This is a genomic window from Mesorhizobium sp. B2-8-1, assembly GCF_006440955.1.
Lineage (GTDB): Bacteria > Pseudomonadota > Alphaproteobacteria > Rhizobiales > Rhizobiaceae > Mesorhizobium.
Map to the genome: position 1 here is coordinate 111,901 of NZ_VFTX01000005.1, position 56,069 is coordinate 167,969.

The following is a 56,069-nucleotide window of genomic DNA, read 5'->3' on the forward strand; positions in this document are numbered from 1 at the left end:
GTCCTTCGATTGCTGCATCGGAACCTCCTCGGGTCGTCGTGGCGCGCAGGAGCAGCACCTACAGAAATAGGGCCGCCCGGGAGAACATCAAACATGAGAAATGACGCATCTGCCGATGGCGGAGGAACGATCGCGCCGCTGATGCATTTTTGCCTGTGACCAGCTTATTGAGGGAACGCAGGCCAATGAAGATCGCCCATATCGCGCCGCTGTATGAATCCGTGCCGCCAAGGCTCTATGGAGGCACCGAACGCATCATCTCCTATCTCACCGAAGCTCTGGTCGGGCTCGGCCACGATGTAACCTTGTTTGCCAGCGGCGATACCAGGACCTCCGCCCGGCTGGTCGCGTGCCGGGAACGGGCGCTGCGCCTCGATCCCCGGCCGTTGAAGTCGGAGATCGCGGCGCATCTGTCGATGCTCGAGGAAGTCAGGAGACAGGCCGACGATTTCGACATTCTTCACTTCCATCTCAGCCACTTCCTGCATTTCCCGTTTTTCCGCCATATGCCGGAGCGAACGGTGACGACGCCGCATGGCAGGCTGGACTATGTGGATCTGGCACAGGCCTATGAGCGGTTCCCGCGTTTTCCGATGATTTCCATTTCACGCAGCCAGAGGACGAGGCTCGCGTCCGCCAACTGGTTGGCGACCATCCATCATGGGCTGCCGCTCGATCTCTATGGGCCGGATTTTGAAGCCGGCTCCGACGGTACATATCTGGCGTTCCTCGGCAGGATGTCGCGCGACAAGCGGCCGGACCGGGCGATCGAGATTGCCAGGCGCACGGGCCTGAGGCTCAAGCTCGCGGCCAAGGTGGGCGACGGCGACCGGGCCTATTTCGAGGAGGTCGTCCAGCCGCTGATCGATGGCGATCGCGTCGAATATGTCGGCGAGATCAGCGAGGACCAGAAGAGCAGGTTTCTCGGCAACGCCGCTGCCTTGCTGTTTCCCATCGACTGGCCCGAGCCTTTTGGTCTGGCGGTAATCGAGGCCATGGCCTGCGGAACCCCTGTCATGGCTTGGAGCTGCGGCGCCATGCCCGAGATCATCGATCACGGTGTGACCGGCTTCGTCGTCGAAACCATCGAGGACGCCGTCGCCACCATGCCGGCCCTGCTCCAGCTCGACAGGCGCCGGATAAGGGCCGTTTTCGAAGGACGGTTCTCGGCCGACCGCATGGCGCGCGACTATGTCGCCACCTATTCACAGGCGATCGACACTCAACAAATCAGGGCTTCCTAGTACAGTGCCCCGTTCAGAAACAAGCACGGGACAGTCTTCTTGACCATCACCCAACTTGACGAGCGCAAGCTTGATCCCGCAATAGCCCTGGCCTCCCTGGACGAAACCGCGCCGAGGGAACCGCACCGGCTCTTCGCACTCAAGCATGGCGACTGCTTCGCCGTCGCCGATTCCTATGGCGACATACGCGGTGTGGGCGACGGCTTCTTCCGCGACGACACGCGCGTGCTTTCCGAATTCCGCCTCGCGGTGGGCGGTCGTTCGACGTCGCTGCTGGGCGCATCGCTGAGCCAGGACAATGTCCTGTTCACCTCCAACCTGACCAATCTGCCTATAGAGAGTGCCGGCGGCCGTCCCATCCCGCAAGGAGCGATCCACATCGAGCGTGTCAGGCTGCTGTGGGAGGATCGCCTGTATGAGCGCCTGACCCTTTCCAACTACAGCCAGGAACATTCGACCGTCCTGCTTTCGCTGCGCTTCGCCGCCGATTTCCGCGACATGTTCGAAGTTCGTGGCTCGACACGCGCCAAACGAGGCACGGCCCATACCGCCGAGATGGACCAGAACTCGGTTCTGCTTCGCTATGAAGGCCTGGACAAGGTGGTGCGTATGTCGACGATATCGTTTTCGCAGAAACCGGACGAATTGACCTCCGACCGGGCGGATTTCTTCATTGCAGTCACCAAACGCAGCCGCAAGACACTGTATGTCGAGGTCGGCAGCGAGATGGCCGATGTGCCCGACCGCGACCGGTTTCGCGCCGCGGCGGCGCGCGCGCGTTTCGGCATGCGCGCCAAGCGCCGCCATGGCGCGACGCTGCACAGTTCGGGCAGGGTGTTCAACGACTGGATGGAGCGCGCCCGGGCCGACGTGGCGCTGCTCACCACCGAACTCGCGACCGGCCCTTATCCCTATGCCGGCATTCCGTGGTTCTCGACGGCCTTCGGCAGAGACGGCGTGATCTCGGCGTTGCAGATGCTCTGGCTCAATCCCGGCCTGGCGCGCGGCGTGCTTGCCTTTCTTGCGCAACATCAAGCGACCGAAACCTCGCCCTTCAGCGACTCTCAGCCCGGCAAGATCATGCATGAAACGCGCAAGGGTGAAATGACGGCCCTAAGCGAGTTGCCGTTCGGCCGCTACTATGGCGGTGTCGATACCACCCCGCTCTACGTTCATCTCGCCTGCGCTTACGCGGACCGCACCGGCGACATGGTCTTTATCGACGGCCTATGGCAGTCGCTATGTGCAGCCGCCGAATGGATCGAGGCGGCAAGCGCTTCGACCGGATTCGTCACCTACCGGCGTGCGGCGGAGTCAGGCCTCGCCAACCAGGGATGGAAGGACAGCTTTGATTCGGTCTTTCATGCAGACGGTCGTATCCCGAAGGGGCCGATCGCGCTGGTCGAAGTGCAGGGCTACGTCTTCGCGGCGTTCCAGGGGCTGGCGAGACTGGCTCGCCGGCGAGGCGAGACAGAAAAGGCGGAAGGCTGGGAAAGGCGGGCCGAAGAGATCCGCCGGCGGGTTGAAAGTCATTTCTGGATCGAAGAGCTGGGTTATTACGCGCTGGCGCTCGATGGCGACGGCCGGCCATGCGAGGTGCGCACATCCAATGCCGGACATCTGCTCTATGTCGGACTTCCGAATCCTGATCGGGCGCGGATCGTCGCCGATCAGTTGCTGTCGGCTTCTTTTCACTCCGGCTGGGGATTGAGGACGCTCGCCGACGACGCAATATTCTTCAATCCCATGTCGTATCACAATGGCTCCATCTGGCCGCACGACACGGCGATATGCGCGGCAGGCCTTGCGCGGTACGGCATTCGCGACAATGTGGTGCGGCTGATGAGCGGGACGTTCGAATCCGCCGTCCATTTCAACATGCGCCTGCCCGAACTCTTCTGCGGCTTCACCCGCGCACCGGGCGAGGCGCCGATCGCGTATCCGGTCGCTTGCCTGCCGCAGGCCTGGTCGGCAGGTTCCGCCTTCATGCTGATGCAGGCCTGTCTGGGCCTCCATATCGACGGCTGGGCCGGCGAAATCCATGTCACAAGGCCACGCCTGCCAATCGGCATCGACAGCCTGGTGATCCGCCATCTCGCGGTGGCGGGCACGGCAGTCGACCTGACGTTCCAGCGGGTAGGAGACCGTGTGGGCGCGTTCCTGGCCGACCGCCATGAAGGGTTGGCGCCTTTGATCGTGCGCAGCTAAAAACCGGAACCATCACCGGCGACGTGCGTTGCACCATCTCCCCCGCGGAGAGGCGCGATCTAGGCCGGAGCAATTCACATCGATGCCAGACAACAATTTTGACTTCCTCCACTCTGCCTCCGCTCTATGGTTCGTCATTCTTGCCAGCCTCTGCGTTTCCCTTGTTGCCTTGGTGATTTCCGCGCTGCGATCCCGCCGGACCCCGCCGGAACCGGCGAATGTCGAGCCTCCACCGGCTCGTGTCGTATTGCGGGAGTTCGAAAAGAATGGCCATTCCGCCGACGCGGCGCTCGTCAACTGGTCGCCCTCGACGCTACGCGAAATCCTGGCGAAGGAACTGCCGGATGCGCAAGTGATCGTCGTCTCCAACCGCGAGCCCTACATTCACAATCTCAGGGATGACAATGTCGACCTGGTTGTGCCGGCCAGTGGACTTGTCTCGGCGCTGGAGCCGATCACCCGTGCCTGCGCGGGAACCTGGATAGCCTATGGCGGCGGCTCGGCGGATCATCTCGTCGTCGACCAGAACGACCGCATCGAGGTCCCACCTGAGAACCCGTCCTACACGTTGCGCCGTGTCTGGCTGACCGAAGAGGAACAGCAAGGCTATTATCTGGGTTTTGCCAATGAGGGTCTCTGGCCGCTGTGCCACATAGCCTTTACACGGCCCGTCTTCCGCACGTCCGACTGGGAAACATACGAAGCCGTCAATCGCAAATTCGCCGATACCGTCGTTGCCGAAGCCCGGAACGAACGCCCGATCGTCCTCGTCCAGGATTATCATTTCGCTCTGCTGCCGCGAATGATCCGGGAACGCCTGCCCGATGCGATCGTCATCACATTCTGGCACATTCCGTGGCCGAATTCGGAAGTCTTCAGCATCTGCCCCTGGCGGGAAAAAATCCTGGACGGCCTGCTGGGGAGCTCGATCATCGGCTTTCATACGCAGTTCCACTGCAACAACTTCATCGAGAGCGTCGACCGCTTTCTGGAAAGCAGGATCGAGCGCGAGGATTCGGCCATCTCCTATGGCGGCCAGACCAGTCTGGTCCACGCCTATCCGATCTCGATAGAGTGGCCGCCGGCTCAACTCGGGAAATTGCCCGCCATCGCGCAGTGCCGCGCGCGAATTCGCGAAAAATTCGGGCTGGCGGACAATGTCAGCCTCTGTGTCGGCGTCGAGCGCCTCGATTACACGAAAGGCATTCTCGACCGGTTTCACGCATTGGACGAACTGTTCAAGCAACACCCGGAGTGGATCGGCAAGGTGGCCTTCCTGCAGATCGCGGCGCCAAGCCGTGGAACCTTGCCGGCCTACCAGCAACTGCACGAGGAATGCCTGCGTTGCGCGGCGGAGCTCAACGAGCGTTATGGCCGGGACGGCTACACGCCTGTCTTGATGGTGGCTGAACACCATTCCCAGGAGCAGGTCTACGAAATCTACCGGGCCGCCGATGTCTGCATGGTGACCAGCCTGCACGACGGAATGAACCTGGTCGCCAAGGAATTTGTCGCCGCGCGCGACGACGAGCAAGGCGTGCTGATGCTCAGCATGTTTGCCGGCGCTTCAAAGGAGCTTCTCGAGGCGCTGATCGTCAATCCTTACGACGCGACGATGATGGCCGAGGCGTTGCTGCAGGCATTGACCATGGTGCCCGCCGAGCAGCGCCAGCGCATGCAGCGCATGCGCGAGATCGTCCGCGACAACAATGTCTATCGCTGGGCCGGCAGCATGCTTCTCGACGCCGCCCGCTTGCGCAAGCGAATCGCGATCGACCCCGCCGGGCCGGGCTCCGTTGCCGCGGCCAATGTGATATCGCTGCTTGATCGCAAACGGGTCGCGGCGCTGTGATGTCGGGATCGGCAAATCTGTCCGTGCCGACCGTCCCGCAAGGCCGATGGGCACTCTTCCTGGACATTGACGGTACGCTTCTGGAACATGCCGCGCATCCCGACGCGGTGGTCGTCGGCGATGCGTTGCGAAGCATGCTGACAAGGCTGGACGGGCGTCTGGCTGGCGCTCTGGCTTTCATTACAGGAAGATCCGTTTCCGCCGTCGACCGGCTCTTCCAGCCGCTGCGCCTACCGGCTGCGGGTCTATACGGCCTGGAGCACCGGCTTGTCCGTGACGGGCCCGTCGAGGCGGCCGACGAGCCCGCCGACATTGCCGCGCTTGCCGAGGAAATCGAGGCGGAACTGGACAATGTGGACGTCTATATCGAGCGCAAGGGCCCGATCCTGGCCATTCATACGCGTGCGGCGCCGCAGTTGCTGCAACGGGCGACGCAACTGGTCGAACAGGCACTGGAGCGGCTTCCGCGGGGATATCGGGTTCTTGCCGGCAATGCCGGGGTGGAACTGATGCCGCTCGAGGCGGCCAAGGGAGCGGCAATCAGGCGTTTCTGCGAGTTGCCGGCTTTCCGGGGGCGGATTCCCGTATTCCTCGGAGACGACACGTCGGATGAGAACGGCTTCGAAGCCGTCAATGAAATGGATGGCATTTCGGTCCGCATCAAACCGCAAGGGAAAACCGTGGCGCGCCACGCGCTGGCCGATGTCGGCGAGACCCTGGCCTGGCTTGAATCCCTATGTCACGACCAATCGGGCACTGGCCGGTTTGAGGAGGCGGTCCAGCCCACTGTCCGGCAGAGTTGAGGCCGCAAAACGCATTTTGCGCCTTTGAAGAACGGGTTTCAGGAGTTGATCAATGATCCAATTCACCAGCCTCATCCACGAGATCATGCCCGCGTGGCTCCGGCGGCGTTCGCGCCGGCGCATGCAGGACACGGAGACAACTTTCGATCCATCGCGTCCTGAAGACGCCGATGCCGTCTGGCGAAAGGCCGTCGAGAGGGACCTGTTCGGCGCAAACACGCCCGACTATACCGAGACCGAACAGAAGAAGCGCGATCACCACTGACGGAGGCTGTCAGCCTTCCGCGAAGACCAGCGAGACATTGCCGCCGGCATGCCGTTCGAGCCGGCCGGCGAGGTCGAGCTCCAGGAGCACCATGAACACCTGTGCCGGATGCAGGCCGGTGTGGCGGATGATCTCGTCGATCGCCACCGGCGTCGGGCCGAGCGCTTCGGTCACCCTGGCGCGGTCGTTTTCGCCGGGTGGCGGCGTGGCCGAGAAATCGGGGGGATCTTCAAAGGGCGGCAGTTCGGGGGCCCGCAAACCGGTCAGCGGCGCGATTGCCCTGTGAATGTCGGCGGCTTCGGTGACCAAGGTGGCACCGTCCTTGAGCAGGCCATTGGTGCCGGCGGCGCGTGGATCAAGCGGCGAGCCGGGTACGGCGAAGACCAGCCGGCCCATTTCGCCTGCGAGCCTGGCGCTGATCAGGGATCCGGAACGCTGTGCTGCCTCGACCACCACCAGACCGACTGCCGCGCCCGCGACGAGACGGTTGCGGCGCGGAAAATCCTGGGCACGCGGCTGCCAGCCGAACGGCATCTCCGAAATGATGGCGCCGCCGCGCTCGACGATCTCGTCGCACAGGCCGGCATTCTCAGGCGGGTAGGGCAGATCGAGGCCTCCGGCCAGCACGCCGATCGTGCCGGTCGAAAGGCTGCCCTGATGTGCTGAAGTGTCGATGCCGCGCGCGAGGCCGGAGATGATGGCGTAACCGTCGCGGCCAAGGTCGGTCGCCAGCATGCGCGCCATCTTGATGCCGGCGAGCGAGGCGTTGCGGGCGCCGACGATAGCCACCGCGGGCAGCCGGAACACCGCGCCTTCGCCTTTCACCGCCAGCAGCGGCGGCGGATGGTCCATGTTTTTCAACAGGGCGGGATAGTCCGGCTCGCCGATACCGACAAAGCGGGCGCCTGCCCGCCTTGCGGCCTCCAGTTCCGCTTCGGCCTCGGCGATCGAGGGAATGCGGGCGATCCTGCTGGCGCCGCCCGAAATCATAAGTTCCGGCAGCATTTCCAGCGCGACTTCGGCCGAACCGAAGCGGTTGATCAGATCGCGAAAGGAGGCAGGACCTACATTCTGGGTGCGGATCAGCCGCAGCCAACTCAACCGCTGCCGGTCGCTGAGGCGCGGTCCGGCGAGCGGCTTGCTCACTCCTTCGCCCCGATTTTGCCCTCGATGCCGGCAAGCAGGCGTGAAATGTTGGCCCGGTGCTTGATGAAGACGATCAGGCTCATCACGACGAACAATGCGGCAATCTGCGGTGTGCTCAGGAAATAGAGGGCGATCGGCACGGCGACCGCGGCCGTCAGCGCTGCAAGCGAGGAGTAGCGGAACAGGAATGCCATGGCCAGCCAGACGATGGCGAAGATCAGCGCCACCTGCCAGGCAAGGCCGATCAGCACACCGAGATAGGTGGCCACGCCCTTGCCTCCCTTGAATCCGAGCCAGATCGGGAAGAGATGGCCGAGGAAGGCGCCAAGGCCGGCCCAAGCGCCGAGTTCGGGCGCGAAATGGCCCGCGATCAGCACCGCGGCCGTGCCCTTCAGCGCGTCGAGCAGCAGCGTGGCCGCGGCAAGGCCCTTGTTGCCTGTGCGTAGCACATTTGTCGCGCCGATGTTGCCGGAGCCGATCTGGCGCACGTCGCCAAGCCCTGCCGCACGGGTCAGCAGAAGCCCGAACGGAATCGAGCCCAAGAAATAGCCGAGCACCAGCGCCGGGATCAGGTTGTAAGTCATTGTTCCCCCCGCATTTCCCCCTGACGGGCTGAATCCGGCGCGATGCGCCGCCGCCCGCTCAGACCGAGAACACTGTGCGGCCCGCCACCAGCGTTTGCAAGACCTTGCCTTGCAGGCGCGCGCCTTCGAAACAGGTGTTCTTCGAGCGCGAGCGGATGCCGCTTTCGCTGACGATCCAGGGTTCATCCAGATCGACAAGCGCAAGGTCCGCGAGAGCGCCGGGCTTGAGCGTGCCGCCAGGCAGGCCGAACAGCCGTGCCGGCGCCGTGGACAAGGTCTCGATCAGCCGCGGCAGCGGCACGTCGCCATTGTGGTAGAGCCGCAAGGCGGCGCCCAGCAACGTTTCGAGCCCGATGGCGCCGGCGGCCGCGTCGGCGAAGGGCAGGCGCTTGGTGTCGACGTCCTGCGGATCGTGCGAGGAGACGATGATGTCGATCGTGCCGTCCCTGATCGCTTCGATCATCGCCAGGCGGTCTTCCTCGGCGCGCAGCGGCGGGGTCAACCGGAAGAAGGTGCGATATTCGCCGACGTCGTTTTCATTGAGTGACAGATTGTGGATCGATACGCCCGATGTGACGGTCGCGCCGTCGGCCTTCGCGCGCGCCACCGATGCCGCCGCCATCGCCGTCGATATCTTTGCCGCGTGGTAGGAGCCGCGCGTCAGGCGCGCCAAGGCAAGGTCGCGCTCCAGCGGGATGGTTTCGGCTTCACGCGGAATGCCGGAAAGTCCTAGCCAGCTGGCGTAGAGTCCCTCGTTCATCACGCCCGACGACGCGAGGTCGGCATCCTGGGTTTCGTGCACGATGGTTGCGCCGAAATCGCGGGCATAGGTCAGCGCCCGGCGCATCACCAGCGCGCTGGATATGGTGTGGCGGCCGTCGGTGAAGGCGGCAGCCCCGGCCTCTCGCAGCAGGCCGAATTCGGTCATCTCGCGGCCGTCGAGGCCCTTGGTGATGGCGGCGGCCGGGAAAATATTCACGATGGCCGTGTCCTTGGCGGTGCGCAGCACGAATTCGACCAGGGCCACATTGTCGATGACCGGATCGGTATCAGGCATCATGACGATCGAGGTGACGCCGCCGGCAGCCGCGGCGACACTTGCCGACGCGATCGTTTCGCGATGTTCGCCGCCCGGTTCGCCGATGAAGACGCGGCCGTCGATCAGGCCGGGAATCACCGCCTTGCCGGCGCAGTCGACGATGGTGGCGCCCTCGGGCGCCCCCTGGTTCAGCGCAGCCTTGCCGGCGGCGGCTATCTTCTTCCCGTCGACGATGACCGTCCCGGTCTCGTCTACGCCGCGCGAGGGGTCGATGATGCGGGCGCGCTCGAACACCGTGATGGTCATGCGCCGCGGCCCTCATGGTTGCGGCGCGGATCGAGCAGCGCTTCCATCACCGCCATGCGCACGGCAACGCCCATCTCGACCTGTTCCTGGATGACGCTCTGCGGCCCATCCGCGATCTCCGAGGCGATCTCGACGCCACGGTTCATCGGTCCCGGATGCATTACCAGAGCGTCGTCCTTGGCCGCTTTCAGCTTCTCGGCGTCAAGGCCGAAATAGCGGAAATATTCGCGCACCGAAGGCACGAAGGCGCCTTCCATTCGCTCGCGCTGCAGGCGCAGCATCATCACCACGTCGGCATCTTTCAGGCCCTCGGCCATTGAGCCGGTGACGATCACGCCCATCCTGTCGATTCCCGAGGGAAGCAATGTCGAGGGCGCGACGACGCGCACCTGCGCGCCGAGCGCGTTGAGCAGCATGATGTTGGAACGGGCGACACGCGAATGCAGGATGTCGCCGCAGATCGCCACGATCAGTTTCGACAGGGGACCCTTGGCGCGGCGGATGGTCAGCGCGTCGAGCAGTGCCTGTGTCGGGTGCTCATGCGCGCCGTCGCCGGCATTGACCACGGAGCAGCCGACCTTCTGGGCCAGAAGGGCGGCCGCACCCGCCGACTGGTGGCGGATGATCAATATGTCGGGCCGCATGGCGTTCAGCGTCATGGCCGTGTCGATGAGCGTCTCGCCCTTCTTCACCGAGGAACTCGCCACCGACATGTTCATGACGTCGGCGCCGAGACGCTTTCCGGCTAGCTCGAACGACGACTGCGTCCGCGTGGAAGCCTCGTAGAACAGGTTGATCTGGGTGCGGCCGCGCAGTGTCGAGGTTTTCTTCTCGGATTGCCGCGAGATCGCGACAGCCCGGTCCGCCCTGTCGAGCAGAAGCTCGATGTCGGCGGGGGAAAGATCGCGGATGCCCAGAAGATGGCGGTGGGGATAGAGTGGCAGGGACGAAGCGTCGGTCATCTCAAGGGGCTGCTATAGGGTGGACGTTCCATGGCTGCAAGCGCCAGCTTTGGATTGCGGCTGTTCTCCCCGGTATTTTCGTCGCGCGCCATGGGCTATATCTAGCCGATGGCTCCGGATTCGTAGCCGCCTGGCAGTAAGGATGAAGCGTGACCGACGACGTGACGAACCAGCCGCCGCCGCTGACAGGCGGCAACGCCTGGCGGGGCGATCCGTTGCTGATCCAGCTTGCCGAGCGCTTTTCCGATCCGGTGCGCAAGGATCTCGACGGGCTCGGCCGCTTCGTGCTGACGCAGGAGGCCCAGGAACTGGCCCGCCTCGCCAATGTCGAATCGCCGAGGCTCAGGACGCATGATCGCCAGGGCCGGCGCATCGATCTGGTCGAGTTTCACCCCGCCTATCACGCTTTGATGCGCCGTTCCGTAGCCAACGGGCTGCACTCCTCGGTCTGGGAGAACGGCGATGCCGAGATCGGCCGCCGCCATCAGGTGCGCACGGCCCGGTTCTACCTGACGGCCGAACTCGAGACCGGACATCTGTGTCCCATCACCATGACCAGCGCTTCGCTGGCGGCGCTGATGGCGAGCCCGAAACTGTTCCGCGAGTGGGCGCCGCGCGTGACGACGCGCAAATATGACCAGAGCCAAAAGCCGCCGGTCGAGAAGACCGGGCTTACGCTTGGCATGGGCATGACCGAGAAACAGGGCGGCACGGATGTGCGCGCCAATGTGACGAAGGCCGAGCGCGTCGGCAGCGGCTTCTATCGCCTGACCGGCCATAAATGGTTCATGTCGGCGCCGATGTCGGATGCCTTCCTTGTGCTGGCGCAGGCGCCGGAGGGATTGTCGTGCTTCCTCGTGCCGCGCGTCCTTGGCGACGGCTCGGGCAACGGCTTCCGTTTCCAGCGCCTGAAGGACAAGCTCGGCAACCGGTCGAATGCGTCTTCCGAGGTGGAGTTCGTCAACGCGATCGGCGAGATGGTCGGCGAGCCGGGCGCCGGCGTGAAGACGATCATGGACATGGTGACTTTGACCCGGCTCGACTGCGCCGTGGCGTCTTCGGCGATCATGCGGGCGGGTCTGGCCGAAGCCGTTCATCACGCCCGCCATCGCCAGGTGTTCGGCACCAACCTGATCGAGCAGCCGCTGATGCAGCGCGTGCTGGCGGACATGGCGCTCGACGTCGCCGCTGCCACGGCGCTGTCGTTCCGTCTGGCGCGTTCCTTCGACGAGGCGGCGAGCGATCGCGGCGAGGCGGCCTTTGCCCGTGCCATGACGCCGGTCGTCAAATATTGGGTCTGCAAAATTGCGCCGCCGCTGCTCTACGAGGCGATGGAATGCCTCGGCGGCAACGGCTATGTCGAGGAGGCGCCGCTCGCCCGATACTATCGCGAAGCTCCGGTCAACGCTATCTGGGAAGGGTCGGGCAATGTCATGGCGCTGGATGTGCTGCGCGTGCTTGGCCGCGCGCCGGGCCTGTTCGAGGAGGTGCTTGCCGGCATCGATCGCGACCTGGGCGCGGGCGGACGCGGCACCATCGGTGTGCTGAAGGCGGCGATGCAGGTCGCCGCGACCGACGAAGGCTCGGCCCGCCTGCTGACGGAGCAACTGGCGCTGTCGGCGGCGGCGGCGGAATTGCGCCGGTTGGGGGCGGGGCGGATCGCCGATGCCTTCGTCGAGACGCGGCTGGCGGGCCAGTGGCGCAACACCTACGGCATGCTCGATTCGCGCCATGATGCGCGCATGATCATCGACACGCTCTATCCGCCAACCACCTGAGCAGCAGCCATGGACCACGCTTTGGTCATTCCCCCGCGCCGTTAACCTTAACAAATGGTTTCCGTTGCGAGGGCTGGCGGCAAAGCCCACTGTCATTCCTGTCGAAGCAGGAATCACGATGCGACAGGTATTGACCTCTTTTCTCGCCTTGCACTGGACGATCGTTTTCGCCCTGCTGGCGATCATCTGCATCGATGGAAACCGCGGCGTGGCCGGGGCGCTTGGGGTGCTGGGCGTGACGATCGAGAGCGCCCGCTTCGTCGATCTCGAAAATGTCGTCGTGGTTGCGCCTCTGGCAACGGCCCTGCTTGTCGTGGCGGTGCTGTTCTTCTGGGCTTTTGTCGAGGCGCTGATCAACAATGCCAGCAATCCGGGCGCCGACAGCGTTGCCCGCATCGCCTTCATCAGCGCTTCCGGCGTGCTGTCGCTGATCCTGGTCGGAGGCGCGGCGCAAGGCATCAACGGGCTGTTCCTGGTCGTCGCCGTGCAATTGGCCGCACTTCTGGCCTCCTATGTCGCCATGCTTGCCGAGCGCCGCACCCTGGCCGCATCGGATGAGGTTGAAATCCACGCCACGGCGCACAGCATGGCCAGGGCCGCAGCCCACAATTCGCTGCTTTCGCTGATATCGGGCCGACCCCAGCCGACCCGGAAGGGAGGCCGCTGATGCGTTACATCTTCGCATTGTGGGCGGCTCCGATGGCGCTTTTCTGGGGCTGGTTCTACCTGTCGCTCAACGACATGAATTTCGGCTACGTGATGCTGAGCCGGCAGTTGCATGATTTCGTCTTCCAACTCTACGGCCAGATGCTCGGCATCGACCCGACAATCATTCCCGGCATGGTGGGAAGAGCCTGCATATTCGACGGCCTGCTGCTGCTGGCGATCTGGGCGTTTCGCCGCCGGCGTGAAATCATCGGCGGGATCAGGGGGCGGGCGGCGGTTCCGGTGCAGTTCGAGCGGCTGCACCGAGCGAGCGAAGCCGGTCCAAAACTCCCTGCAGAATAAAGGCGGCTGCGGCCGAATCGATCTTGCCGGCGCGCTTGGCGCGCGAAAAATCCATCTCGATCAGCGTCCGTTCGGCGGCTACCGTCGACAGCCTCTCGTCCCATGGCAGGAAGGGAAGGTCGCTCAAGGCGGCCATGTTGCGTACGAAGGCGCGCGATTTCTGCGCGCGCGGACCTTCCGAGCCGTCCATGTTGACCGGCAGTCCAATCACCACCGCGCCGGCATTCTCCTTTTGCAGCAGATCCAGCAGCACGGCCGCGTCGAGCGAGAATTTCCGTCGGATGATGACCGGGCGCGGATGCGCGAAGGAAAAGCCACGGTCCGAAACGGCGACGCCGATGGTCTTGTCGCCGAGATCGAGCCCGGCAAGCGTCCTGCCGCCGGCCAGCCGTGCCGGCAATTCCTCGATGGTAATGATAGCCAACGGTTTTCCTTTGACCCGACAGCGCCGTCGCGGCGTTTTGAAGACGCGAGGACGCCGTAACACTTTGCTCTTGAGCTGACGCCGTTCTATCCTCCGACGGAACAAAAATCGAGGAACTCGCTGATGAAACTCACTTGGTACGGACAATCCGCCTTCAAGATCGAGGTGGCGGGCGCAAGCATCCTGATGGACCCGTTCCTGAGCGGCAATCCGCTTTGGAAGAAAAGTTGGGAAGGCCCAGCCGAGGGTGTCACCCACGTGCTTTTGACGCATGGTCACGGAGACCATGTCGGCGATGCGCTCGAGATCCTCAAGAAGACCGGAGCGATGCTGGTCGCCAACCCCGAGGTCTGCGGCTATCTCGGCGGCCAGGGCGTCGACCAGAACAATATCAACCAGGGCAACACCGGTGGCACGGTGGACTGCGGCCCGTTCACGACCACTTTTGTCCAGGCATTGCATTCCTCGTCCTATGGCGACGGCATCTACATGGGCAATCCGTGCGGGCTGGTCCTGCATTTCCAGGACGACAAGACGCTCTATCACATGGGCGATACCGACATCTTCTCGGACATGGCGCTGGTCAACGAGCTGCACGAGCCGAAGATCGGCCTGGTGCCGGTTGGCGACCGCTTTACCATGGGAGGCGCTGTCGCGGCTCTCGCCTGCCGCCGCTATTTCAAGTTCGACGTCGCCGTGCCATGCCACTATGCGACTTTCGGCCTGCTCGACCAGACGCCCGACAAATTCGTCGCCGGAATGGAGGGTTCGGGCGTGAATGTCGTCGTGCCTGGGATCGGCGAGGCGGTCACGCTATAAATTGAAAACGGAATTAGAACATGAGCTTGAGAAACTCTCTTTGCGTTTCGATGCTGTTTGCTGCCTCGCCGGCGTTTGCCGCGGACGATTTCATCGAAGGGGTCTACCTCAAGTCCGAGGAGCTCTGCGCACAAGCCAGGAAAGACACGCTGCAGACGCTGATCGATGCCGGCAACATCGTGCTGTCGGCCCATGGCCTCCAGGGGGTCGAATACAATTGCGAGTTCTTGCAGATCAGCAAGGCGACACGCTCGCCGAGCTGGGCGGTGACGGCCATTTGCCAGGAGCCGGGCTACGTCTTTCCCGACGTGCTCTCGGTGACGCAGATGAGCCCGACGCAGATCGATCTCGTCTCCGTCCGGCCCATCGAAGACGAGAGCGAGGCGAGCGGCAACAGCGGCAGCTACTATCTGTGCGAGGGCATGGCCCCGCCGTGAGGCCATTTGCCCGATTGTGGGCATGCACATGTTGCGCGCCGCGCGCGGCGCCGCTATAGGCCGGGGCTGGTTTTCCCGAGGCACAAACATGTCCGTTGACGTCAAGACAGTGAAGCGCGTCGCGCGTCTCGCCCGCATTGCGGTGAGCGAGGAAGATGCCGAACGCATGACCGGCGAGCTGAACGCCATACTGGGCTTCGTCGAACAGCTGAACGAGGTCGATGTTTCCGGTGTCGAGCCGATGACCTCGGTAACTCCGATGGAGATGAAGAAGCGCCAGGACGTCGTCACCGACGGCAACAAGGCTGCCGACATCGTCGCCAACGCGCCTGCCACGGAAGAGAACTTCTTCCTCGTGCCGAAGGTCGTGGAGTAACAGGCCGATGGCCATCGAGATCGCCATCGAGACGCCGCTGCAGGACGACGTGCGCGGCTTGGTCGCGGAGCTCAACGAGACGCTGCTCGAATTGACGCCGCCGGAACACTGCTATCATCTGACCGTCGAGCAGATGGCCGGCCGGGACACCACGGTCTTCGTCGCCCGCGACGAGGGTCTTGCAATCGGTTGCGGAGCGCTGAAGCGCCATGACGGTGCCATAGGCGAGGTCAAGCGCATGTACACGCGGCCCACGCATCGCGGCCAGAAAATCGGCGCGAGGATCGTGGAGCGTCTCGAAGCGCTGGCGCGCGAGGAAGGATTGAAGCGTCTGGTGCTGGAGACGGGTGATCGCCATCCTGCCGCCTGGGCTGTCTATGAACGTTCCGGCTTCTCGCGTTGCGGTCCGGTGCTGGATTATCCCGATTCCGAGTGGTCGGTGTTTTACGAAAAGAGCCTTGCCTGATGAGCGACCTGACCCGACTGACGATTTCGCAGGCCCGCGCCAAGCTGCGCGCCAAGGAAATCACCGCGACCGAGATTGCCGACGCCTATCTCGCTGCGATCGAGCGCGCCAATCCGGCGCTCAACGCCTATGTCGTGGTGACGGGCGACAAGGCGCGCGACATGGCCAAGGCCTCCGACGCCAGGCTGGTCAAAGGCGAGGGCGGTGCGCTGGAAGGCATTCCGCTCGGCATCAAGGATCTGTTCGGCACCGAGGGCGTGCACACCCAGGCCTGCAGCCATGTGCTCGACGGCTTCAAGCCGCATTACGAATCGACCGTCACCTCCAATCTGTGGGCCGACGGGGCGGTCATGCTGGGCAAGCTCAACATGGACGAGTTCGCCATGGGCTCGTCCAACGAGACGTCCTATTACGGGCCGGTGGTCAACCCGTGGCGGCGTTCGCGCGTTGACACGATGGTGATGCCGACGACGCACCAGGGCGATGGCGGCTTCGTTTCGGCCGGCGGCACCAGGACCGCGCGCACCCTGGACAATGCGCAGCTGGTGCCGGGTGGCTCGTCGGGCGGCTCGGCCTCGGCCGTCTCGGCTTTCCTGTGCGCGGGCGCCACGGCCACCGACACTGGCGGCTCGATCCGCCAGCCGGCCGCGTTCACCGGCACGGTCGGCATCAAGCCGACCTATGGCCGCTGTTCGCGCTGGGGCATCGTCGCCTTCGCCTCGTCGCTCGACCAGGCCGGGCCGATCGCCCGCGACGTGCGCGATGCCGCGATCCTGCTCAAATCGATGGCCTCCGTCGATCCGAAGGACACGACCTCTGTCGACCGGCCTGTGCCGGACTACGAGGCGGCGATCGGCAAGCCGATCAAGGGCATGAAGGTCGGCATTCCCCGGGAATACCGCGTCGACGGCATGCCGGAGGAGATCGAGGCGCTGTGGCAGAAGGGCATTGCCTGGCTCAGGGATGCCGGCGCCGAGATCGTCGACATCTCCTTGCCGCACACCAAATACGCGCTACCGGCCTACTACATCGTGGCGCCCGCCGAAGCCTCGTCCAACCTTGCGCGCTATGACGGCGTCCGCTACGGCCTTCGCGTCCCGGGCAAGGATATCGTCGAGATGTATGAGAAGACCCGCGCCGCCGGCTTTGGCCGCGAGGTCAAGCGCCGGATCATGATCGGCACCTATGTGCTGTCGGCGGGCTATTACGACGCCTACTATCTGCAGGCGCAGAAGGTGCGCAATCTGATCAAGCGGGACTTCGAAAACGTCTTTGCCGCCGGCGTTGATGTCATCCTGACACCGGCGACGCCATCTGCCGCCTTCGGCATCGCGGACGAGGACATGGCTTCCGATCCGGTGAAGATGTACCTGAACGACATCTTCACCGTCACCGTGAACATGGCGGGCCTGCCGGGCATTGCGGTGCCCGCCGGCCTCGATCCCAAGGGATTGCCGCTCGGCCTGCAACTGATCGGCAGGCCGTTCGAGGAAGAGACGCTGTTCCAGACCGCCGCCGTCATCGAGCAGGCGGCTGGAACGTTCCAGCCGGAGAAGTGGTGGTAGAGGAAGAGCAGATCTTATCAGATGGATATGCAAGCTTGTTAGCGCTGGCTGTCCTTCTGCCGCTTTACTGCTACTGGCTTTGGTACGGCGTTCCTGCGTTAATTTCTGCGTTCAAAACGAAAACGTTCAAGACAAGGACTGGACAATGGCGGAAGATTGAAGAGCCAGAGATGTATTGGCTCGGTATCGGCTTTTATGTTTTAGCCTTGACAGTGATTCCAGTTTGTATTGTCTCGGTGTTGTATCCATATTTTTAAAATTGTTGCTGACCAGTATCGTGTGTAAATCTCTGGAATTTTAAGAGGGCATCCGATATATGTTCTTCTATCTTTCCAAGGTCTTCTGGTTCTTCATTCAGCCGCTCAACCTGACGATCTTCCTGCTGCTGGCGGGGCTGGTCGCGGCATTTTTTGGCCGCCGGCGGCTGGCGTTTTTGGTTCTGGCGCTTTCGGCCTGGACCTCGCTCGGCGCATTGCTGCTCAACCCGCTGGAGGAACGCTTTCCGCGCCCGCCGCTGCCGCAAAAAGTCGATGGCATCGTCGTGCTCGGCGGCGGCTTCGAGGGCGGCATCAATCTGGTGCGCGGCGGTTATGAGCTGAACAGCGGCGGCGACCGGATGGTCGAGACGGCCGTGCTGGCGCGGCGCTTTCCCGACGCCAAGGTGGTCGTCTCCGGCGGCAATGGCGAATTGTTCCTCGACGGCGAGGGCGATGCCGCCACCGCGCCGCGCCTGCTTGGCGCGCTTGGCGTGACGCCGGAGCGCCTGATCTCGAGGGCAAATCGCGCAACACCTATGAGAATGCCGTCTTCACCAAGGCCTTGATAGCGCCGAAGCCGGGCGAAACCTGGCTGCTGGTCACCTCGGCCTACCATATGCCGCGCGCCAAGGCGCTGTTCGACAAGGCCGGCTTCGCGACCGTCCCCTGGCCGGTCGACTATCGAACGTCGGGAGACGAAGGCATCGGCCTGTTCCGCGACAATCCGGCTGATGCGCTGCAGGCGGCCACAATGGCGATCCGCGAATGGATAGGGCTGTTCGCCTATTGGCTGTCCGGCCGCATCGATCAGCCTTTTCCCGCACCAGGCGGCTGACCGATCACGGCGCGGCGCGCCGCCGAGAAGAACTGGCGCCGCACCAGAACGGCCAGGAGCAGAAGCGTCGACAGCACGAACACCAGCGGATCGACGAACCAGCCGAGATAGCCGATCGAAAAGAACACGCCGCGCAGGCCGGAGTTGAAATGCTTGCCTGCCAGCATGTTCATCTGCGCCGCCCTCCACACCGCCGTTTCGGTGACCGGGTTGCGCGAGGCTTCGCCATGCGGGATCGGCACAGCACCGATCAGGATCGAGCAATAGTTGAACAGACGGTAGGCCCAGCCGAACTTGAAGAACGAAAACGCCAGGATCAGCACCAGTCCCAGCACCTTGATCTGAAAAGCCGGGCGCGACGAGGCGCCGCCCAGAGGCAGGGTGCTCAACACCTCGAGGACGCGGTCGGAGGCACCGAGCAAGGCAAAGCAGCCGCCAAGCGCGATCAGGGAACTGGAGGCGAAGAAGGCGGTGCCTTGCTGCAGGCCACCCATGATGGCTGTGTCGACGATGCGGATCTCACGCTCGGCCATCCGGTGCATCCAGGCCTGACGCTGCGCATTCATCGCCGTTGTCAGCGACATGCGGCTGACCAGCACGCCGTCCGAGGCGAGCGTATGCAGAACCCACGCAATGAGGAAGAACGCCAACGCCGCGAGATCGGCTGTCGAAAGATCGAGGGAATCGCCCATTGGCGGAACCCTATCACATCCAGTGCGATTGCTTCGATCGGCCGCCGGCAGCGACGGCCATGTCGCTGCCGGAGCAAACAAGGTCGGCGGGCGCTGCGCCGCGCCGTTCAAAACAGCGGAAACATCGCAGGAGTTCCTATATGTAGTCCCAGAGCGGCTTCGGGAGATTGTGGCGCGTGTTCCTTTCGGTTTTCGACCTGTTCAAGATCGGCATCGGACCATCGAGTTCGCACACGATGGGACCGATGACGGCCGCCCGCCGTTTCCTCGACGAGATCGCCGGAGACGACTGGCCGCGTCCGGTCGGCGCCAAGGTCGCTCGCATCGGCGCCAGCCTGCACGGCTCGCTCGCCTATACGGGCATCGGCCATGGCAGCGACCGTGCCGTCATTCTCGGCCTTGCCGGCCAGACGCCGCAGACGGTCGACCCTGACCAGGCGGACGGCATTGTCGCTCGCATCACCGCCGACAAGCTGGTTTCACCGCGCGGTCATCCTTCCTACCGTTTCGATCCGGCCAGCGATCTGGTGCTCGATCGCAAGACGCCGCTCCCCGGCCACGCCAACGGCATGGCGTTTTATGCCTATGACGCTGGCGACCGCCTGCTGCTCAAGCGGATCTATTATTCGATCGGCGGCGGCTTCGTGGTTTCGGAAGAAGAGCTGCAGCGCATGAAAGCCAAGGGTTCGGTGACGACCGAAGGCAAAAAAGTCCCTTATCCCTTCAAGAACGCCCTCGAGATGCTGAAGATGGCTGGCAAGAGCGGCCTTTCCATTGCCGAGATGAAGCGGGTCAACGAGGAAACACAAATGTCGCGCGATGAGCTCGACGACGGCCTCGACGCCATCTGGGGTGCCATGAAGAGTTGCATCGAGCGCGGCCTGTCGCAGGACGGCATCATGCCGGGCGGGCTGAAGGTGCGCCGCCGGGCCAGGCAATTGCACGACAAGCTGCAGGAGCAGTGGCAGCAGAACCGGCCCAATCCGCTGCTCGCCAATGACTGGCTGTCGATCTATGCCATGGCCGTCAACGAGGAGAATGCGGCCGGCGGGCGCGTCGTCACCGCGCCGACCAACGGCGCGGCCGGCACGCTGCCGGCAGTACTGCGCTACTGGCTGCATTTCCATCCCGAGGCCGACCAGCCCAGCATTCGCGATTTCCTGCTCACGGCAGCCGCCGTCGGCGGCATCATCAAGTCCAATGCGTCCATCTCCGGCGCCGAGGTCGGCTGCCAGGGCGAAGTCGGCTCGGCTTCGGCCATGGCGGCGGCCGGCCTGTGCGCCGTCATGGGCGGCACGCCCGAACAGGTCGAGAACGCCGCCGAGATCGCGCTGGAGCACCATCTGGGCATGACCTGCGATCCGGTCGGCGGGCTGGTGCAGGTGCCCTGCATCGAGCGCAATGCGCTGGGCGCGGTCAAGGCGGTGACGGCCGCCTCGCTTGCCATCAAGGGCGACGGCACCCATTTCGTGCCGCTGGACGCCGCGATCGAGACCATGCGCCAGACCGGCCTCGACATGAACGAGAAGTACAAGGAGACCAGCCTCGGCGGGCTGGCGGTCAATGTGGTGGAGTGTTGAGCCCGCTGGCACTGTGGAGAACTTGCTCAGGCCGTTGACGCATCCGTGCGACGGATTAAATCTTGGGCGATGGCTCTCAACCTCCTAAAGCTCTGCGTCGGCTGCGACAGCGTCGAGGATCTCGAAGAATGGATCGCGTTCCGCCTCGACGAGCGGCGCCGTGCCGGCGAACCGGCCGAGCATTGGCACACCACCCGCATGGTGCCGACGCGCGCCGATGAGGTTACCGACGGTGGCTCGCTCTACTGGGTGATCAAGGGAAGTGTGCAATGCCGGCAGTTGATCACCGAGATCCGGCCATTCACCGATGACGAGGGCATCGGCCGCTGCCATCTGATGCTGGATCCGCAAGTGGTGCGCACCGACTGGCAGCCGCGCCGCGCCTTTCAGGGCTGGCGCTATCTAAAGCCATCGGATGCACCCGCCGATCTCGGCAAGGGCAAGCCGGGGCAGGTCGAAATGCCGCCGAAACTCCGGCGCGAGCTCGCCGATCTCGGCCTGCTCTAAATCACTATCGGCTTGTTCCGAGCAGCCCATTGGCTTGCTCCGAGCAGCCAGTTGGCTTGCTCCGGGGCAATCTGGCGGCATGGTCGGCCCGTATAGGCGGACTGCGGTTGCTGGCCCTCAATGTTGCTGTCCGTTGGACTTGCAAGCGTCGCGACAACGCCACATCTTGAAAATCATGAGCGATAGGAACCATCCGGTTTCGATATCTGACGCACTCGCACCGACCACATCGCGCCGCGGCGTGGTGGGATGCGGACCATGTGTCGCGCAAGGTCATGATTGCGGCGCAGAAATAACACCCGGTGGCGGCATGCTCGTGTTCAGGAATAGTCTGGAAAACCGGCCGATCGCCGGGCATTCACGGGGCAGTGGAATATGATAGGCGCGATCATCGCTGTCGTCGCATTGCTGCTGGTGCTGATGGGCCTGGCAACGGCTTTCGTGCGGGCCGACCCGAGCAGGCTTGCAGGCGACATGAGGAAGGTTGGGCCGGTTTTGCTGGCATTGATCGGCGGCGCCGTGCTGCTGGTCGGGCGCGGCGGTCTCGGCGGCATCATCCTGCTCGCAGCGATTGCCTGGTACGGCTCGATGCGGCTGAACCAGCGAGCCGTGATGCCGGCGCGGAGACGCTCGACCGTACGCACAGCGGCGCTGGAAATGGACCTCGATCACGATACAGGCGGCCTTGAAGGCCTTATCCTGGCAGGCCGCCATGAAGGCAAGATGCTTGGTGCGATGGGCAAAGCCGAATTGCTGCAGCTGTTTCGCGAACTCTCCGGTGACCCGGAGAGCCGGCAACTGCTAGAGACGTATCTTGACGGCAGATTTCCCGTCTGGCGCAAAAACGCTGAGGCGCACAGTGGCGAAGGGCTGGGTATTGCGCCAGGTCCGGGCGCCATGACTAAGGAGGAGGCCTACAAGGTCCTTGGTCTTGAAGCGGGGGCCGCCGCGGCGGATGTCCGCAAGGCGCACCGCCGCCTGATGCAACGCCTGCACCCCGATATCGGCGGCACGTCTTTCCTGGCGGCGCGGATCAACGAAGCCAAGGACGTCTTGCTCTCCAATCACAACTAGTCTCCTTCGACGCAGAAATTTTCCGGGAGATATCTTCCACGCCGTCCCTACTGCTGGACGGCGTAGCACTCGATTTTCTTCTTCTTGAGGGCGGTGCAGGCCTTCCAGGCCGCGGTCTTGGAACCGAAGCCGCCGAAGCGGGCGCGGTAGTACGTGACGCCGTCCTTGTCGAAGGCGACGGTGAAGCCGGAGGCATCTGCCAGCACCTTCGGCGCCTGCTTGGTGGCCTTGTCGAGGAAGGCCTGGGCTTCGGACTGTTTCGGCGACGAGGCGACCTGAATGGCCCAACCCGACGGGACCGACGCGGTGTTGACCGGGTCGACGGCCGGCGCGGGCTCGGCATAAGCGGACACCACCTGTGCCGTGGCGACCTTGGGGGCGGAGACGATAACCGTCTTCACCTTCTTTGCCGGAACAACCAGTTTGGGTTCTTCGGCTGCGGTATCGTCGGCGACATCGCTGTCGCCCTGGGCAACCGTCGCGTCGTCGGCAACGGCCTCGTCCGCGTCATCGGCGCTTGCCACCGCCACCGGCTTCTCGTCCGGAGTCGGTGCGTCGTGCTTGGGCAACAGCACTCTGGCCAATGCCGTCACCGGGTTGCCGCTATCGGCCTTTGCGACCAGATCGCCGCCGCCCCGGGTCGATGCCCGCGGCAGATAGGTGTTGATCAAGGCCGCCATCTGATTGTCGCGGCTGCTGCCCGAGGTGCCGCCCATGACCACGCCGACAATGCGACGGTTGCCGTCGGAAACCGACGAAACCAGGTTGAAGCCCGAAGCGCGGGTGTAGCCGGTCTTGATGCCGTCGACGCCCTTGATGCGTCCAAGCAGGCGGTTGTGGCCGTTGATGCGCTGGCGGCCATAGAGGAAGGAGCGCTGCGAGAAATAGCCGTAATATTGCGGGAAATGTTCGCGCAGCGCGATGCCGAGCGTTGCCATGTCGCGCGCAGTGGTGAACTGGCCGGGATCGGGCAAGCCGTTGGCGTTGCGGAACACGGTGCCGTTCATACCGAGCTGCCGCGCCTTGGCAGTCATCATGCGGGCGAAGTTGGTCTCGTTGCCGCCGAGCATTTCGCCGAGCGCGGTGGCCGAATCATTGGCCGATTTGGTCACCATCGACAGGATGGCGGTCTCGACCGCCACCGATCCGCCCGGCTTCACGCCGAGCTTCGTCGGCGGCTCTGCCGCGGCATGAGCCGAGAAGACGACCGGCGAGTTCCGGCTGATCTTGCCCTTGGCCAGAGCCTCGAAAGTCAAATAAAGCGTCATCATCTTGGTGAGCGAGGCGGGATAACGCCGGGCGTTGGCATCCGAGGAGTAGAGCACCTTGCCGGTCTTGGCGTCGACCACGATGGCCGCGGACTTCGCGGCGAGCGACGGGGCCGCACTTGCAACGACGATGGTCATCGCCACGGCGATGATCATGACCGTTTTGAAAGGGGACGCGGATTTGGAAACGATGCCCGACAACGCCTGACGCACTGATAGTTCCTTTGAATTTCTTGTTGCGCTGGAGGCGGCAAAGGGATCCTGCCTCACTTCCGGGCAAGCTATCGGGGCAGCGTTACCAATCCGTTTATGGTAACCGCCGCGTTCACCATTTTCTGGTGGTTTGAGCCTCTGTTTATTCGAATTTTAGCCATTGCCCACACCGGCTAGGACGGAAGCTGGCGATTTCTTGACTTTTGTGCGTCGCACAATATATTCGAGTGCATTGCACAAGGCGCTCGGGGCAGGGCGCATCAACCGTCCAGGGAGAATTGAAATGACGCAGACCTATGAGGACTTCAGCAAATACGGCAAAGAGTTCGCCGACACCGGCTTGAAGAGCTTCGCCTCTTTGTCCAAGGGCGCGCAGGCAATTGCGGCCGAGGCCGGCGAATACACCAAGAAGAGCTTCGAAGCCGGCAGCGCCGCTTTCGAGAAGATTGTTTCGGCCAAGTCGCTCGACAAGGCGATCGAGGTCCAGTCCGACTATGCCAAGCAGTCCTATGAGGCGTTCGTCGCCGAGGCCACCAAGATCGGCGACCTCTATGCCGAACTCGCCAAGGAAGCCTACAAGCCGTTCGAATCGATCGTTGCCAAGGCGAAGTAATTTCGTTCGGCAGTACGAGATCTGGGCCCATTGGGCCAAGACAGAGCCCGGCCGCGCCAGCGTGGCCGGGTTTTTTCATGTCAATTTCCGATCAGGGGCCTGGCTCGCCTTCACGATTGCGAAAATCCGCCAAGTTGGGCACCTAGCCATATTGTCAGCTAACCAGAAGGGCTTAAAATCGTCCATCGAACACCTACATGTCGAACTCGCATGAGGATTCGAAAGAGGCAGGATTACGTGACGATCGGTTTGACTGCCACAAGGGCACGGATGCAGAACGGCAGCGGCGACGGCAATGAGGCCGGCCGCGGCACGGCGGTCATCACGCGCACAAAGACCAAGACCAAGAAACCCAGCCTCTATCGGGTCCTCATCCTGAACGACGACTACACACCGATGGAGTTCGTGGTTCACGTGCTGGAACGTTTTTTCCAGAAGGACCGCGAAGCCGCCACACGCATCATGCTTCATGTTCACAATCATGGAGTGGGCGAGTGCGGGGTCTATACATTCGAGGTGGCCGAGACCAAAGTGTCCCAGGTCATGGATTTCGCCCGACAAAATCAGCATCCGCTGCAATGCGTGATGGAGAAGAAGTGAGGTAACATGCCGGCTTTCTCCCAAGGCCTGGAAAAGGCGCTTCACCAAGCGCTGACGCTCGCCAACGAGCGGCACCATGAATATGCAACCCTTGAACATCTGCTGCTCGCCCTGATCGACGACACCGAGGCGGCCGCCGTCATGCGCGCCTGCAATGTCGATCTCGACGAGTTGAAGCACACTGTTCTCACCTATATCGACACCGAGCTCGACAATCTGGTTACCGGCTATGACGAGGATTCCAAGCCGACCGCCGGCTTCCAGCGCGTCATTCAGCGTGCGGTGATCCATGTGCAGTCGTCCGGCCGCGAAGAGGTCTCCGGCGCCAACGTGCTCGTCGCCATCTTCGCCGAGCGCGAGAGCCATGCCGCCTATTTCCTGCAGGAACAGCAGATGACCCGTTACGACGCGGTCAACTACATCTCGCACGGCATCGCCAAGCGTCCGGGCGCGTCGGAGACGCGTTCGCCGCGCGGCGCCGATGACGAGCAGGGTGGCGCGAACGGCGCCGAGCCGCAAGAGGAAGGCGGCAAGAAGAAGCAGCAGCAGGACGCGCTGACCGCTTATTGCGTCAATCTCAACAACAAGGCCAAGGCCGGCAAGATCGATCCGTTGATCGGGCGCGAGTCCGAGATCAACCGCACCATCCAGGTACTGTGCCGCCGTTCCAAGAACAATCCGCTCTATGTCGGCGATCCCGGCGTCGGCAAGACGGCGATCGCCGAGGGCCTCGCCAAGCGCATCGTCGAGGGTGATGTTCCGGAAGTCTTGCACAACGCCACCATCTTCGCGCTCGACATGGGCACGCTTTTGGCCGGCACGCGCTATCGCGGCGATTTCGAAGAGCGGCTGAAGCAGGTCGTCAAGGAGCTCGAGGATTATCCGGGCGCTGTGCTGTTCATCGACGAGATCCACACCGTCATTGGCGCCGGCGCGACGTCCGGCGGCGCCATGGATGCGTCCAACCTGTTGAAGCCGGCACTGTCTTCGGGTGCGATCCGCTGCATCGGTTCGACAACCTACAAGGAGTTTCGCCAGTTCTTTGAGAAGGACCGCGCGCTCGTACGTCGCTTCCAGAAGATCGACGTCAACGAGCCGACCATCGAGGACGCCATCGAGATCATGAAGGGCCTGAAGCCCTATTTCGAGGAGTTCCACAAGGTCCGCTACACGACGGAAGCCATCAAGGCTTCGGTTGAGCTGTCGGCGCGCTACATCAACGACCGCAAGCTGCCGGACAAGGCGATCGACGTGATCGACGAGACCGGCGCCTCGCAGATGCTGGTGCCGGAGGCCAAGCGCAAGAAGACCATCGGCATCAAGGAGATCGAAGCGACGATCGCCACCATGGCGCGCATCCCGCCGAAGACTGTTTCGGCCGATGACGAGAAGGTGCTGCAGGGGCTCGATATCGAGCTGAAGCGCGTCGTCTACGGCCAGGACACCGCGATCACCGCGCTGACCTCGGCGATCAAGCTGGCGCGTGCCGGCCTGCGGGAACCGGAGAAGCCGATCGGCTCCTATCTGTTCTCGGGTCCGACCGGCGTCGGCAAGACCGAAGTCGCCAAGCAATTGGCCGCTTCGCTCGGCGTCGAGCTGATCCGTTTCGACATGTCGGAATATATGGAACGCCACACGGTCTCTCGGTTGATCGGCGCGCCTCCCGGCTATGTCGGTTTCGATCAGGGCGGCCTTTTGACCGACGGCGTCGACCAGCATCCGCATTGCGTGCTGCTGCTGGACGAGGTCGAGAAGGCGCATCCGGACCTGTTCAACATCCTGTTGCAGGTGATGGACCATGGCAAGCTGACCGACCACAACGGCAAGCAGATCGACTTCCGCAATGTCATCCTGATCATGACCACCAATGCGGGCGCGTCGGATGCGCAGCGCGCGGCGATCGGTTTCGGTTCGACCAAGCGCGAAGGCGACGACGTCGAGGCGATCAACCGGCTGTTCACGCCGGAGTTCCGCAACCGTCTCGATGCGATCATCCCGTTCGGCTCGCTGCCGGTGCCGGTTATCCATCAGGTGGTGCAGAAGTTCGTCATGCAGCTGGAGGCCCAGCTCTCCGAGCGTGGCGTCACCTTCGACCTGTCGCCGGATGCGATCGCCTGGCTCGCCGACAAGGGCTATGACGAGCGCATGGGTGCGCGTCCGCTCGGCCGCGTCATCCAGGAGCACATCAAGAAGCCGCTGGCAGACGAAGTGCTGTTCGGCAAGCTCAAGAAGGGCGGCACGGTGCGCGTCAGCGTCGAGAAGAAGGAAACCGGCGAGACCGGCCTGAAGCTCGAATCGCTCGCCGACGAGGCACCGGTGAAGCCCAAGAAGGAAGAACCGGAAGACACCCCCAAGCAGCGCAAGGCAGTGGCCAAGAAGCCGGCGGTCAAGAAGGCCGTCGCGCAGAAGCCCGAGCCCAAGGGCAAGGACGGCGGCAAGCGCAGCCTGGTGCCGCAACTGCCGCGCAAGAGCTGATAGTCACTCCCTCGAAAAAGCCCCGGAAACGGGGCTTTTTTGTTGGCACAAAGGGACGATCACTGAAGCGTTGCCGGCGGCCCCTGGACAGCAAGCGGCGTCGGGCGGATTTTGGCTGATTTGTCCGTCCAGGACGGCGGTGCTCCCACCTTGGCGCCGACCATGCCGGACAGGCCGGGTGCCCGGCCGAAGGCCTCGCAGGCCGCGTCTTTCGGCTTACCGCCGAGGAACGATTTTATATGTTGGCCCAACGGTATCGAGATATGCAATCCCGACGGCGCCTTGCCGGTAACGAGCATGCGCGAAAAGTCGTTTCCGAAAGTAGCGCCCAGACTGTACGCATCGCCGATCTCGGAGACCATGGCCTCGTTGGTGAAGGAGTTCGCTCCGCGGGACCAGACCATGGCGGCGCGTTGGATGCCGTTCCGGTCAAGTGCCTCCATGAGACGGGGAATTTTATGTCTGAACCAGGCCAGATCATCATCCTCAACGGCGCACCGCGATCGGGGAAATCGAGCATCGTCCAGGCAGTTCAGGAGAGCTTCGAGGGCCCATGGATGAACCTGGGGGTCGACACCTATGAGCAGGTCACGCCGCTGCGCTGTCGCCCGGGGATAGGTTTGCGGCCCGGCGGCGAGCGCCCGGATATCGAGGGTCTCGTGCCGAGGTTCTACGCCGCGCTCTACGAATCGATCGCCGCCCACAGCCGAGTGGGGTTGAATGTCGTGGCCGATCTCGGTCATCACGACAGCTATTCGCGACCCCTTGATTGCCTTGTCGATTGCGCCCGGCGCCTCGCAGGCCTGCCGGTTCTGTTTGTCGGTGTCCGCTGCCCGATCGAAATCATCATGCAGAGGCGCGCCGACAGTCCGGCGGGGAGGGGATATGTGACGGGATCGCCCGACGACTCCGTGCCGTTGGCGGTGCGCCTGTGGCAGGAGGAGGTACACCGGCCTGGCGTGTATGATCTGGAAGTCGACACATCGCTGCTGACGCCAGCACAATGTGCGGATGCGATCCGCGGGCGCCTCAGGCAAAATGTAGAGCCTCCGACGGCGTTTGAGAGGCTGTCGGCATTCTCCAGGGACAAGCTATCCTGATCGCGTGCTCTCAGCCGGCGATGGGGGAATCTCGGCCGCGCGGCGCGATCGTCGTCCACGGCGGGCACAATTTGGTAGATGTTCAGCGGAATGGCGATCACGCTGATATGCTGGCGGCTCGGGTTCATCGTTTTCGATGCGCAACTTCCCCAGACGGCCGCAATGGGGGCAGCTGAAAGCCAGGCGTCAGGATAGCGGCATGGCCGCCTTTATCCGGCCGGCATTCTCGGCCAGCACCTCGGGTTTCTCCATCTGGCCCGTATGCGGCTTCAGCGCGATGCCTTCGAAGCGCGGAATGACGTGGACGTGAAGGTGATAGACGGTCTGCCCGGAAGCCGGCTCGTTGAACTGCATCACGGTGACGCCATCGGCCTTGAATGCCTCGCGGACGGCGAGCGCCACCTTCTGCACGACTGTGAAAAGCGGGCCGAACGTTGCCGGATCGGCGTCGAGCAGATTGCGCGAAGGCGTCTTCGGCACCACCAGCGTATGGCCTGGCCCCTGTGGCATCACATCCATGAAGGCAACGACCGCTTCGTCCTCGTAGACGCGGTGCGAGGGAATTTCACCGCGCAGGATCTTGGCAAAGATGTTGTCGGTGTCATAGGCGGTTTCGGCCATGGCGAACGCTCCGGATTGTGCCTCGCTGATTGGTGTAGCGAAGCCTCTCGTGAGCGGCAAGACGATCAGGCGAGATCGATGAAGCCGATCTCGACAGGCGTGCACTGCCAACCCAAGGGATGCCGAACCTGACATATGCTCCTGCCCCGCGGGATGGCCTACTCCTCCAGATCCTTGCGGAATGGCGTGTGTTCTTCGAGATATTCGCTCATGCGTTCCACCTCGCGCCGTTCGCGCCTGAGATAGTCGGCGATGGCGTTGCGCAGGCCGGGATGGGCGATGTAATGCGCGGAATGCATGATCACCGGCCGGTAGCCTCGCGCCAGCTTATGTTCGCCCTGTGCGCCCGCCTCGACCACCTTCAGCTTGCGTTCGATGGCGAAGTCGATGGCCTGGTGATAGCAGACCTCGAAATGCAGGAACGGATGATCCTCGATGCAGCCCCAGTTGCGGCCGTAGAGCGCATCCGAGCCGATGAAGTTGATAGCGCCGGCAATGTAGCGGCCGTTGCGCCTGGCCATCACCAGCAGGATGTCCTCGGCCATGCGCTCGCCGATCAGCGAGAAGAATTCGCGGTTCAGATAGGGCCGGCCCCATTTGCGGCTGCCGGTGTCCATGTAGAAGGCGAAGAAATCGTCCCAGGCCCGTTCTGTAAGGTCCTTGCCGGTAAGCCAGTCGATGGAGATGCCGTCGGCAAGCGCCTCGCGGCGCTCCTTCTTCATGGCCTTGCGCTTGCGGGAGGCGAGCGTGGCGAGGAAATCGTCATAGGTCGAGAAGCCCTCGTTGACGAAGTGGAACTGCTGGTCGGTGCGATGCAGGAAGCCCGCCGCCTCCAGCACGTCCACGTCGCTCTCCTGCGCGAAGGTGACATGCGCGGAAGAGACGCCGAGCCTTTCCGTCACCGCCTTCAATCCCTCGGCGAGCCCGGCCTTGACGGTGCCGGAATGCTGGCCCCTGCTCACCAGCAGGCGAGGGCCGGTGACCGGCGTGAACGGTACCGAGCATTGCAGCTTGGGATAATAACGGCCGCCGGCGCGCTCGAAGGCATCCGACCAGCCGTGATCGAACACATATTCGCCCTGGCTGTGTGACTTGAGATAGCAAGGGACCGCGCCGAGCAGCGTGCCTTGACCATTCTCCAGCCTGAGATGATGACCTTGCCAGCCAGTGCGCCGCACGGCGCAGCCGGAATCCTCGAGTGCGCTCAGGAAAGCATATGAAACGAGGGGGTTATAACCGTTTTCGGCATCACTGCGCGTGGTCCCGGCGAAACCGTCCCACTCTTCGCAGGTGAAGGCGCCGATGCCCGCCGCAATGCGGATCGCATACTCCGCATCAACCGTTTGCCCGTCGCCGTCGTCGCCCTGATCCATGAGGCTTATTTAAGCTCCATCCGGACCGCTACAAGTCACGTTCTAGGCACCCATATCAAGCGACCTTGACCAGATCGGGCTCGAACCCTTCGAACGTCATCTGGTCCGCATATTTGAATGTAAGATCGACCGCCGGCTGGTCATGCACCGTCCAGGTGATGACCGGCATTTTGAGCCGTTCACGGACAAAGCTGACGAATGGATTCGGCAGGTCGCCCGCTGCGTAGGAGGTGAAGGCGATCTGATGCGCCAGCATGGCGAAATGCGCTTCGATCAGCCTGTCGTCCTTGCCATAGGCGGTCAATCCAGCCGGGATGCCCGGCGCATCCCTGGCGAAATCGCGGATCAGCCAGTGGTCGAACGACATGATCGCCACCTTGCCTTTGTAGCGCTTGAGCAGCCTACCGACGCTCGCCACAAGGCCATTGTCGTATCCAGCCACGCCTTTTAGTTCGACCACCAGCGGCACCCGCCCGTCGATCAGATCGAGCGCCTCGCGCAGCGTCGGCACATGATCAGACGTGCCGCCGACCTTGAGCGCTGCCAGTTCGGCCGCCGTGCGCTGCCAGACGAAACCGTCGTGCCCAGTCAGCCGCTGCAAGTCGCCATCATGGATAATGACGGGAACTCCGTCCGACGACAGGTGCACGTCGCATTCGATGGCATAGCCGCGTTCGGCCGCGGCGGCAAAGGCGGAGAGGGTGTTTTCCCAGCGCGTCTTGTTCATGTCGTGAAAGCCGCGATGGGCGACAGGCCGGGCAATCAGCCAGGAAAGGTCGGTCATGTCAGGCTCGCTCACTCGACTTCGAAGATCGCTTCGATTTCCACCGCGGCATTAAGCGGCAGCGAAGCCGTGCCGACGGCGGAACGGGCATGCTTGCCGCGCTCGCCGAGCGCCGCCACCAGGAAATCGGAGGCGCCGTTTGCGACCAGATGCTGCTCGACGAAATCCGGCGCCGAGGCGACGAAGACGGTGATCTTGACCAGCCGGCGTATCTTCTCAAGATCGCCAAGTGCCGCCTTGGCCTGTGCCAGAATGTTGATCGCGCAGTATTTTGCCGCTTCCTTGCCGGTTGCTGTGTCGACGTCGCGGCCAAGCAGTCCGCTCGCCTGCAGCTTACCGTCCTTGAGCGGCAATTGTCCGGCGGTGAAAAGCAGGTTTCCGGTCCTGCAATGCGGCACGTAGTTGGCGGCAGGCGCCGCGGCCGCGGGAATGGTGACCCCGAGGTCGTTTAGCCGCTTTTCGATTGTTTCACTCATTGCTTTTCCCTATTGCTGGAAGGTGCCGCGCCGGCCGGGCCGAAATTGCTATTTTTGCCTCGCTTCCGCCACGACTTTTTTTAAGCTGGACCATCTTTCCCTGCGGCCTGCCATCAGCCGCGATGATCGGAGCCTCTCATGCGCGCAACGCGCCTTGTATTCCATGCCGTCCTGTTGTCGGCGGTCTTTTCGATAGGTCCCGCTTTCGCCGTGCCGGCGCTGCAGGCGCATCGCGCCGTTTACGACCTTACGCTCAAGAAGGCGGACGACCGCTCCGGGATCACCGGCATTACCGGCCGCATGGTCTATGAATTCAACGGCTCGGCCTGCGAAGGCTATACGGTGAAATTCCGCTTTGTCACCCAGATTGCCACCAGCGACAACACCAAGCTGACCGACCAGCAGACGACGACGTTCGAAGACGCCGAAGGCAAGACCTTCTCGTTCGTGACCAAATCCTTCGTCGACCAGAACCTCGACAAGGAGGTCAAGGGTGTCGCCACGAAGGAAACGCAAGGGCTAAAGGTCGACATCGACAAGCCCGAGAAGAGCAGCCTGGAACTTGCCGCCACCCAGTTTCCGACCCAGCATCTGGTCGAATTGATAGACAAGGCCGAGAAAGGTGAAAACTTCTATCAAACCAATCTGTTCGACGGCTCCGAGGACGCCAACAAGGTGATGTCCACCACCGTCGTCGTCGGCAAGAGGACCGATGCCGACAAGGCCGATCCGGAAGCACCGGCGCTGGCCAAGCTTGCCACCGACAAATACTGGCCGGTCGACATCGCCTATTTCGATGACAGTGCCAAGAACGGAGAAGAAACGCCGGAATACCGGATCAGCTTCAAGCTGCACGAGAACGGCATCACCCGCGATCTAACCATGGACTATGGCGATTTCTCCATGACCGGCAAGCTGGTCAATCTGTCGCTGTTCGACCAGACGAAGGCCTGCCCGACGAAATAAGCTCCGATTTGCCTCGACGCAGCGCCGTCGTGTCCACGGCTTGACGGCGCCGAGGCGGCTTCTCATCTTCTCGAGGCCGCCGGCCGCTTCATCTTCTGTGCGAATCCCTTCTATCATCGCTCGTCGCGGGCACCTGTCGGCGAAAGAAGGAATGCGGCGAGCCTCATGGCGGTCTATGTCGACGCGGCGATCTGGAAATGGGTTGGCCATCGCTGGTGCCATCTGATGGCCGACGACACCGATGAACTGCATCGTTTCGCCACGCAACTCGGTATCAAGCGCTCATCCTACCAGGGGCCGCCGAAGACATCGGCGCCGCATTATGACATAACCGGTTTCGAGCGCGACCGCGCGGTGCGGCTCGGCGCCATCGAGTGCAGCCGCGAGGAGATCGTCGCGATCTTCCGGCGGGTGAGGGTGCCAAAGGGTAAGATAAAGCGTTGAGGGCACGCGCGGATCGCCGCAGGCGCACCGCAATGCGTCGTTGCGCTTGCGTTTGGAGCACTTCCCCTCTATATGCGCGCTCATTCCACACACGGACTTTGGTGTCTGCCCGGGAGAAATCCGGCTGAAACCTCCGGTGGCGTCGAGGACTTCGTCCGAAAATGCCTGTGTCCGTGGAGGCTAACCGGAAAGGAAAATGAGAATGGCTCTGCCTGATTTCAGCATGCGCCAGCTTTTGGAAGCTGGCATTCACTTCGGCCACCAGACCCACCGCTGGAACCCGAAGATGGCGCCCTATATCTACGGCGCCCGCAACAACATCCACATCATCGACCTCAGCCAAACGGTGCCGTTGCTGCACCAGGCGCTGAAGCAGGTTTCCGACACCGTCGCCAAGGGCGGCCGCGTGCTGTTCGTCGGCACCAAGCGCCAGGCGTCCGACATCGTCGCCGATGCCGCGCAGCGTTCGGCCCAGTACTATGTCAACTCGCGTTGGCTGGGCGGCATGCTGACCAACTGGAAGACGATCTCGAACTCGATCCAGCGCCTGCGCAAGCTCGACGAGATGCTGGCCGGCGAGGCGCAAGGGTTGACCAAGAAGGAGCGTCTCAATCTCGACCGCGAGCGCGAGAAGCTCGACAAGGCTCTCGGCGGCATCAAGGACATGGGCTCGACGCCCGACCTGATGTTCGTGATCGACACCAACAAGGAAGCGATCGCCATCCTCGAGGCCAAGCGCCTTGGCATTCCGGTCGTCGCCATCATCGACTCGAACTGCGATCCGGACAAGATCGACTTCCCGATCCCCGGCAATGACGACGCCGCGCGCGCCATCCAGCTCTATTGCGACCTCATCGCGAAGGCTGCCATCGACGGCATCGCCCGCCAGCAGGGCGCGCTGGGTGTCGACATCGGCGCTTCGGTGGAAGCTCCGGTCGAGCCGGTGCTCGGCGAAACTCCGGCGGCGGAAACTCCGGAAGCGTGATAGCGAGGGCCGGTCACGGCCTTCATCTTTCTAATATTTTGACGCGTTAAACGGACGCACCGTCGAGATTCGATGGTGCGTCGGCGCATTTGAACAAAGAGGCGACAATGAGCATTTCGGCTGCACAGGTCAAAGAACTCCGCGACTTGACCGGCGCGGGCATGATGGACTGCAAGGCGGCGTTGAACGAGACCAACGGCAACATGGAAGAAGCCGTCGACTGGCTGCGCAAGAAGGGTATCTCCAAGGCCGACAAGAAGGCAGGCCGCACCGCGGCCGAGGGCCTGATCGGCGTCGATTCCGGCGTGCGCGAGGCCGCGGTCGTCGAGGTCAATTCCGAGACCGACTTCGTAGCCCGCAACGCCGCCTTCCAGGAGATCGTCGCCAACGTCGCCAAGGTGGCGCTGGCCTATGGCACGAGCGAGGCCGTGGCTGCCGCGAAGTACCCGGGTTCGGACAAGTCGGTCACCGACACCATCAAGGACGCCGTCGGTACCATCGGCGAGAACATGGGCTTCCGCCGTTCGGCCAAGCTCACCGTTCCGCACGGCGCCGTCGCGACCTATGTTCACAACGCGGTTGCCGACGGCCTTGGCAAGCTGGGCGTCCTGGTCGCTATCGAGACCACGGGCAACGAGCACGCGGCCAATGCATTCGCCCGCCAGGTCGCCATGCATGTCGCCGCCACCAACCCGATGGCGCTGACCACCGAGGAACTCGATCCCGCGGCAGTCGAGCGCGAGAAGGCGATCTTCGCCGACCAGGCTCGCCAGTCCGGCAAGCCGGAGGCGATCATCGAGAAGATGGTCGAGGGCCGCCTGCGCAAGTTCTACGAGGAAGTCGTGCTTCTGAAGCAGGCCTTCGTGCTCAATCCCGACATCACCGTCGAGAAGGCGCTGAAGGATGCCGAGAAGGAGATCGGCGCTCCGGCCAAGATCTCGGCCTATCTGCGTTTCGCGCTCGGCGAAGGCATCGAGAAGGAAGCGACCGATTTCGCGGCGGAAGTCGCGGCGGCGGTCAAGAAATAGCCCGAAGAACAAGTAAGGCTAAACGGCTCAGGCAACTCGGCCGGGTGTCCGCATGGATGCCCGGCCGATTTCTTGTGCGGCGTCGATGAAGGCCCTCAGCTTCGGCGCCATCGACGCCCGGCGCGGAAAGTAAAGGAAAAGGCCGGGCTCCTCGATTGCCGTCTTTGGCAGGACCTGGACGAGGCGTCCTGCGGCAAGATCGGCGCGTACAAGCGGCTCGAACACATAGGCGAGCCCGACCCCTGCAAGCGCAAGATCGATCGCCGCCAGCGAATCGGTCACGACGGCCGTGCCACGCGTCTCGACGACGACCTCCTTGCCATTGTCGTTCAGATCCCAGCGATAGAACGCGCCGGAGCGGAGAAGCCTGTAGCCTATGCAATTATGGTTCGCGAGGTCGGCCACGTCGCAGGGACGGCCGTGCCTTCCGATATAGTCCGGCGAGGCGACGAGCACGGCCTTGAAGGGCTGCGTCAGCCGTATGGCGGTCATGTCCTGCGCGATCATCTCGCCCAGCCTAATGCCGGCGTCAAAACCTTCCCCGACGATATCGACCAGGGCTTGATCGGCGAAAACCTCGACCGTCACATCCGGATAGCGATCGGCCATGGCTGCGATCACAGGCGTCACCGCCAAAGGGATCGCGATGTTGGAGGCATTGATCCTGAGCAGGCCAGAGGGCCGCCCCTTGACGCCGCGGATGCGGTCCATCCGCTCCGCGATGTCCTGGAGGGCAGGGCCCGTTGTCTCCACCAGTGCCTTGCCGGCTTCGGTCAGCGAGACGCTGCGCGTCGTGCGCGCAAACAGCGGCTGGCCGATGCGCTCTTCCACCAGCCGCACAGCATGGCTGACCGCCGACGGGCTCATGCCGAGCTCGGCCGCGGCAAGCGCGAAGCCGCCCCGTCGCGCCACGGCAACGATGACGGGCAGGTGGGTAAGCAGGTCCCGGTCCATTCATGAATGATATCGCATAGTCTTTGCGAACAATGCAATCTTATCGATGGCGGCCCGTTGACCCACATTGTCCTCGACACAGCGGGCGGGCTGATTTCCTGGAGACGAGACATGAACGCTTTGAAACACGTGACCTTCGCCGCAGGATTGGCGCTGGCGCCGATCGATGCCGGTGGCGCCGAACCGGCCAGATGGCAGGTGCTTGCCGACGAGCGCGCGGTCATCCGCATCGCCGATGCCATCGACCGCGCCGTCGATGCACAGGACTGGAAACTTGCCCGCAGCTATTTCGCGGATCGGGTTACCGCAGATTTCAGCAGCCTGTCCGGACAGCCGGCGGCCAACATTGCCTCCGACGACCTGATCGGCGCCTGGGCCGGCAACCTCAAGGGCAGCAAGACCAGCCTGCATCTGCGCACCAATCACCAGGTCGTTCTCGAAGCGGACACGGCGACCGTCCTGTCGAACGGCTATGCCTGGAACCGGATGGAAGGCAATGGCGAGCCGCTTTGGGAAGTCTGGGGCACATATGAGCACCACCTGACCCGCTCCGGCGCGGGTTGGAAGGTCGACGGCTTCACCTTCCGCGTGACCCATGAGCGCGGCAATCCCTGGGTCAAGACGACACCCGGCCAATAACCCAACATCAAACTCGATCGGAGAATATCATGACCATGAACTACTACACGCTTGGCAACAGCGGCTTGCGCGTCAGCCGGTTGGCGCTGGGCACCATGACCTTCGGCACCGAATTGGGCTGGGGCACTGACAGGGATACAGCCCGCGCAATCTTCGACGAATATGTCGAGGCGGGCGGCAATTTCTTCGACACGGCCGATCTCTATACCGGCGGCACCGCCGAGACCTGGCTCGGCGAATTCGTCGCCGAGCGCGGATTGCGCGACAAGGCGGTGATCGCCACTAAATTCACCTTCAATTCAGAACCCGGGAATCCGAACGCCGGCGGCAATGGCCGCAAGAACATCATGCGCGCCGTGGACGCCTCTCTGAAGCGGCTCGGAACCGACTATATCGACCTCTATCTCATGCATGTGTGGGACAGGCTGACGCCGGCCGAGGAGGTGCTGCGCACGCTGGACGACCTGGTGCGCGCGGGCAAGGTACGCCACGTCGGCCTTTCCGATGTGCCGGCCTGGTATGCGGGGCGGGCGCAGGCGATCGCAGAATTGCGCGGCTATGAGCCGATCTCGGCCCTGCAGCTCGAATATTCGCTGGCCGAACGCTCGATCGAGCATGAGTTCGTGCCTTTCGCCACGCATCATGGCGCCGGCGTCATGGTTTGGAGCCCGCTGGCCAGCGGCTTGCTCAGCGGCAAATATCGCCCGACGCAAGCCGGCAATGCCGGCCGGCTCGACGGTTTCCGCAACACCACGCATCCGAGCTTCCGGAAATTCAGCGACCGCAATTGGGCGATCGTGGCCGAGCTCGAAAAGGTGGCCGCCGAGCTCGGCCGCAGCATGGCCCAGGTGGCGCTCAACTGGGTGGCGACGCAGCCCGGCGTCGCAACCGTCATCCTGGGCGCGACCAAGCTCGCGCAACTGCAGGACAACCTCGCGGCGCTGGATTTTTCGATTGCCCCCGAACTCCGCAAGCGGCTGGATTCGGTGAGCAACATGCCGGCGCCGTTCCCGCATTCCTATTTCGGGCCCGAGATCCAGGTCAGGGTGGCCGGCGGTGTCGTGACCGGCGACAAGCCCTCCGGCTATTCGCCGCAGGTTCTGGTGGAAGGCGAGGCGGTCAGCATCAGCAGCAACTGATCGAAAAAGCCTGGGATTTTGCGCAAGGGCGCGGCGTGACATCGCCGCGCCCTTCGTGTATCGGGTCGAACCATCATGCCAGCGCCGCCAGGCGAAGCGGGGCAGTTTCGCCTCCTGATTTGCCGCGCCGAGATTTTCGAGGACCAGATGACGGTGAAGCCCCTCTACCGACGTGTCTTGCTGAAAGCGTCTGGTGAAGCGTTGATGGGCGAACAGCATTTCGGCATCGATGTTTCGGTCGTCGACCGCATCGCCGGCGACATCGCCGAAGCCCGCGCGCTCGGCATCGAGGTTGGCGTCGTCATCGGCGGCGGCAATATCTTTCGCGGTGTGGCGGTTGCCTCCAAGGGTGGCGACCGCGTCACCGGCGACCATATGGGTATGCTCGCCACCGTCATCAATTCGCTGGCGCTGCGCACCTCGCTGAACAAGATCGGCGTCGATGCGGTGGTTCTTTCCGCGATCGCCATGCCTGAGCTTTGCGAGAGCTTTTCGCAGCGCCAGGCAACCGCCTACATGAACCAGGGCAAGGTGGTGATCTTTGCCGGCGGCACCGGCAATCCGTTCTTCACCACTGATTCGGCCGCGGCACTTCGCGCCGCTGAAATCGGCGCCGACGCGCTGTTCAAGGGCACACAGGTCGACGGCGTCTATTCTGCCGACCCGAAGAAGGACCCGAACGCGACGCGTTTCGAGCGCATCAGCCATGCCGAAGTGATAAATCGCGGCCTTTCCATCATGGATACGGCAGCGATTGCACTTGCGCGCGAAAACAACATTCCGATAATCGTCTATTCGATCCACGAAAAAGGTGGTTTCGGCGATATTCTAAGGGGCGGCGGCCGCTGCACGGTCGTCGCGGACGATTGATCCGGGGCCTGATCGCGGAAAAAGGCGAAAACCGGTTTCGAAATCAGGCTCGAACACGGGGCCTTGCCCCGAAAGCAGTGAACCCGCGTCAGACGGGTCGAGGAGACTAAGATGAGTGGTGAGTACGACGATCTCAAGCGGCGCATGGATGGGGCAATCGCCGCGTTCAAGCATGACCTGGCTTCGCTGCGGACCGGTCGCGCTTCCAGCAACCTGCTCGACGCTATCCAGGTGCAGGCCTATGGCACCAGCATGCCGATCAACCAGGTGGCCAATGTCACGGTGCCTGAGCCGCGCATGATTTCGGTGTCGGTCTGGGACAAGTCGATGGTGGGCGCGGTCGATCGCGCCATCCGCGAATCCAATCTGGGCTTCAACCCTATCGTGGACGGCACCAATCTCAGGATTCCGCTTCCGGAACTCAACGAGCAGCGCCGTAAGGAACTCGTCAAGATCTCGCATGGCTACGCCGAGAACGCCCGTGTCGCAGCGCGCCATGTGCGCCGCGACGGCATGGACTTCCTGAAGAAGGCGGAGAAGGACGGCGTCATCAGCGAGGACGATCAGCGCAAGCGCTCCGACCAGGTCCAGAAGCTTACCGACGAAACGATCAGCACCATCGACCACCTGCTTTCCGACAAGGAAGCTGAAATCATGCAGGTTTAGGGTCTGGCCGGCGGCTGGCCCGAAAGCGAGATCATGGCAACGCCCGCGCATGTCGCGATCATCATGGATGGAAACGGACGCTGGGCCAAGGCGCGCGGCATGCCGCGGCTCGCCGGCCATCGCGCGGGCGTAGAAGCACTGCGCAAGACGGTGCGCGCCGCGCCCGATCTCGGCATTTCCTACCTGACTGTCTATGCCTTCTCTTCGGAAAACTGGTCGCGGCCGAAATCCGAAGTCAGCGACCTGATGGGCCTGTTGAAGCTGTTCATTCGCCGCGATCTCGCCGAACTGCACCGCAGCGGCGTGCGCGTCAGGATCATCGGCGACAGGGCAGGGCTGCAGCCCGATATCAGGCTCCTGCTCGAAGAAGCCGAAGCGCTGACGTCGGCCAACGAGGCGCTGACGCTGATCATCGCCTTCAACTACGGCGGACGCGACGAGATCGTGCGCACGGCGCGCAAGCTTGCCTCGGCCGTCGCGCGCGGCGAGCTCGACAGCGAGGCGATCACCGCCGAATCCTTTGCCGGCTGCCTCGACACGCAAGGCGTTCCCGATCCCGAACTGGTCATACGCACCAGCGGTGAGCTTCGCCTTTCCAATTTTCTTCTGTGGCAGGCTGCCTATAGCGAGCTTGTGTTCCTGCCCTGCTATTGGCCCGATTTCAGCCGAGAGCATCTAGCCGAGGCCTTGCGCGAGTTCGCCGGGCGCGAACGCCGTTTTGGCGGGCTGGATCCGCAAGATGTCGCTTCGCGGCCGGCCGCGGGATGAGCAATCTCCAGCTTCGCGTTCTTTCGGCGGTCGTGCTTGCCATCGCGACGCTTGGCCTGACCTGGTTCGGCGGCCTGCCGTTCCGGCTGCTTTCAGCCGCGATTTCGGCGGTGATCTTCTACGAATGGACGCGCATGTCTCGCCCTTCCGGGACGACCGGGCTCGGTTTTTTGCCGGAAGCGCTGCTGCTGGTGTTTCTCGGCGCCCTGATCACCGGCCTGCCTGCCTTGTGGCTGCTGCTTCTGGTGGCTGCACTGGTCGCCGTCACGGCCATCGCCGCCCAACTGCGCGGGGCCGGGCAGTGGGATGCCTCCGGCCTTGCCTATGCAGCCGTCTCGGGTCTTTCCCTTGCGCTTCTGCGTGACGGCGACCATTCCGGCCTCGTCGCCATCCTGTTCCTGTTCGCGGTGGTCTGGGCGACCGACATCTTTGCCTATTTCGTCGGCCGGGCCGTCGGTGGCCCGAGGCTGGCGCCGTCCATCTCTCCCGGCAAGACGCGAAGTGGCGCGCTCGGCGGCGCCGTGGGCGGGGTCGTTGCGGGGCTCATCCTGGCCGTCGCCGCCGGTGCGGGCAACCTGCCAATGCTCGGTCTCGTCGCGCTCGCGCTTTCAATCGTCTCCCAGGCTGGCGACCTCCTGGAATCCTGGGTCAAGCGCCGCCACGGCCGCAAGGATTCGGGCGCGCTCATTCCGGGCCATGGCGGCGTCATGGACCGTGTCGACGGGCTTGTCGCGGCGGCTTTCGCCCTATACGTCATCGGCTGGATTTCGGCGGGCGCCGATCAGCCGGCACAGGGGCTGTTTCCCATTTGAACGGCATCGTTCCACGATCGATGCGGGCGCGCCTTGGATTCGCCTGGATTGATGTCACAGTCGCGGCGCAACGGTGTCGCGGAAGAACTGAGGATTTGAGTTGAACGAGATTCTTCACGCGATCTTCGGCATGGAAGGCTTCCTTCTCGGCACGCTCGTGCCCTTCCTGTTCGTGCTGACCGTGGTCGTGTTCGTCCACGAGATGGGCCACTATCTCGTTGGCCGCTGGTGCGGCATCGGCGTCAGGGCCTTTTCGATCGGTTTCGGCCCGGAACTCTTCGGCTTCAACGACAGGCACGGCACGCGCTGGAAGCTCTGCGCCATACCGCTTGGCGGCTATGTCAAATTCGTCGGCGACATGAACGCCACCTCCAGCCAGCCGTCGACGGAAGAGATCGAAACGCTGACCGACGAGGAACGCAAGGTCGCCTTCCACACCCAGCCGATCTGGAAGCGGGCGGCGACGGTGGTGGCCGGGCCGCTGTTCAATTTCCTGCTGACGATCGTCGTCTTTTCGGTGCTGTTTTCAGCCTATGGCCGCTATGTCGCGGAACCCATGGTGGCCGAGGTGACCGCCGGCAGCCCGGCGGCGAAAGCCGGCATCCTGCCCGGCGACCGATTCGTCAGCGTCGACGGCAGCAAGATCGAAACCTTCGGTGACGTCCAACGCCTGGTTTCGGGCCGGGCCGGCGACAGCATCACCTTCGTCATGCTGCGCGACGGCAAGGAAGTGACCGTGACGGCCACGCCGCAGCTGATGGAGCAGCAGGACGCGCTCGGCAACAAGGTCAAGGTGGCCGTGATCGGCGTCGTCAACAACCAGGAACTCGGCCAGCCCAGGCTGATCACCTACAGCCCCGCCGGCGCGTTGACCGCGGCGGTGGAGGAAACCGGGCACGTCATCCAGCGCACCGGCCAGTTCCTGCAGCGCTTCGTCGTTGGGCGCGAGGACAAGTGCCAGCTCGGCGGCCCTGTGAAGATCGCGGACATGGCCGGCAAGGCGGCGAAGCTCGGCTTCGAATGGCTCGTGCAGCTCGTTGCGCTTCTGTCCGTGGGCATCGGCATCCTCAATCTTTTGCCGATTCCCCCCCTCGACGGCGGCCATCTCCTGTTCTACGGCGTGGAGGCCGTCATCCGCCGGCCGGTGTCGGAACGGATGATGGAAATGGCCTATCGGGCCGGTCTGCTTCTGGTTTTGGGCTTCATGGGTTTCGTATTCTGGAACGATCTGTTTGGATGCTGAAATCATGAAGAAATTTGGCTTCGGGATGGTCGATGTTGAGACGCCGTTTACCATGCACGGGGATATGAGTGACGCGAAAGCCACGCACCAGGGTTAAGTAAATACAAATTAACCAGAAGCCTTGCGTGTAGGGAAAATCCGGTTAATACGGTACGAGAAATTACCGCACGTCCGGTTTTCTCGCCGTGGGGACTACGAGAAAAGGTTATTAAGCCCGATGAAGGCAGCATCCAAGTTTTTGAGCGCCGCTTCCGCGGCAGCCCTGTCCGCGGCTTTGGTCGTGCCAGGTGCGCTCGCAGTGCAGTTCGTTGCCACATCGGCGGCCGAAGCCGCTGTCGTCAGCAGGGTGGAGGTGAGCGGCAACCAACGTGTCGACGCCGATACCATCCGCAATTACATCACCATCAAGCCGGGCAAATCCTTCTCCAGCTCCGACATCGACAGCGCGGTCAAGGCGCTGTTCGGAACCGGGTTGTTCTCGGATGTGCAGATCAATCAGGTCGGTTCGACGTTGGTGGTCAAGGTTTCCGAGTACCAGGTCGTCAACCAGGTGCTGTTCCAGGGCAACAAGAAGCTCAAGGACAACGCGCTTGCGGCTGCCGTGCAGTTGAAGCCGCGCGGCACGTTCTCGCAGGCGGCGCTCGACGCCGATGTAGAGTCGGTCAAGGCCGCCTACAGGCGTATCGGCCGTGACGATGCCGCCGTGACCACCGAGGTCATGCAGCTCGGCGACAACCGCGTGAACGTGGTCTTCCATGTCAATGAAGGTGATCGCACGCAGATCGCGGCGATCAATTTCGTCGGCAACAGCGCTTATTCGAGCCGCCGCCTGTCAGATGTGATCACGACCAAGCGCTCGTCCTGGGTTTCGTTCATCCTGCGCGACGACGTCTATGACGACGACAAGCTGCGCGCCGACCAGGAGCTGCTGCGGCGCTTCTACTACAATCACGGCTATGCCGACTTCCAGGTCGTGTCCGCTGTCGGCGAACTCGACAACGCGACCAACAAGTACACGGTCACCATAACCGTCCAGGAAGGCGAGCGTTATACGTTCGGCGACATCAGCGTCGAAAGCACGATTCCGGAAGTCGACTCGAAGGCGCTGGAATCGGTGGTCGAGACCCACAAGGGCGACGTCTACAACGCCAAGAACGTCGAGGACACCATCATTGCCCTGACCGAGAAGGTGGCCGGCTCCGGCTACGCCTTCGCGCAGGTCACGCCGCGTGGCGACCGCAATTTCGAGAATCATACGATTTCGGTGGTCTACACCATCGACCAGGGCACCAAGGCCTATGTCGAGCGCATCGAGATCCGCGGCAATGACCGCACGCGCGACTATGTCATCCGCCGCGAGTTCGACGTCAGCGAAGGCGATGCGTTCAACCAAGTGCTGATCCAGCGCGCGAAGAAGCGGCTGGAAGATCTCAATTACTTTGACAAAGTCGAGGTTTCGACGGTGCCCGGTTCGGCGCCGGACCAGGTCGTGCTGGTGGTCGACGTGGTCGAAAAGTCGACCGGCGAATTCTCTGTCGGTGCCGGCTATTCGACCGGTGGGGACACCGCCGGTCCGTCCGTCGAAGGATCGATCACCGAGCGCAATTTCCTCGGCCGCGGCCAGTTCATCAAGGTGTCGGCGGGTGGCGGCAAGAACTCGCGCGATTACAGCCTTTCGTTCACCGAGCCCTATTTCCTCGGGCGCCGTATCGCCGCCGGCTTCGATGTCTACAAGCGGACCAGGGAATACGACGACTACGACAGCGATACGTTGGGCGCGACGGTGCGCTTCGGCCTGCCGATCACCGACAGCATCTCGACCCAGCTGGCGTATAATATTTCCCGGGAGAAGTATGAGCTGGATAACAGTTGCGACGACAACGGGGACGGTGTTCCCGACTCAGGCTGTGATGTTTCCGAGGCTATCTTGGATGGCATCGATCAAAGCCCGTGGATCAAGTCGTCGGTCAGCCTGGGACTAGTCTACAACACCATCGACGACATGAAGAACCCGCATGAGGGTATCTATGCCACCACAACCGTGGAAGTGGCAGGTCTCGGTGGCGATGCAAAGTTCGTAAAGGTGACGGGACGCGGCAGCGTCTATCAGACGCTGTCCGAGCAGTTCGATCTTGTCGGCCTCCTTTCGGGCGGCGCCGGCCATGTCGAAGGCTACGGAAACGACGGCGATCTGCGCATTTTCGATCATTTCCAGAGCACCGACCGCATGATCCGCGGTTTCGCCTATGGCGGCATCGGCCCGATTGCTTCCGGCACCAGCGGCGATCATCTCGGCGGTACCACCTATTTCAACGCCTCGGCGGAAGCGCAGTTTCCGCTGCCGGTCGTTCCGGAGAGCTTCGGCTTGCGCGGCGCGGTCTTTGCGGATGCCGCCACGCTCTACGGCAGCAAGATCGACGACCAGAGCTTGGTCGATCAATCGTCCACTGGCATGCAATGGCGCGCCTCGGTCGGTGTCGGCTTGATGTGGGCTTCGCCGTTCGGCCCGATCCGTATCGACTATGCGATCCCGGTCAAGAAAGAAGCGAGGGACGACGTGCAGGAATTCAACTTCGGCATATCGACCCGCTTCTGACCGGCGGATGACGATGCTCCCGGGTCGTTGAGGTCCGGGAGAAAATGTTCCGATCTAGCTGGATATAGCTTCTGGAATGACCGATCCGGTGTTCTTCGCGCCATCACGCCGGTATACGGCGGGCGAAGTCGCGAATCTGACCGGCTCGGTGCTTGTCGATTCCGGCCAGTCCGGCGTTTTCATCGACGCGCTGGCGCCTGCCAACGAAGGCGGCGAGAATGCACTCGTTTTCGTCGATGGCAAACGCAATTCCGTGCTGATGCCGTCGCTGCGGGCGGCCGCGGTGCTGTGTCCGGCGGAGTTCGCCGGCAAGGCGCCTGCCGCCATCGCCGTCCTTGTACATCCCCGTCCGCAACAGGCATTCGCGCTGGTCGGACGACTGCTGTTTCCGACGGCCGCGACACCTGGTCCGATGACCGGTGAAACCGGTATCTCGCCGCATGCCCATATCGATCCGAGCGCACATGTCGAGGAAGGTGCCGTCGTCGAAGCCGGCGCGGTGATCGGTCCTGCGGTGTCCATAGGCGCCGGCACCGTCATCGCGCCTCACGCCGTTGTCGGCCGTTCCTGCCAGATCGGGCGTGACGGCTATATCGGCCCGGGCGCCAGCGTCCAGTATGCCTTGATCGGCAACCGCGTCATCATCCATGGCGGCGCCCGGATCGGCCAGGACGGCTTTGGCTTCGTTGCCGGCGCCAAGGGGCCGGAACGTGTTCCGCAGATCGGCCGCGTCATCATCCAGGACGACGTCGAGATCGGTTCCAATTCCACCGTCGACCGCGGCGCCATGTCCGACACGATCATCGGCCAAGGCACCAAGATCGACAATCTCGTGCAGATCGCCCATAACGTCCGCATCGGCCGCAATTGCATCGTGGCCGGACTTTCGGGTATCTCCGGTTCCGTCGTCGTGGGCGACAATGTCACCATGGGCGGCGGCGTCGGGCTCGCGGATCACCTGACTATAGGATCGGGAGCGAAGCTTGCCGCGAGAAGCGGATTCATGAGCAATGTGCCCGCGGGCGAGATCTGGGGCGGCTATCCGGCACAGCCGATGGCGGAAGCCATGCGCGAGATAGCCATGCTGCGCAAGCTCGCCAGGACCCGCAAACAGGGCGAGGGGAGCAATGGCTGACATCACCGGGACGACGCTGGAAGCAGTCGACATATTGGGGCTGATGAAGCTCCTGCCGCATCGCTATCCGTTCCTGATGATCGACCGCATCGTCGACATCGATGGCGACGAATCCGCCACCGGCATCAAGAACGTGACCATAAACGAGCCGCATTTTCAGGGTCACTTCCCCGAGCAGCCGGTCATGCCGGGCGTGCTCATCGTCGAGGCGATGGCACAGACTGCCGGGGCCATCTGCATCCGCAGTCTTCGCACTGAAAAGCCGTCGCTGGTCTATTTCCTGACCATCGACAACGCCAAGTTCCGCAAACCGGTCGTTCCCGGCGATCAGTTGAAGATCCATGTCAAGAAAATCAAGAAACGCGGCAACCTGCTCAAATTCGCCTGTGAAGCCCTGGTCGACGGCAACAAGGCCGCCGAGGCTGAGATCTCAGCCATGATGGTCACCGGCGACTGACAATCGAATGCTTATGAAAATCAAGACATCCATCCATCCTTCCTCCGTCGTGGAGGAAGGCGCTCAAATCGGCCAAGGCGTCCGCATAGGACCGCTCTGCTATGTCGGCGCGGATGCCGTGATCGGCGACGGCGTCGAACTGGTCAGCCATGTCTCGGTGATAGGCGCAACGACGATCGGCGCGTCGACCAAGGTCTATCCGATGGCGATACTGGGCGGGCCGCCGCAGAACACCAAGCACAAGGGCGGCCGCACCACGCTCGTCATCGGCGAGAACTGCACGATCCGCGAAGGCGTCACCATGCATGTTGGCACCGATACCAGCCGCGGCGAAACGACGGTCGGCGACAATGGCAATTTTCTCGCCTACGCCCACATCGCCCATGACTGCGTCGTCGGCAAGAACGCCACCTTCGCCAACGGCGCGACGCTGGGCGGACACTGCGAAATCGGCGACAACGTCTATATCGGCGGTCTCAGCGCCGTTCATCAATTCGTGCGGGTAGGCGACAACGCTTTTCTTGGCGGGTGCTCGGCTTTTGTGGGTGATGTCATTCCCTATGCCATGGCGGCGGGAAATCGGGCCAGCCTGCGCGGCCTCAACATCATCGGGCTCAAGCGCTCCGGTCTGCCAAGATCCGAGATCTATCTGCTGCGCAGGGTCTATAAGACAATATTCGACCGCTCGCGCACCGTTGGCGAGAACATCGAATTCGCCAAGGCGGAATTCGCCACGTCACCGACCGCCATGAAGATCATCGATTTCATCTCCAGTCGCGGCAAGCGGCACTATGCTGTGCCATCGCTCAAGGGGAGCGATGGCGATGACGGCGATGACGAAGACTGAGGCGGCGGCAGCGGATTTCGTTCTCTCGCCGGGGGCCAGGGTCGGCATCGTCGCCGGCGGTGGCAGCCTGCCGGTGGAAGTCGCGCAAGGCCTGGCCGCGCATGGCTACCCGCCCTTCATCCTCTTGATGGAAGGCGAGGCCGACCGCCGGCAGGAGTTGCTCCGATACGAACACGACAGTCTCGCCCTTGAGCAGATCGGTTCACTGGTGGCGACGCTGAAGCGCCACGGCATCACTCATGTGGTCCTTGCCGGCGAAATCAGACGCAGGCCCCGGCTGGCCGACATCCGTCCGAGCCTTGGCTTGCTGGCGATCGTACCATCGGTGATCATGGCGCTGGCGCGCGGCGATGATGGACTTTTGAAGGTGGTGACACGCGGCCTGGAGAAGCGGGGCATCAAAGTGGTCGGCGCGCATGAGGTCGTTCCCGAACTGGCCGCCGGCGAAGGCACACTGACCGCGGCGAAACCAAAGCAATCGGACTGGCGCGACATCGAGGCGGCCAGGCTGGCCGCCAAGGCCATCGGCGCGCTTGATATCGGGCAGGCGGCGATTGCGATCGGAGGCCGGGCCATCGCGCTGGAAGGCATCGAAGGCACGAGCGGCCTGCTCGAAAGAGCGCGCGCGCTGCGCGGCCATGGCAGGCTTGCCGGAAAGACCCGCGGAGTGCTGGTCAAATGCGCCAAACCCGGCCAGGAGTTGCGGGCCGACCTGCCGTCGATAGGGCCGCAGACGGTGGAAGCAGCCCATGCGGCGGGGCTTGCCGGCATTGCCGTCGAAGCGGGGCGCTCGCTGATCCTGGAAGGGCCGGCAACGCTGTCGCGGGCGAACGCGCTCGGTCTGTTCATCGTCGGCCTGCCAGCGGCGGAGCCGGCGCATGGCTGACAAGGCGCTGAAGATCGCAATCGTGGCCGGCGAGGAATCCGGCGACCTGCTTGGCGCCGACATCGTGCGCTCGATCAAGCAGTCGACGGGGCGCGAGGTGCAGATCGTCGGTCTCGGCGGCCGCCATCTGCAGGCGCTCGGGCTGGTTTCGCCGTTCGACGCCGGAGAGATCGCCCTCATGGGCTTCAGCGCCATCTTGCGTGACCTGCCGCGGCTGATGCGGCGGATCGGCCAGCTGGCCAGCACGGTCGCGGATGCGAAGCCCGACTGCCTCATCACCATCGACAGCCCCGACTTTTCGCTGCGCGTGGCCAGGAAAGTGCGCGCGGCCAACCCGTCCATCCCGATTATCCACTATGTCTGTCCCAGCGTCTGGGCATGGCGGCCGGGCAGGGCGGTGGCGATGAAGCCCTATGTCGACCACATCCTCTGCATCCTGCCCTTCGAGGTGAAGGAGCTAGGCAGGCTCGGCGGACCGCCAGGGACCTATGTCGGACATCGCCTCACCCATGACGCGGGCGTGCTCTCGGCAGCCAGGACGCAGGCCCAACCGCGGGATCTTTCGCCGGATCGCCTGAAGACGCTGCTCGTCCTGCCCGGCTCGCGACGCAGCGAAGTGCGGCGGCTGCTCGAGCCGTTTGGGGAGACCGTGTCGATGCTGCGGGCACGCGGGCATCGCCTGCGGCTGATGTTGCCGACCGTGCCGCATGTCGCCGATGTCGTGCGCTCGGCGGTCGCTCGCTGGGACGAGAAGCCCGAGATCATCCTCGACCCTGAGCGAAAGTGGCAGGCCTTCGGCAAGGCTGACGCGGCGCTGATCGCGTCCGGCACGGTTTCGCTTGAACTGGCGCTGTCTGACGTGCCGATGATCTCCTGCTACAGGCTGGACCCGGTTGCGCGCATCGTGGCGCCATATCTCGTTTCGGTCTGGTCGGCGCTGCTGCCCAATTTGATATCGGATCGGGCGCTGATCCCGGAATTCTACAACGAGTATGTCAAGCCGAACAATCTGGCCCGCCAGCTCGAAGCGCTGTTCGCCGACACAGGCATGCGCAGATGGCAGAAGGACGGGTTCGCCGAGATCGCCCGGCGCATGACAACCGCCAAGTCGTCAGGCGACATCGCCGCGCAGGTGGTGATGGGGTATATCAAGAGAGTGAGTAGTGAGTAGTGAGTAGTGAGTAGGATTACCGCTCTTTCCCTACTGACTACTGACTACTCACTTATTCACTTCTTCCTTTTTACCGCTTCGCGATCGGCACATAGTCTCGCTCCGGCGCGCCGGTGTAGAGCTGGCGGGGGCGGCCGATCTTCTGGCGCGGATCCTCGATCATCTCCTTCCACTGCGCGATCCAGCCGACGGTGCGGGCGACGGCGAACAGCACGGTGAACATGGTGGTGGGGAAGCCCAGCGCCTTCAGCGTGATGCCGGAATAGAAGTCGACATTGGGGTAGAGCTTCTTCTCGATGAAATAGGGATCGGTGAGTGCGATCTTCTCCAGTTCCATGGCGATGTCGAGCAGCGGATCGTCCTTGATGCCGAGTTCGCCCAGCACCTCATGCGCGGTCTTCTGCATGATCTTGGCGCGCGGATCGTAGTTCTTGTAGACGCGGTGGCCAAAGCCCATCAGCCGGAACGGATCGTCCTTGTCCTTGGCGCGGGCGATGAATTCCGGAATGTGATCGACATGGCCGATCTCGCCCAGCATGTTCAGCGCCGCTTCGTTGGCGCCGCCATGCGCCGGGCCCCACAGGCAGGCGATGCCGGCGGCGATGCAGGCGAACGGATTGGCGCCAGACGAGCCGGCGAGCCGAACGGTAGAGGTCGAAGCGTTCTGCTCGTGGTCGGCGTGCAGGATGAAGATGCGCTCCATGGCGCGCGCCAGGACCGGGTTGATCTTGTATTCCTCGCACGGCACGGCAAAGCACATGTGCAGGAAGTTGGCGGCGAAATTCAGTTCGTTCTTCGGGTAAATGAAGGGCTGGCCGATATGGTATTTGTAGGCCATGGCCGCGATCGTCGGCATCTTGGCGATCAGCCGCATCGACGCCACCATGCGCTGGTAAGGATCCGAGATGTCGGTGGAGTCGTGATAGAAGGCCGACAGCGCGCCGACCACGCCGCACATCACCGCCATCGGATGCGCGTCGCGGCGGAAGCCGGTGAAGAAGCGCGACATCTGCTCATGCACCATGGTGTGGCGCGTCACGCGGTAGTCGAAATCGTCCTTCTGCGCCTTGGTCGGCAGCTCGCCGTAGAGCAGGAGATAGCAGACTTCGAGGAAGTCGCCATGTTCGGCCAACTGATCGATCGGATATCCGCGATGCAGGAGAATGCCGGCGTCGCCATCGATGAACGTGATCTCGGACTCGCAGCTTGCCGTCGAAGTGAAGCCGGGATCGTAGGTAAAGGCGCCGGTGGTGCTGTACAGCGTGGCGATGTCGATGACGTCAGGCCCGACCGAACCACTTCGCACCTTGAATTCGTGCGTCTTGCCGGCGAATTCCAGCTTTGCCGTGGCTTCCTGGGTCTTGCCGCCCAGTTCCCGTCTTGTCGCAGCTTCGGTCATTGCAAACTCCTTCTTGTTTCCTCATGCCGGCAAAGGCAAATTCTGCAAAGCGACACGTCGAAGTCACCGAATGCGCGTATTCGCGACCGCATTTTAGGAAGTGCGTGCCAGATTGGGCCAAGGCTCAATGTTGCACTGCGAAACGCGCCTTTCAATGCCAATCTTCTTGGGCCAGATTGCTCCTAATCGATTTGATCCGCGATGCGCGCCAGGCTCTCCTCGCGACCAAGCACGGCGAGAACGTCAAACACGCCGGGCGAGGTGCTCTTGCCGGTCAAGGCGGCGCGCAAGGGCTGGGCGACGGCGCCGAGCTTGTGGCCGCCGGCCGTCGCATAGTCCCGGATCGCGGCTTCAGTCGAGGCCGCCGTCCAGTCGCCTGAAACCGCCTCGAGGGCGTCGTGAGCGCCACGCAGGACCTTGCGCGCATCGTCATTGAGCAGCAGGGCTGCCTTCTCGTCGATCGGCAGTGGCCGCGCGGCAAACAGGAAGGCGGCGCCATCGACAAGCTCGACCAGCGTCTTGGCGCGCTCCTTCAGCCCCGGCAACGCTGCCAGCAACTGTGCCCTGTTCCGGTCGTCGAGGCGTGCGGCCATTGCCGGGCCGCCCTCGAGATAGGGCAAGGTGGCGATGAAGATGTCGAACAGCTCGGCATCGCCCATGCGGCGCATGTGGACGCCGTTCAGCGCCTCCAGCTTGGCGAAATCGAAGCGGGCGGCGCCCTTGTTCACATCGCCGATATCGAACCAGGCGATCATGTCCTGGATCGACATGATCTCGTCGTCGCCGTGGCTCCAGCCGAGCCGAGCCAGGTAGTTGAGCAGCGCTTCGGGCAGGTAGCCCATGGCGCGGTAGGCCTCCACGCCCAGCGCGCCGTGCCGCTTCGACAGCTTGGCGCCGTCGGCGCCGTGGATCAGCGGTATGTGCGACATTGAAGGCACATCCCAGCCCATGGCGTTGTAGATCACGGTCTGGCGGGCGGCATTGGTCAGGTGGTCGTCGCCACGGATGATGTGGGTGACGCCCATGTCGTGGTCGTCAACGACGACGGCATGCATGTAGGTCGGATTGCCGTCCGAGCGCAGGATGATGAAGTCGTCCAGATCCTTGTTGGGAAAGCGCACGTCGCCCTGGACACGGTCATGCACCACCGTCTCGCCTTTGGTCGGCGCCTTGATGCGGATCGCGCCCTTGACGCCAGGAGGCGCCTGCGAAGGGTCGCGGTCACGCCAGCTTCCGTCATAGCGCGGCGGCAAGCCCTTGGCCCGCGCCGCGTCGCGCATTGCCTCAAGCTCGGCAGGGGTCTCGTAGCTGTAGTAAGCCTTGCCCATGCGCACCAGCTCCTCGGCCACCTCGCGATGGCGCGGCGCGCGCTCGAACTGCGAGACGGCGTCGCCGTCCCAGGTGAGGCCGAGCCAAGTCAGTCCTTCGAGAATGGCTGCTGTCGCCGCATCGGTGGAGCGCTCGCGGTCGGTGTCCTCGATGCGCAGCAGCATCGTACCGCCGGTGTGCTTGGCGTAGAGCCAGTTGAAGAGCGCCGTACGCGCGCCGCCGATGTGCAGGTAGCCGGTGGGCGAGGGGGCAAAACGGGTGACAACCTTGTCGGACATACAACTCTCGGGAAACGTCTGGAGCGGGGTGCGGATCACACGCACTTTCGCGCGTCGCGCGTTCATGTAGCATAGGGTGTCGAGGGCGCAAGGGGCAGACCCGATGGCTGGAGCGGGCCGGGGCGCGGAGGAAGGCGAGGACGTCGTTGCCGGCGTCAGGGAACGCTCCCTTTTTGCCATGCCCGCGCCCGCCTCATTGCCGCTGGCGTTGCCGCCCCTACAGCAGCCGGGCAAGTCGCCGCCGGCGGATGTTTCCACGCCGCCCGGCATTCCCGCAGCCGGCGCGGCTGTGCGTCTGCGCCGTGAGTTCGGCCGTGCTTCATGGCCTCGTCTGCGCAACGGCGTGGCCAGAGCGTCCGAGCTCGAACTCGATCGGGGCATAGCCTTCCTGCTCGTGCCGGTGTTCCTGGCGTGCGGATCGATTGCGTATTTTTCGCTGGCGGCGGAGCCGGGCTTTGCCAAGCCTGTCGCGGTCGCGATCCTGATGTCGCTGTGCGCGCTCGTTTCACGCTCATGGCCGAAAACGCATCTGTGCTTCATGGCGGCGCTGTTGTGCGCGCTCGGCATGCTCGCCGGCAAAGTCGAGACGTGGCGAGCGGGAACGCGGATGCTGGGCTCGGAAATCTCCACGCAAATCACCGGCCGCGTCGTTTCGGTCGACCAGATGGAGACCGGGCGCATCCGGCTGACCATCGATGTGACATCGACCGCGCGGCCGAAACTACGCTACGCGCCCGAGCGCGTTCGCCTTTCGGCGCGCAAGGTGCCGGCTGAAGTGACGGCCGGCTCCCTCGTGACCGGCTATGCCAGGCTGTTGCCGCCGACCGGGCCGGTGCGGCCGGACAGCTACGACTTTTCCTTCGACAGCTACTTCGCCGGCATAGGCGCCAGCGGCTTCTTTCTCGGCAACCCCAAAATCGTCTCAGCCGATGACAGGCCGTTGTGGGCCGCCCTCTCAGCCGCCATCGAGAGTGCTCGCGAAAGCATTGCCGACCATATCAGGGGCAGCATCGGCGGCGCCGAGGGCGAGATCGCCGCGGCGCTGATCGTGGGTGTTCGCGCCGGGATTCCCGACGAGATCAATGAAGCGATGCGACGCACCGGCATCTACCACATCATCTCAATTTCCGGGCTGCACATGGCGCTGGTCGCCGGCACCGTCATGGGTCTGCTGCGTGGCGGCTTCGCGCTGTTTCCGAACTTTTCCTCCCGTCGGCCGGTCAAGAAATACGCGGCCGCGGCGGCACTTTTCTCGATCGCCGCCTACCTCGTCATTTCGGGCGTCGTTGTCGCCGCCGAACGCAGCTTCATCATGCTGGCGGTGATGCTGATCGCCGTTCTGTTCGATCGGGCGGCACTCACCATGCGCAATCTGGCTATTTCGGCGATCGCCGTCATCGTGGTGTCGCCGCACGAGGTGGTAGGGCCGAGCTTCCAGATGTCGTTCGCCGCCACCGCGGCCCTGGTCGGCGCCTATGCCGGCTGGTCGGATCGCAAAGCCGACAAAGCGCGGACCCCGCCGCCGCAACGGACCTTGCCTGGCCTGCTGACGCGAAAATTGCTGCTGGCGACAGGTGGGCTGGCGATGACCTCGATTATCGCGGGAAGCGCCACGGCGCTTTTCGCCATCTGGCATTTCCAGCGCGTGTCGCCGCTCAGCCTGTTCGCCAATCTTGCCGTCATGCCGATCGTTTCTGTCGTGATGTTCCTTGCGGTTGCCAGCGCGCTGCTGATGCCGTTCGGGTTCGATGGACCATCCCTTTATCTGATGGGCAAGGGACTGGCCGCGATGATCGCCATATCAGGATGGATCTCGCAACGCTCGCCGGTCGACGCGGTCGGGTTGATTTCGCAGCAATCCGTCCTTCTGGTGGCGATCGCCCTGGTCATCGCGACGATGGCCACGACATGGCTGCGGCTGGCGGCACTTCCCTTCGCGCTCGCCGGCCTGTTGACCGTCTCGGACACGCGCACGCCGGACGTGCTGATTTCGGAGGATGCCCGCCTGGTGGCGTTGCCGATCGGCGGCGGCGAGCTCGCGATCAACCGGGCGCGCCCGAACGAATTCACCGTCGATAATTGGAAACGCGCGCTGAAGTCCGAAACCATCGCTGCGCCGGAACTGTTCGACAGCGGAGACCGACAGTTCGACATCTTCGATCCCGCGCAACTTCCGGCGGGAGCGCCTTTCTATTGCTTCACGGGCCTGTGCATGGCCCGGCATACCTCGGGGGCGATCATCGCGCAGGTGGAGGATCGCAAGGACGCCTGGAGGGCCTGCTCCTATGCGGATCTGATCGTCATCAACGACCCCGCGGGCTACGATCCCTGCCACAATCCGCTGGTTCTCGTCATCACCAAGCGGCAGCTCGCTCGTAAGGGAAGTGCCGCCGTCTTCTTCGACCAGCAATCGGCGACGGCACCGGCACGGGTCAGCTTTGCCGTCGACAGGCCATATCGGCCTTGGCACGAACAGCGGAAATTCTCACGCGAGGCAAGGGGACTGCCGCCTTACCGTAAACCCGAAAAGCCCACCGCCGACCCCGCTCAGTAGCGCCTGATCAGGCCGACCAGCTTGCCTTGCACCTTGACCCTGTCCGGTCCGAAAATACGTGTTTCATAGGCCGGATTGGCAGCCTCGAGCGCAATCGAAGCACCCTTTCGGCGGAAGCGCTTCAGCGTTGCTTCCTCCTCGTCCACCAGGGCCACGATGATCTCGCCGGGACTTGCGGTGTCGGCATTGCGGATGATGACCGTGTCGCCGTCGAAAATGCCGGCCTCGATCATCGAATCGCCCTTGACCTCCAGCGCATAGTGTTCGCCGCCCATGATCATGTCAGGCGGCACTGAAATGGAATGCGTCTGATGCTGGATGGCGTCGATCGGCACACCCGCTGCGATGCGACCCATGACCGGGATCGACACCGCTGAAACCGCATCGTCGTCATTGCCGGCAGCGGGCAGACGCGAAGACGTCGCCGGCTTGATCTGCCGGCTAGGGCTGCTGCCCTGTCCGAGGCTGCCCTGGATGACGCTCGGGGAGAACTTCTTTGCCGCGTTAAGACCCGGCGCGATCGAGTCCGGCAGGCGCAGCACCTCCAGCGCGCGCGCCCGGTTGGGCAGGCGGCGAATGAAGCCGCGCTCCTCCAACGCCGTGATCAGCCGATGAATTCCCGACTTGGAGGCGAGGTCCAGCGCTTCCTTCATCTCGTCGAAGGACGGCGGAATGCCGCTTTCCTTCAGCCGTTCATGGATGAACATCAAGAGTTCATGTTGCTTGCGCGTGAGCATGGCGGCCCCCAAAGGCATTGCACGAAGGGTCTGGAACCAGAATCAGAAAACAAACCCAGAACAAACACTATCTGTTCCAGTTGTGTTCCGCAACCATTTAAAGTTTAATGAATTTGTTAAGGCGACGGAAACGAAATGCCCTCCCGCAGCCAGCATCCTGCCAGCGCGGTCCGTCGTCAATGCGCTCCCGGGCCCTTTGAAACTATTTTGGTTAATGGCCTGTGGCCCGACCGGTCTCCACTCTTGGCACAAGCCTGCAAGCTGGGTGACCGGCAGGTGCGGGGTGCGTTTGGGCGGATTAGAAACCCCTGCGGCTCGTGAACGAAACGAAACCAAAATGCCAACTTCCGCCGGAAAACGGCCAGACACCACCACTGGTCGCGACGGGCTGCGTTCGTTCGTTCGCTTGACGAAAC

At 63.2% G+C, this 56,069-nt stretch carries 55 protein-coding genes and 2 pseudogenes (1 of these 57 running past the window's edge); 40 read left to right on the plus strand and 17 right to left on the minus strand.

Features of this window, described 5'->3' with window-relative positions:
- Positions 1–18, minus strand: partial view of a hypothetical protein gene (locus tag FJ428_RS15035; RefSeq protein WP_140879640.1) — the 5' end (the start) only. 468 nt of this gene lie to the left of the window's left edge; 18 of the gene's 486 nt are visible here — the first part of the coding sequence; its start codon is at positions 16–18; its stop codon lies beyond the left edge, outside the window.
- A gap of 167 nt (positions 19–185) precedes the next feature.
- Between FJ428_RS15035 and FJ428_RS15040 the strand changes: the two genes are divergently transcribed.
- The 5 genes from FJ428_RS15040 to FJ428_RS15060 all read left to right on the plus strand — a co-directional run bounded on the left by FJ428_RS15040 (position 186) and on the right by FJ428_RS15060 (position 6,372).
- Positions 186–1,244, plus strand: a complete 1,059-nt coding sequence (locus tag FJ428_RS15040) for a glycosyltransferase family 4 protein (protein WP_140879641.1) — start codon at positions 186–188, stop codon at positions 1,242–1,244.
- A 45-nt stretch (positions 1,245–1,289) separates the two neighbouring features.
- Positions 1,290–3,452 carry an amylo-alpha-1,6-glucosidase gene (locus tag FJ428_RS15045; RefSeq protein ID WP_140560965.1) on the plus strand — a complete coding sequence of 721 codons (2,163 nt, stop codon included), beginning with the start codon at positions 1,290–1,292 and terminating at the stop codon, positions 3,450–3,452.
- Positions 3,453–3,534: 82 nt separating this feature from the next.
- Complete coding sequence (locus FJ428_RS15050) at positions 3,535–5,304, plus strand: trehalose-6-phosphate synthase (protein ID WP_140515328.1); 1,770 nt, start codon at positions 3,535–3,537, stop codon at positions 5,302–5,304.
- Positions 5,304–6,107, plus strand: coding sequence for a trehalose-phosphatase (gene otsB, locus FJ428_RS15055; RefSeq protein ID WP_140557734.1), 804 nt, complete (start codon positions 5,304–5,306; stop codon positions 6,105–6,107). Before FJ428_RS15050 ends, otsB begins: the two co-directional genes overlap by 1 nt.
- 52 nt (positions 6,108–6,159) lie before the next feature.
- Positions 6,160–6,372, plus strand: a complete 213-nt coding sequence (locus tag FJ428_RS15060) for a hypothetical protein (protein ID WP_140498769.1) — start codon at positions 6,160–6,162, stop codon at positions 6,370–6,372.
- Positions 6,373–6,381: 9 nt separating this feature from the next.
- Here FJ428_RS15060 and dprA read toward each other — a convergent pair whose 3' ends face one another.
- Genes dprA through FJ428_RS15080 form a run of 4 tightly spaced genes read right to left on the minus strand, consistent with a single transcriptional unit; the run spans position 6,382 to position 10,409 of the window.
- Complete coding sequence (dprA, locus tag FJ428_RS15065) at positions 6,382–7,518, minus strand: DNA-processing protein DprA (protein WP_140498766.1); 1,137 nt, start codon at positions 7,516–7,518, stop codon at positions 6,382–6,384.
- Complete coding sequence (plsY, locus tag FJ428_RS15070) at positions 7,515–8,102, minus strand: glycerol-3-phosphate 1-O-acyltransferase PlsY (protein WP_140498764.1); 588 nt, start codon at positions 8,100–8,102, stop codon at positions 7,515–7,517. Before plsY ends, dprA begins: the two co-directional genes overlap by 4 nt.
- 58 nt (positions 8,103–8,160) lie before the next feature.
- Complete coding sequence (locus tag FJ428_RS15075; RefSeq protein ID WP_140560933.1) at positions 8,161–9,447, minus strand: dihydroorotase; 1,287 nt, start codon at positions 9,445–9,447, stop codon at positions 8,161–8,163.
- On the minus strand, positions 9,444–10,409 hold the full coding sequence (locus tag FJ428_RS15080; protein WP_140515333.1) for an aspartate carbamoyltransferase catalytic subunit: 966 nt from the start codon (positions 10,407–10,409) through the stop codon (positions 9,444–9,446). Before FJ428_RS15080 ends, FJ428_RS15075 begins: the two co-directional genes overlap by 4 nt.
- A 149-nt stretch (positions 10,410–10,558) precedes the next feature.
- On the opposite strand from FJ428_RS15080, the gene FJ428_RS15085 reads away from it, so the two are divergent.
- From FJ428_RS15085 to FJ428_RS15095, 3 genes are all read left to right on the plus strand, one after another.
- On the plus strand, positions 10,559–12,187 hold the full coding sequence (locus FJ428_RS15085; RefSeq protein WP_140560934.1) for a DNA alkylation response protein: 1,629 nt from the start codon (positions 10,559–10,561) through the stop codon (positions 12,185–12,187).
- Between the two features lie 118 nt (positions 12,188–12,305).
- Positions 12,306–12,854, plus strand: a complete 549-nt coding sequence (locus FJ428_RS15090) for a hypothetical protein (protein ID WP_140560935.1) — start codon at positions 12,306–12,308, stop codon at positions 12,852–12,854.
- Positions 12,854–13,195 carry a DUF6105 family protein gene (locus FJ428_RS15095; protein ID WP_140560936.1) on the plus strand — a complete coding sequence of 114 codons (342 nt, stop codon included), beginning with the start codon at positions 12,854–12,856 and terminating at the stop codon, positions 13,193–13,195. Before FJ428_RS15090 ends, FJ428_RS15095 begins: the two co-directional genes overlap by 1 nt.
- Here FJ428_RS15095 and ruvX read toward each other — a convergent pair.
- The gene (gene ruvX, locus FJ428_RS15100; RefSeq protein WP_140560937.1) at positions 13,113–13,619 is read right to left on the minus strand and encodes a Holliday junction resolvase RuvX; all 507 of its coding nucleotides are present in this window, start codon (positions 13,617–13,619) and stop codon (positions 13,113–13,115) included. The genes FJ428_RS15095 and ruvX overlap by 83 nt on opposite strands.
- A gap of 123 nt (positions 13,620–13,742) precedes the next feature.
- On the opposite strand from ruvX, the gene FJ428_RS15105 reads away from it, so the two are divergent.
- The 7 genes and pseudogenes from FJ428_RS15105 (at position 13,743) to FJ428_RS15135 (ending at position 18,374) form a co-directional block, all read left to right on the plus strand.
- Entirely contained in the window at positions 13,743–14,438 is a 696-nt protein-coding gene (locus FJ428_RS15105) for a metal-dependent hydrolase (RefSeq protein WP_140498750.1), read from the plus strand.
- Positions 14,439–14,458: 20 nt separating this feature from the next.
- A complete protein-coding gene (locus FJ428_RS15110) occupies positions 14,459–14,875 on the plus strand; it encodes a hypothetical protein (protein ID WP_140560938.1) in 417 nt (138 codons plus the stop codon).
- Positions 14,876–14,963: 88 nt separating this feature from the next.
- Positions 14,964–15,251: an Asp-tRNA(Asn)/Glu-tRNA(Gln) amidotransferase subunit GatC gene (gene gatC, locus FJ428_RS15115; protein ID WP_027044576.1), complete on the plus strand. Its 288-nt coding sequence runs from the start codon at positions 14,964–14,966 to the stop codon at positions 15,249–15,251.
- A 7-nt stretch (positions 15,252–15,258) separates the two neighbouring features.
- Positions 15,259–15,717, plus strand: coding sequence for a GNAT family N-acetyltransferase (locus tag FJ428_RS15120; protein ID WP_140879642.1), 459 nt, complete (start codon positions 15,259–15,261; stop codon positions 15,715–15,717).
- On the plus strand, positions 15,717–17,282 hold the full coding sequence (locus FJ428_RS15125) for an amidase family protein (RefSeq protein WP_140625101.1): 1,566 nt from the start codon (positions 15,717–15,719) through the stop codon (positions 17,280–17,282). The genes FJ428_RS15120 and FJ428_RS15125 overlap by 1 nt, the downstream gene beginning before the upstream one ends.
- Positions 17,276–17,539 carry a hypothetical protein gene (locus tag FJ428_RS15130; RefSeq protein WP_140879643.1) on the plus strand — a complete coding sequence of 88 codons (264 nt, stop codon included), beginning with the start codon at positions 17,276–17,278 and terminating at the stop codon, positions 17,537–17,539. The genes FJ428_RS15125 and FJ428_RS15130 overlap by 7 nt, the downstream gene beginning before the upstream one ends.
- A 59-nt stretch (positions 17,540–17,598) precedes the next feature.
- Positions 17,599–18,374 (plus strand): annotated as a pseudogene (locus tag FJ428_RS15135) (YdcF family protein).
- On the opposite strand, the gene FJ428_RS15140 reads toward FJ428_RS15135, so the two are convergent.
- Complete coding sequence (locus FJ428_RS15140) at positions 18,347–19,066, minus strand: DUF599 domain-containing protein (protein ID WP_140879644.1); 720 nt, start codon at positions 19,064–19,066, stop codon at positions 18,347–18,349. The pseudogene FJ428_RS15135 and the gene FJ428_RS15140 overlap by 28 nt on opposite strands.
- 176 nt (positions 19,067–19,242) lie before the next feature.
- Between FJ428_RS15140 and FJ428_RS15145 the strand changes: the two genes are divergently transcribed.
- The 3 genes from FJ428_RS15145 (at position 19,243) to FJ428_RS15155 (ending at position 22,227) form a co-directional block, all read left to right on the plus strand.
- Positions 19,243–20,646: an L-serine ammonia-lyase gene (locus tag FJ428_RS15145; RefSeq protein WP_140729168.1), complete on the plus strand. Its 1,404-nt coding sequence runs from the start codon at positions 19,243–19,245 to the stop codon at positions 20,644–20,646.
- A 69-nt stretch (positions 20,647–20,715) separates the two neighbouring features.
- A complete protein-coding gene (locus FJ428_RS15150) occupies positions 20,716–21,153 on the plus strand; it encodes a DUF1489 family protein (RefSeq protein WP_140498734.1) in 438 nt (145 codons plus the stop codon).
- A 375-nt stretch (positions 21,154–21,528) separates the two neighbouring features.
- Positions 21,529–22,227, plus strand: coding sequence for a DnaJ domain-containing protein (locus FJ428_RS15155; protein ID WP_181167300.1), 699 nt, complete (start codon positions 21,529–21,531; stop codon positions 22,225–22,227).
- Positions 22,228–22,274: 47 nt separating this feature from the next.
- Here the strand turns inward: FJ428_RS15155 and FJ428_RS15160 are convergent, their stop codons facing one another.
- The gene (locus FJ428_RS15160; protein WP_140879645.1) at positions 22,275–23,708 is read right to left on the minus strand and encodes a D-alanyl-D-alanine carboxypeptidase family protein; all 1,434 of its coding nucleotides are present in this window, start codon (positions 23,706–23,708) and stop codon (positions 22,275–22,277) included.
- 283 nt (positions 23,709–23,991) lie between these two features.
- On the opposite strand from FJ428_RS15160, the gene FJ428_RS15165 reads away from it, so the two are divergent.
- From FJ428_RS15165 to clpA, 3 genes are all read left to right on the plus strand, one after another.
- The gene (locus FJ428_RS15165) at positions 23,992–24,321 is read left to right on the plus strand and encodes a phasin family protein (RefSeq protein ID WP_140498728.1); all 330 of its coding nucleotides are present in this window, start codon (positions 23,992–23,994) and stop codon (positions 24,319–24,321) included.
- A gap of 270 nt (positions 24,322–24,591) precedes the next feature.
- Positions 24,592–24,921, plus strand: coding sequence for an ATP-dependent Clp protease adapter ClpS (gene clpS / locus FJ428_RS15170; RefSeq protein WP_027051901.1), 330 nt, complete (start codon positions 24,592–24,594; stop codon positions 24,919–24,921).
- Positions 24,922–24,927: 6 nt separating this feature from the next.
- A complete protein-coding gene (gene clpA, locus FJ428_RS15175; protein WP_140515345.1) occupies positions 24,928–27,396 on the plus strand; it encodes an ATP-dependent Clp protease ATP-binding subunit ClpA in 2,469 nt (822 codons plus the stop codon).
- Positions 27,397–27,455: 59 nt separating this feature from the next.
- Here the strand turns inward: clpA and FJ428_RS15180 are convergent.
- Positions 27,456–27,836: pseudogene (locus tag FJ428_RS15180) on the minus strand (hypothetical protein); the annotation flags it as partial.
- A gap of 18 nt (positions 27,837–27,854) precedes the next feature.
- Between FJ428_RS15180 and FJ428_RS15185 the strand changes: the two are divergent.
- Positions 27,855–28,496, plus strand: coding sequence for a chloramphenicol phosphotransferase (locus FJ428_RS15185; RefSeq protein ID WP_140625106.1), 642 nt, complete (start codon positions 27,855–27,857; stop codon positions 28,494–28,496).
- Between the two features lie 186 nt (positions 28,497–28,682).
- On the opposite strand, the gene FJ428_RS15190 is transcribed toward FJ428_RS15185, so the two are convergent.
- The 4 genes from FJ428_RS15190 to FJ428_RS15205 all read right to left on the minus strand — a co-directional run bounded on the left by FJ428_RS15190 (position 28,683) and on the right by FJ428_RS15205 (position 31,750).
- Entirely contained in the window at positions 28,683–29,117 is a 435-nt protein-coding gene (locus tag FJ428_RS15190) for an HIT family protein (RefSeq protein ID WP_140560942.1), read from the minus strand.
- 158 nt (positions 29,118–29,275) lie between these two features.
- A complete protein-coding gene (locus tag FJ428_RS15195) occupies positions 29,276–30,490 on the minus strand; it encodes a GNAT family N-acetyltransferase (protein ID WP_140686344.1) in 1,215 nt (404 codons plus the stop codon).
- Positions 30,491–30,545: 55 nt separating this feature from the next.
- Complete coding sequence (locus FJ428_RS15200) at positions 30,546–31,274, minus strand: glycerophosphodiester phosphodiesterase (RefSeq protein ID WP_140515351.1); 729 nt, start codon at positions 31,272–31,274, stop codon at positions 30,546–30,548.
- A gap of 11 nt (positions 31,275–31,285) precedes the next feature.
- On the minus strand, positions 31,286–31,750 hold the full coding sequence (locus tag FJ428_RS15205) for a RidA family protein (protein ID WP_140498713.1): 465 nt from the start codon (positions 31,748–31,750) through the stop codon (positions 31,286–31,288).
- A 138-nt stretch (positions 31,751–31,888) separates the two neighbouring features.
- Here FJ428_RS15205 and FJ428_RS15210 point away from each other — a divergent pair, with 138 nt between their 5' ends.
- The 4 genes from FJ428_RS15210 to tsf all read left to right on the plus strand — a co-directional run bounded on the left by FJ428_RS15210 (position 31,889) and on the right by tsf (position 35,173).
- Positions 31,889–32,716, plus strand: a complete 828-nt coding sequence (locus tag FJ428_RS15210) for a cell envelope integrity EipB family protein (RefSeq protein ID WP_140557709.1) — start codon at positions 31,889–31,891, stop codon at positions 32,714–32,716.
- Between the two features lie 165 nt (positions 32,717–32,881).
- Positions 32,882–33,160, plus strand: a complete 279-nt coding sequence (locus FJ428_RS15215; RefSeq protein ID WP_140584613.1) for a DUF4031 domain-containing protein — start codon at positions 32,882–32,884, stop codon at positions 33,158–33,160.
- Positions 33,161–33,362: 202 nt separating this feature from the next.
- Positions 33,363–34,145, plus strand: a complete 783-nt coding sequence (rpsB, locus tag FJ428_RS15220; protein ID WP_140498708.1) for a 30S ribosomal protein S2 — start codon at positions 33,363–33,365, stop codon at positions 34,143–34,145.
- Positions 34,146–34,252: 107 nt separating this feature from the next.
- Positions 34,253–35,173: a translation elongation factor Ts gene (gene tsf, locus FJ428_RS15225; RefSeq protein ID WP_140498706.1), complete on the plus strand. Its 921-nt coding sequence runs from the start codon at positions 34,253–34,255 to the stop codon at positions 35,171–35,173.
- A gap of 27 nt (positions 35,174–35,200) precedes the next feature.
- Here the strand turns inward: tsf and FJ428_RS15230 are convergent, their stop codons facing one another.
- Positions 35,201–36,127, minus strand: coding sequence for a LysR family transcriptional regulator (locus FJ428_RS15230; protein ID WP_140498704.1), 927 nt, complete (start codon positions 36,125–36,127; stop codon positions 35,201–35,203).
- Between the two features lie 111 nt (positions 36,128–36,238).
- Between FJ428_RS15230 and FJ428_RS15235 the strand changes: the two genes are divergently transcribed.
- The 13 genes from FJ428_RS15235 to lpxB all read left to right on the plus strand — a co-directional run bounded on the left by FJ428_RS15235 (position 36,239) and on the right by lpxB (position 49,356).
- The gene (locus FJ428_RS15235; protein ID WP_140879647.1) at positions 36,239–36,766 is read left to right on the plus strand and encodes a nuclear transport factor 2 family protein; all 528 of its coding nucleotides are present in this window, start codon (positions 36,239–36,241) and stop codon (positions 36,764–36,766) included.
- A 29-nt stretch (positions 36,767–36,795) separates the two neighbouring features.
- The gene (locus tag FJ428_RS15240) at positions 36,796–37,905 is read left to right on the plus strand and encodes an aldo/keto reductase (RefSeq protein ID WP_140879648.1); all 1,110 of its coding nucleotides are present in this window, start codon (positions 36,796–36,798) and stop codon (positions 37,903–37,905) included.
- Between the two features lie 147 nt (positions 37,906–38,052).
- Positions 38,053–38,775 carry a UMP kinase gene (gene pyrH / locus FJ428_RS15245; protein WP_140498986.1) on the plus strand — a complete coding sequence of 241 codons (723 nt, stop codon included), beginning with the start codon at positions 38,053–38,055 and terminating at the stop codon, positions 38,773–38,775.
- Between the two features lie 111 nt (positions 38,776–38,886).
- Complete coding sequence (frr, locus tag FJ428_RS15250) at positions 38,887–39,441, plus strand: ribosome recycling factor (RefSeq protein ID WP_140498698.1); 555 nt, start codon at positions 38,887–38,889, stop codon at positions 39,439–39,441.
- Positions 39,442–39,474: 33 nt separating this feature from the next.
- Positions 39,475–40,209 carry an isoprenyl transferase gene (locus FJ428_RS15255; protein ID WP_140498696.1) on the plus strand — a complete coding sequence of 245 codons (735 nt, stop codon included), beginning with the start codon at positions 39,475–39,477 and terminating at the stop codon, positions 40,207–40,209.
- Entirely contained in the window at positions 40,206–41,021 is an 816-nt protein-coding gene (locus tag FJ428_RS15260) for a phosphatidate cytidylyltransferase (protein WP_140498694.1), read from the plus strand. The genes FJ428_RS15255 and FJ428_RS15260 overlap by 4 nt, the downstream gene beginning before the upstream one ends.
- Positions 41,022–41,121: 100 nt before the next feature.
- The gene (gene rseP, locus FJ428_RS15265; RefSeq protein WP_140525236.1) at positions 41,122–42,264 is read left to right on the plus strand and encodes an RIP metalloprotease RseP; all 1,143 of its coding nucleotides are present in this window, start codon (positions 41,122–41,124) and stop codon (positions 42,262–42,264) included.
- Positions 42,265–42,481: 217 nt separating this feature from the next.
- On the plus strand, positions 42,482–44,860 hold the full coding sequence (bamA, locus tag FJ428_RS15270; RefSeq protein WP_140498690.1) for an outer membrane protein assembly factor BamA: 2,379 nt from the start codon (positions 42,482–42,484) through the stop codon (positions 44,858–44,860).
- A 76-nt stretch (positions 44,861–44,936) separates the two neighbouring features.
- Positions 44,937–45,995 (plus strand): UDP-3-O-(3-hydroxymyristoyl)glucosamine N-acyltransferase, encoded by a 1,059-nt coding sequence (gene lpxD, locus FJ428_RS15275; RefSeq protein WP_140498688.1) that lies wholly within the window; start codon positions 44,937–44,939, stop codon positions 45,993–45,995.
- Positions 45,988–46,452, plus strand: a complete 465-nt coding sequence (gene fabZ / locus FJ428_RS15280) for a 3-hydroxyacyl-ACP dehydratase FabZ (protein WP_140498686.1) — start codon at positions 45,988–45,990, stop codon at positions 46,450–46,452. The genes lpxD and fabZ overlap by 8 nt, the downstream gene beginning before the upstream one ends.
- Before the next feature lie 13 nt (positions 46,453–46,465).
- Positions 46,466–47,299: an acyl-ACP--UDP-N-acetylglucosamine O-acyltransferase gene (gene lpxA / locus FJ428_RS15285; protein ID WP_140498684.1), complete on the plus strand. Its 834-nt coding sequence runs from the start codon at positions 46,466–46,468 to the stop codon at positions 47,297–47,299.
- A complete protein-coding gene (locus tag FJ428_RS15290; RefSeq protein ID WP_140515356.1) occupies positions 47,271–48,185 on the plus strand; it encodes an LpxI family protein in 915 nt (304 codons plus the stop codon). The genes lpxA and FJ428_RS15290 overlap by 29 nt, the downstream gene beginning before the upstream one ends.
- A complete protein-coding gene (gene lpxB, locus FJ428_RS15295) occupies positions 48,178–49,356 on the plus strand; it encodes a lipid-A-disaccharide synthase (protein ID WP_140515357.1) in 1,179 nt (392 codons plus the stop codon). The genes FJ428_RS15290 and lpxB overlap by 8 nt, the downstream gene beginning before the upstream one ends.
- 70 nt (positions 49,357–49,426) lie before the next feature.
- Here the strand turns inward: lpxB and gltA are convergent, their stop codons facing one another.
- Both gltA and gltX read right to left on the minus strand, forming a co-directional pair.
- Positions 49,427–50,755 carry a citrate synthase gene (gltA, locus tag FJ428_RS15300; RefSeq protein ID WP_140498678.1) on the minus strand — a complete coding sequence of 443 codons (1,329 nt, stop codon included), beginning with the start codon at positions 50,753–50,755 and terminating at the stop codon, positions 49,427–49,429.
- A gap of 182 nt (positions 50,756–50,937) precedes the next feature.
- Positions 50,938–52,362: a glutamate--tRNA ligase gene (gene gltX / locus FJ428_RS15305; RefSeq protein ID WP_140515358.1), complete on the minus strand. Its 1,425-nt coding sequence runs from the start codon at positions 52,360–52,362 to the stop codon at positions 50,938–50,940.
- 103 nt (positions 52,363–52,465) lie between these two features.
- On the opposite strand from gltX, the gene FJ428_RS15310 reads away from it, so the two are divergent.
- Complete coding sequence (locus FJ428_RS15310; RefSeq protein WP_140879649.1) at positions 52,466–54,916, plus strand: ComEC/Rec2 family competence protein; 2,451 nt, start codon at positions 52,466–52,468, stop codon at positions 54,914–54,916.
- On the opposite strand, the gene lexA is transcribed toward FJ428_RS15310, so the two are convergent.
- Positions 54,910–55,653, minus strand: a complete 744-nt coding sequence (gene lexA, locus FJ428_RS15315) for a transcriptional repressor LexA (protein ID WP_140498674.1) — start codon at positions 55,651–55,653, stop codon at positions 54,910–54,912. The genes FJ428_RS15310 and lexA overlap by 7 nt on opposite strands.
- Between the last annotated feature and the right edge of the window lie 416 nt (positions 55,654–56,069).

Coding starts and splice junctions, on each gene's coding strand:
- bamA (WP_140498690.1), top strand. CDS start 42,482: ATGAAGGCAGCATCCAAGTTTTTGAGCGCCGCTTCCGCGGCAGCCCTG.
- clpA (WP_140515345.1), top strand. CDS start 24,928: ATGCCGGCTTTCTCCCAAGGCCTGGAAAAGGCGCTTCACCAAGCGCTG.
- gltA (WP_140498678.1), bottom strand. CDS start 50,755: ATGACCGAAGCTGCGACAAGACGGGAACTGGGCGGCAAGACCCAGGAA.
- FJ428_RS15230 (WP_140498704.1), bottom strand. CDS start 36,127: ATGGACCGGGACCTGCTTACCCACCTGCCCGTCATCGTTGCCGTGGCG.
- plsY (WP_140498764.1), bottom strand. CDS start 8,102: ATGACTTACAACCTGATCCCGGCGCTGGTGCTCGGCTATTTCTTGGGC.
- lpxA (WP_140498684.1), top strand. CDS start 46,466: ATGAAAATCAAGACATCCATCCATCCTTCCTCCGTCGTGGAGGAAGGC.
- FJ428_RS15240 (WP_140879648.1), top strand. CDS start 36,796: ATGACCATGAACTACTACACGCTTGGCAACAGCGGCTTGCGCGTCAGC.
- otsB (WP_140557734.1), top strand. CDS start 5,304: ATGTCGGGATCGGCAAATCTGTCCGTGCCGACCGTCCCGCAAGGCCGA.
- FJ428_RS15090 (WP_140560935.1), top strand. CDS start 12,306: ATGCGACAGGTATTGACCTCTTTTCTCGCCTTGCACTGGACGATCGTT.
- FJ428_RS15195 (WP_140686344.1), bottom strand. CDS start 30,490: ATGGATCAGGGCGACGACGGCGACGGGCAAACGGTTGATGCGGAGTAT.
- FJ428_RS15060 (WP_140498769.1), top strand. CDS start 6,160: ATGATCCAATTCACCAGCCTCATCCACGAGATCATGCCCGCGTGGCTC.
- FJ428_RS15050 (WP_140515328.1), top strand. CDS start 3,535: ATGCCAGACAACAATTTTGACTTCCTCCACTCTGCCTCCGCTCTATGG.
- FJ428_RS15105 (WP_140498750.1), top strand. CDS start 13,743: ATGAAACTCACTTGGTACGGACAATCCGCCTTCAAGATCGAGGTGGCG.
- FJ428_RS15205 (WP_140498713.1), bottom strand. CDS start 31,750: ATGAGTGAAACAATCGAAAAGCGGCTAAACGACCTCGGGGTCACCATT.
- FJ428_RS15310 (WP_140879649.1), top strand. CDS start 52,466: ATGGCTGGAGCGGGCCGGGGCGCGGAGGAAGGCGAGGACGTCGTTGCC.
- FJ428_RS15040 (WP_140879641.1), top strand. CDS start 186: ATGAAGATCGCCCATATCGCGCCGCTGTATGAATCCGTGCCGCCAAGG.
- FJ428_RS15215 (WP_140584613.1), top strand. CDS start 32,882: ATGGCGGTCTATGTCGACGCGGCGATCTGGAAATGGGTTGGCCATCGC.
- FJ428_RS15095 (WP_140560936.1), top strand. CDS start 12,854: ATGCGTTACATCTTCGCATTGTGGGCGGCTCCGATGGCGCTTTTCTGG.
- lexA (WP_140498674.1), bottom strand. CDS start 55,653: ATGCTCACGCGCAAGCAACATGAACTCTTGATGTTCATCCATGAACGG.
- FJ428_RS15150 (WP_140498734.1), top strand. CDS start 20,716: ATGGCTCTCAACCTCCTAAAGCTCTGCGTCGGCTGCGACAGCGTCGAG.
- gatC (WP_027044576.1), top strand. CDS start 14,964: ATGTCCGTTGACGTCAAGACAGTGAAGCGCGTCGCGCGTCTCGCCCGC.
- FJ428_RS15200 (WP_140515351.1), bottom strand. CDS start 31,274: ATGACCGACCTTTCCTGGCTGATTGCCCGGCCTGTCGCCCATCGCGGC.
- rpsB (WP_140498708.1), top strand. CDS start 33,363: ATGGCTCTGCCTGATTTCAGCATGCGCCAGCTTTTGGAAGCTGGCATT.
- FJ428_RS15185 (WP_140625106.1), top strand. CDS start 27,855: ATGTCTGAACCAGGCCAGATCATCATCCTCAACGGCGCACCGCGATCG.
- FJ428_RS15290 (WP_140515356.1), top strand. CDS start 47,271: ATGGCGATGACGGCGATGACGAAGACTGAGGCGGCGGCAGCGGATTTC.
- lpxD (WP_140498688.1), top strand. CDS start 44,937: ATGACCGATCCGGTGTTCTTCGCGCCATCACGCCGGTATACGGCGGGC.
- FJ428_RS15125 (WP_140625101.1), top strand. CDS start 15,717: ATGAGCGACCTGACCCGACTGACGATTTCGCAGGCCCGCGCCAAGCTG.
- frr (WP_140498698.1), top strand. CDS start 38,887: ATGAGTGGTGAGTACGACGATCTCAAGCGGCGCATGGATGGGGCAATC.
- FJ428_RS15255 (WP_140498696.1), top strand. CDS start 39,475: ATGGCAACGCCCGCGCATGTCGCGATCATCATGGATGGAAACGGACGC.
- FJ428_RS15155 (WP_181167300.1), top strand. CDS start 21,529: ATGATAGGCGCGATCATCGCTGTCGTCGCATTGCTGCTGGTGCTGATG.
- FJ428_RS15210 (WP_140557709.1), top strand. CDS start 31,889: ATGCGCGCAACGCGCCTTGTATTCCATGCCGTCCTGTTGTCGGCGGTC.
- gltX (WP_140515358.1), bottom strand. CDS start 52,362: ATGTCCGACAAGGTTGTCACCCGTTTTGCCCCCTCGCCCACCGGCTAC.
- FJ428_RS15190 (WP_140560942.1), bottom strand. CDS start 29,117: ATGGCCGAAACCGCCTATGACACCGACAACATCTTTGCCAAGATCCTG.
- FJ428_RS15165 (WP_140498728.1), top strand. CDS start 23,992: ATGACGCAGACCTATGAGGACTTCAGCAAATACGGCAAAGAGTTCGCC.
- FJ428_RS15140 (WP_140879644.1), bottom strand. CDS start 19,066: ATGGGCGATTCCCTCGATCTTTCGACAGCCGATCTCGCGGCGTTGGCG.
- FJ428_RS15080 (WP_140515333.1), bottom strand. CDS start 10,409: ATGACCGACGCTTCGTCCCTGCCACTCTATCCCCACCGCCATCTTCTG.
- FJ428_RS15235 (WP_140879647.1), top strand. CDS start 36,239: ATGAACGCTTTGAAACACGTGACCTTCGCCGCAGGATTGGCGCTGGCG.
- FJ428_RS15075 (WP_140560933.1), bottom strand. CDS start 9,447: ATGACCATCACGGTGTTCGAGCGCGCCCGCATCATCGACCCCTCGCGC.
- tsf (WP_140498706.1), top strand. CDS start 34,253: ATGAGCATTTCGGCTGCACAGGTCAAAGAACTCCGCGACTTGACCGGC.
- fabZ (WP_140498686.1), top strand. CDS start 45,988: ATGGCTGACATCACCGGGACGACGCTGGAAGCAGTCGACATATTGGGG.
- pyrH (WP_140498986.1), top strand. CDS start 38,053: ATGACGGTGAAGCCCCTCTACCGACGTGTCTTGCTGAAAGCGTCTGGT.
- clpS (WP_027051901.1), top strand. CDS start 24,592: ATGCAGAACGGCAGCGGCGACGGCAATGAGGCCGGCCGCGGCACGGCG.
- FJ428_RS15110 (WP_140560938.1), top strand. CDS start 14,459: ATGAGCTTGAGAAACTCTCTTTGCGTTTCGATGCTGTTTGCTGCCTCG.
- FJ428_RS15260 (WP_140498694.1), top strand. CDS start 40,206: ATGAGCAATCTCCAGCTTCGCGTTCTTTCGGCGGTCGTGCTTGCCATC.
- lpxB (WP_140515357.1), top strand. CDS start 48,178: ATGGCTGACAAGGCGCTGAAGATCGCAATCGTGGCCGGCGAGGAATCC.
- FJ428_RS15120 (WP_140879642.1), top strand. CDS start 15,259: ATGGCCATCGAGATCGCCATCGAGACGCCGCTGCAGGACGACGTGCGC.